Annotated in this window: 55 protein-coding genes and 1 tRNA gene (1 of these 56 running past the window's edge); 18 read left to right on the top strand and 38 right to left on the bottom strand. The window is 30.2% G+C overall.

Annotation, left to right across the window (positions count from 1 at the left end):
- The 13 genes from GQS58_RS14525 to GQS58_RS14460 form a co-directional block, all read right to left on the bottom strand.
- Positions 1-1236, bottom strand: partial view of a restriction endonuclease subunit S gene (locus GQS58_RS14525; RefSeq protein WP_166387170.1) — the 5' portion only. It extends 18 nt beyond the left edge of the window; the window shows 1236 of its 1254 coding nt (coding positions 1-1236); its start codon is at positions 1234-1236; its stop codon lies beyond the left edge, outside the window.
- Positions 1236-2810, bottom strand: a complete 1575-nt coding sequence (locus tag GQS58_RS14520; RefSeq protein ID WP_166387168.1) for a type I restriction-modification system subunit M — start codon at positions 2808-2810, stop codon at positions 1236-1238. Before GQS58_RS14520 ends, GQS58_RS14525 begins: the two co-directional genes overlap by 1 nt.
- 330 nt (positions 2811-3140) lie before the next feature.
- Positions 3141-3440, bottom strand: coding sequence for a type II toxin-antitoxin system RelE/ParE family toxin (locus tag GQS58_RS14515; RefSeq protein ID WP_166387166.1), 300 nt, complete (start codon positions 3438-3440; stop codon positions 3141-3143).
- Positions 3427-3684, bottom strand: a complete 258-nt coding sequence (locus GQS58_RS14510) for a type II toxin-antitoxin system ParD family antitoxin (protein WP_166387164.1) — start codon at positions 3682-3684, stop codon at positions 3427-3429. The genes GQS58_RS14515 and GQS58_RS14510 overlap by 14 nt, the downstream gene beginning before the upstream one ends.
- 272 nt (positions 3685-3956) lie before the next feature.
- Complete coding sequence (locus tag GQS58_RS14505; protein ID WP_240914631.1) at positions 3957-4157, bottom strand: DEAD/DEAH box helicase family protein; 201 nt, start codon at positions 4155-4157, stop codon at positions 3957-3959.
- Between the two features lie 147 nt (positions 4158-4304).
- Positions 4305-5216 carry a bifunctional metallophosphatase/5'-nucleotidase gene (locus GQS58_RS14500; RefSeq protein ID WP_166387162.1) on the bottom strand — a complete coding sequence of 304 codons (912 nt, stop codon included), beginning with the start codon at positions 5214-5216 and terminating at the stop codon, positions 4305-4307.
- A gap of 1 nt (position 5217) precedes the next feature.
- Positions 5218-5964 carry a 5'-nucleotidase C-terminal domain-containing protein gene (locus GQS58_RS14495; RefSeq protein WP_166387160.1) on the bottom strand — a complete coding sequence of 249 codons (747 nt, stop codon included), beginning with the start codon at positions 5962-5964 and terminating at the stop codon, positions 5218-5220.
- A gap of 225 nt (positions 5965-6189) precedes the next feature.
- Positions 6190-6366: a hypothetical protein gene (locus tag GQS58_RS14485; RefSeq protein WP_166387158.1), complete on the bottom strand. Its 177-nt coding sequence runs from the start codon at positions 6364-6366 to the stop codon at positions 6190-6192.
- Between the two features lie 53 nt (positions 6367-6419).
- Positions 6420-7619: a GTP-binding protein gene (locus tag GQS58_RS14480; protein WP_166387156.1), complete on the bottom strand. Its 1200-nt coding sequence runs from the start codon at positions 7617-7619 to the stop codon at positions 6420-6422.
- A gap of 24 nt (positions 7620-7643) precedes the next feature.
- On the bottom strand, positions 7644-8540 hold the full coding sequence (locus GQS58_RS14475; protein WP_166387154.1) for a GTP-binding protein: 897 nt from the start codon (positions 8538-8540) through the stop codon (positions 7644-7646).
- A 38-nt stretch (positions 8541-8578) separates the two neighbouring features.
- The gene (locus GQS58_RS14470) at positions 8579-9988 is read right to left on the bottom strand and encodes an alkaline phosphatase (RefSeq protein ID WP_166387153.1); all 1410 of its coding nucleotides are present in this window, start codon (positions 9986-9988) and stop codon (positions 8579-8581) included.
- Positions 9989-10113: 125 nt separating this feature from the next.
- Positions 10114-10779 carry a GTP cyclohydrolase I FolE gene (gene folE, locus GQS58_RS14465; protein WP_166387151.1) on the bottom strand — a complete coding sequence of 222 codons (666 nt, stop codon included), beginning with the start codon at positions 10777-10779 and terminating at the stop codon, positions 10114-10116.
- Positions 10769-11173: a MerC domain-containing protein gene (locus GQS58_RS14460; RefSeq protein ID WP_166387149.1), complete on the bottom strand. Its 405-nt coding sequence runs from the start codon at positions 11171-11173 to the stop codon at positions 10769-10771. Before GQS58_RS14460 ends, folE begins: the two co-directional genes overlap by 11 nt.
- Positions 11174-11289: 116 nt before the next feature.
- On the opposite strand from GQS58_RS14460, the gene GQS58_RS14455 reads away from it, so the two are divergent.
- The gene (locus GQS58_RS14455; protein ID WP_166387147.1) at positions 11290-11673 is read left to right on the top strand and encodes a Fur family transcriptional regulator; all 384 of its coding nucleotides are present in this window, start codon (positions 11290-11292) and stop codon (positions 11671-11673) included.
- 215 nt (positions 11674-11888) lie between these two features.
- Here GQS58_RS14455 and GQS58_RS14450 read toward each other — a convergent pair whose 3' ends face one another.
- The 5 genes from GQS58_RS14450 to GQS58_RS14430 form a co-directional block, all read right to left on the bottom strand.
- Complete coding sequence (locus tag GQS58_RS14450) at positions 11889-13067, bottom strand: ThuA domain-containing protein (RefSeq protein WP_166387145.1); 1179 nt, start codon at positions 13065-13067, stop codon at positions 11889-11891.
- 425 nt (positions 13068-13492) lie between these two features.
- Positions 13493-13574: transfer RNA gene (locus tag GQS58_RS14445), tRNA-Tyr, on the bottom strand.
- Between the two features lie 243 nt (positions 13575-13817).
- The gene (locus GQS58_RS14440) at positions 13818-15200 is read right to left on the bottom strand and encodes a TPM domain-containing protein (protein ID WP_166387143.1); all 1383 of its coding nucleotides are present in this window, start codon (positions 15198-15200) and stop codon (positions 13818-13820) included.
- A 288-nt stretch (positions 15201-15488) separates the two neighbouring features.
- Complete coding sequence (locus GQS58_RS14435; protein ID WP_166387268.1) at positions 15489-17981, bottom strand: ABC transporter permease; 2493 nt, start codon at positions 17979-17981, stop codon at positions 15489-15491.
- 37 nt (positions 17982-18018) lie between these two features.
- The gene (locus GQS58_RS14430; protein WP_166387141.1) at positions 18019-18714 is read right to left on the bottom strand and encodes an ABC transporter ATP-binding protein; all 696 of its coding nucleotides are present in this window, start codon (positions 18712-18714) and stop codon (positions 18019-18021) included.
- Positions 18715-18747: 33 nt separating this feature from the next.
- On the opposite strand from GQS58_RS14430, the gene GQS58_RS14425 reads away from it, so the two are divergent.
- Genes GQS58_RS14425 through pepT form a run of 3 tightly spaced genes read left to right on the top strand, consistent with a single transcriptional unit; the run spans position 18748 to position 21316 of the window.
- Positions 18748-19485, top strand: coding sequence for an arylesterase (locus GQS58_RS14425; RefSeq protein ID WP_166387139.1), 738 nt, complete (start codon positions 18748-18750; stop codon positions 19483-19485).
- Positions 19486-19515: 30 nt separating this feature from the next.
- Complete coding sequence (locus tag GQS58_RS14420; protein ID WP_166387137.1) at positions 19516-20073, top strand: hypothetical protein; 558 nt, start codon at positions 19516-19518, stop codon at positions 20071-20073.
- A gap of 1 nt (position 20074) precedes the next feature.
- Positions 20075-21316, top strand: coding sequence for a peptidase T (gene pepT, locus GQS58_RS14415; protein WP_166387135.1), 1242 nt, complete (start codon positions 20075-20077; stop codon positions 21314-21316).
- 149 nt (positions 21317-21465) lie between these two features.
- Here pepT and GQS58_RS14410 read toward each other — a convergent pair whose 3' ends face one another.
- Together GQS58_RS14410 and GQS58_RS14405 are read right to left on the bottom strand one after the other, a co-directional pair.
- On the bottom strand, positions 21466-22005 hold the full coding sequence (locus GQS58_RS14410; protein ID WP_166387133.1) for a 1-acyl-sn-glycerol-3-phosphate acyltransferase: 540 nt from the start codon (positions 22003-22005) through the stop codon (positions 21466-21468).
- 32 nt (positions 22006-22037) lie between these two features.
- A complete protein-coding gene (locus GQS58_RS14405) occupies positions 22038-22781 on the bottom strand; it encodes a hypothetical protein (RefSeq protein WP_166387131.1) in 744 nt (247 codons plus the stop codon).
- Positions 22782-23243: 462 nt separating this feature from the next.
- On the opposite strand from GQS58_RS14405, the gene GQS58_RS14400 reads away from it, so the two are divergent.
- From GQS58_RS14400 to GQS58_RS14385, 4 genes are all read left to right on the top strand, one after another.
- A complete protein-coding gene (locus GQS58_RS14400) occupies positions 23244-24758 on the top strand; it encodes a reverse transcriptase domain-containing protein (protein ID WP_166387129.1) in 1515 nt (504 codons plus the stop codon).
- Positions 24759-24811: 53 nt separating this feature from the next.
- Positions 24812-26158, top strand: a complete 1347-nt coding sequence (gene rmuC, locus GQS58_RS14395) for a DNA recombination protein RmuC (RefSeq protein ID WP_166387127.1) — start codon at positions 24812-24814, stop codon at positions 26156-26158.
- 92 nt (positions 26159-26250) lie between these two features.
- Positions 26251-26457, top strand: coding sequence for a hypothetical protein (locus GQS58_RS14390; RefSeq protein WP_166387125.1), 207 nt, complete (start codon positions 26251-26253; stop codon positions 26455-26457).
- Positions 26458-26570: 113 nt separating this feature from the next.
- The gene (locus GQS58_RS14385; RefSeq protein WP_166387123.1) at positions 26571-26756 is read left to right on the top strand and encodes a CsbD family protein; all 186 of its coding nucleotides are present in this window, start codon (positions 26571-26573) and stop codon (positions 26754-26756) included.
- 108 nt (positions 26757-26864) lie between these two features.
- Here GQS58_RS14385 and glyA read toward each other — a convergent pair whose 3' ends face one another.
- Positions 26865-28139 (bottom strand): serine hydroxymethyltransferase, encoded by a 1275-nt coding sequence (gene glyA / locus GQS58_RS14380; protein WP_166387121.1) that lies wholly within the window; start codon positions 28137-28139, stop codon positions 26865-26867.
- A 196-nt stretch (positions 28140-28335) separates the two neighbouring features.
- Here glyA and fahA point away from each other — a divergent pair, with 196 nt between their 5' ends.
- Positions 28336-29613, top strand: a complete 1278-nt coding sequence (fahA, locus tag GQS58_RS14375; protein ID WP_166387119.1) for a fumarylacetoacetase — start codon at positions 28336-28338, stop codon at positions 29611-29613.
- Between the two features lie 57 nt (positions 29614-29670).
- Here fahA and GQS58_RS14370 read toward each other — a convergent pair whose 3' ends face one another.
- Genes GQS58_RS14370 through GQS58_RS14360 form a run of 3 tightly spaced genes read right to left on the bottom strand, consistent with a single transcriptional unit; the run spans position 29671 to position 32217 of the window.
- Positions 29671-30000, bottom strand: coding sequence for a hypothetical protein (locus GQS58_RS14370; protein WP_166387117.1), 330 nt, complete (start codon positions 29998-30000; stop codon positions 29671-29673).
- An 8-nt stretch (positions 30001-30008) separates the two neighbouring features.
- On the bottom strand, positions 30009-30860 hold the full coding sequence (locus GQS58_RS14365; RefSeq protein ID WP_166387115.1) for a sulfurtransferase: 852 nt from the start codon (positions 30858-30860) through the stop codon (positions 30009-30011).
- A 28-nt stretch (positions 30861-30888) separates the two neighbouring features.
- Positions 30889-32217 carry a dicarboxylate/amino acid:cation symporter gene (locus tag GQS58_RS14360; protein WP_166387113.1) on the bottom strand — a complete coding sequence of 443 codons (1329 nt, stop codon included), beginning with the start codon at positions 32215-32217 and terminating at the stop codon, positions 30889-30891.
- A 121-nt stretch (positions 32218-32338) separates the two neighbouring features.
- Here GQS58_RS14360 and GQS58_RS14355 point away from each other — a divergent pair, with 121 nt between their 5' ends.
- Entirely contained in the window at positions 32339-32977 is a 639-nt protein-coding gene (locus GQS58_RS14355) for a DUF937 domain-containing protein (RefSeq protein WP_166387111.1), read from the top strand.
- A gap of 58 nt (positions 32978-33035) precedes the next feature.
- Here the strand turns inward: GQS58_RS14355 and bshA are convergent, their stop codons facing one another.
- From bshA to dnaB, 6 genes are all read right to left on the bottom strand, one after another.
- Positions 33036-34172: an N-acetyl-alpha-D-glucosaminyl L-malate synthase BshA gene (gene bshA, locus GQS58_RS14350; RefSeq protein WP_166387109.1), complete on the bottom strand. Its 1137-nt coding sequence runs from the start codon at positions 34170-34172 to the stop codon at positions 33036-33038.
- Positions 34173-34349: 177 nt separating this feature from the next.
- Positions 34350-35195, bottom strand: coding sequence for a transketolase (locus tag GQS58_RS14345; RefSeq protein ID WP_166387107.1), 846 nt, complete (start codon positions 35193-35195; stop codon positions 34350-34352).
- Between the two features lie 127 nt (positions 35196-35322).
- A complete protein-coding gene (locus tag GQS58_RS14340; protein ID WP_166387266.1) occupies positions 35323-36507 on the bottom strand; it encodes an asparagine synthetase B in 1185 nt (394 codons plus the stop codon).
- Between the two features lie 80 nt (positions 36508-36587).
- Positions 36588-36896 carry a type II toxin-antitoxin system RelE/ParE family toxin gene (locus GQS58_RS14335; protein ID WP_166387105.1) on the bottom strand — a complete coding sequence of 103 codons (309 nt, stop codon included), beginning with the start codon at positions 36894-36896 and terminating at the stop codon, positions 36588-36590.
- A 1-nt stretch (position 36897) separates the two neighbouring features.
- Positions 36898-37125 (bottom strand): hypothetical protein, encoded by a 228-nt coding sequence (locus tag GQS58_RS14330; RefSeq protein WP_166387103.1) that lies wholly within the window; start codon positions 37123-37125, stop codon positions 36898-36900.
- Positions 37126-37529: 404 nt separating this feature from the next.
- Positions 37530-39050, bottom strand: coding sequence for a replicative DNA helicase (gene dnaB / locus GQS58_RS14325; RefSeq protein ID WP_166387101.1), 1521 nt, complete (start codon positions 39048-39050; stop codon positions 37530-37532).
- Between the two features lie 215 nt (positions 39051-39265).
- Here dnaB and GQS58_RS14320 point away from each other — a divergent pair, with 215 nt between their 5' ends.
- From GQS58_RS14320 to GQS58_RS14310, 3 genes are all read left to right on the top strand, one after another.
- Positions 39266-40342 carry a DUF3810 domain-containing protein gene (locus GQS58_RS14320; RefSeq protein WP_166387099.1) on the top strand — a complete coding sequence of 359 codons (1077 nt, stop codon included), beginning with the start codon at positions 39266-39268 and terminating at the stop codon, positions 40340-40342.
- Positions 40343-40438: 96 nt separating this feature from the next.
- Positions 40439-43390, top strand: a complete 2952-nt coding sequence (locus GQS58_RS14315) for an amidohydrolase family protein (RefSeq protein WP_205860444.1) — start codon at positions 40439-40441, stop codon at positions 43388-43390.
- A gap of 12 nt (positions 43391-43402) precedes the next feature.
- On the top strand, positions 43403-44698 hold the full coding sequence (locus GQS58_RS14310) for an amidohydrolase family protein (protein WP_166387097.1): 1296 nt from the start codon (positions 43403-43405) through the stop codon (positions 44696-44698).
- Between the two features lie 256 nt (positions 44699-44954).
- On the opposite strand, the gene GQS58_RS14305 is transcribed toward GQS58_RS14310, so the two are convergent.
- From GQS58_RS14305 to nfsB, 7 genes are all read right to left on the bottom strand, one after another.
- Positions 44955-45146 (bottom strand): cold-shock protein, encoded by a 192-nt coding sequence (locus GQS58_RS14305; protein ID WP_068448022.1) that lies wholly within the window; start codon positions 45144-45146, stop codon positions 44955-44957.
- 154 nt (positions 45147-45300) lie between these two features.
- Positions 45301-45567, bottom strand: coding sequence for a hypothetical protein (locus tag GQS58_RS14300; protein ID WP_166387095.1), 267 nt, complete (start codon positions 45565-45567; stop codon positions 45301-45303).
- Between the two features lie 187 nt (positions 45568-45754).
- Entirely contained in the window at positions 45755-47290 is a 1536-nt protein-coding gene (locus tag GQS58_RS14295) for an SDR family NAD(P)-dependent oxidoreductase (RefSeq protein ID WP_166387093.1), read from the bottom strand.
- Between the two features lie 4 nt (positions 47291-47294).
- Complete coding sequence (locus GQS58_RS14290) at positions 47295-48602, bottom strand: DEAD/DEAH box helicase (RefSeq protein WP_166387091.1); 1308 nt, start codon at positions 48600-48602, stop codon at positions 47295-47297.
- Between the two features lie 194 nt (positions 48603-48796).
- Complete coding sequence (locus GQS58_RS14285; protein ID WP_166387089.1) at positions 48797-50137, bottom strand: DEAD/DEAH box helicase; 1341 nt, start codon at positions 50135-50137, stop codon at positions 48797-48799.
- A 139-nt stretch (positions 50138-50276) separates the two neighbouring features.
- On the bottom strand, positions 50277-51164 hold the full coding sequence (locus tag GQS58_RS14280) for a nuclear transport factor 2 family protein (RefSeq protein WP_166387087.1): 888 nt from the start codon (positions 51162-51164) through the stop codon (positions 50277-50279).
- Positions 51165-51355: 191 nt separating this feature from the next.
- A complete protein-coding gene (gene nfsB, locus GQS58_RS14275; RefSeq protein ID WP_166387085.1) occupies positions 51356-52015 on the bottom strand; it encodes an oxygen-insensitive NAD(P)H nitroreductase in 660 nt (219 codons plus the stop codon).
- Positions 52016-52144: 129 nt separating this feature from the next.
- On the opposite strand from nfsB, the gene GQS58_RS14270 reads away from it, so the two are divergent.
- Positions 52145-52483 (top strand): winged helix-turn-helix transcriptional regulator, encoded by a 339-nt coding sequence (locus GQS58_RS14270; protein ID WP_166387083.1) that lies wholly within the window; start codon positions 52145-52147, stop codon positions 52481-52483.
- 232 nt (positions 52484-52715) lie between these two features.
- Here GQS58_RS14270 and GQS58_RS14265 read toward each other — a convergent pair whose 3' ends face one another.
- Positions 52716-53594, bottom strand: coding sequence for a helix-turn-helix domain-containing protein (locus tag GQS58_RS14265; RefSeq protein WP_166387081.1), 879 nt, complete (start codon positions 53592-53594; stop codon positions 52716-52718).
- 157 nt (positions 53595-53751) lie between these two features.
- On the opposite strand from GQS58_RS14265, the gene GQS58_RS14260 reads away from it, so the two are divergent.
- From GQS58_RS14260 to GQS58_RS14245, 4 genes are all read left to right on the top strand, one after another.
- On the top strand, positions 53752-54321 hold the full coding sequence (locus GQS58_RS14260; RefSeq protein ID WP_166387079.1) for a Crp/Fnr family transcriptional regulator: 570 nt from the start codon (positions 53752-53754) through the stop codon (positions 54319-54321).
- A 156-nt stretch (positions 54322-54477) separates the two neighbouring features.
- Positions 54478-55218: an acyl-CoA desaturase gene (locus GQS58_RS14255; protein ID WP_166387077.1), complete on the top strand. Its 741-nt coding sequence runs from the start codon at positions 54478-54480 to the stop codon at positions 55216-55218.
- A 283-nt stretch (positions 55219-55501) separates the two neighbouring features.
- Complete coding sequence (gene meaB / locus GQS58_RS14250; protein WP_166387075.1) at positions 55502-56515, top strand: methylmalonyl Co-A mutase-associated GTPase MeaB; 1014 nt, start codon at positions 55502-55504, stop codon at positions 56513-56515.
- Between the two features lie 29 nt (positions 56516-56544).
- Positions 56545-57297 carry an acyl-[acyl-carrier-protein] thioesterase gene (locus GQS58_RS14245; protein WP_166387073.1) on the top strand — a complete coding sequence of 251 codons (753 nt, stop codon included), beginning with the start codon at positions 56545-56547 and terminating at the stop codon, positions 57295-57297.
- Positions 57298-57671: the final 374 nt, after the last annotated feature.

Here is a 57671-nt window from a genome sequence, read left to right as displayed (position 1 = left end):
CAACAACCCTTTTTTAAAGGTTTGTGTTTTTGCTATTTGAGTTTGTACGTTTTCTATTTTTATATCAATAGCACTTAAATAGGTGGCTATTTTTTGTTGTTCTTTTAGGGATGGAATATTTAATTTTAATGATTTAAGTTGACCCCCAGTAATTAGTGGTTGTCCTGAACCAAATACTAATCGATTTAGATTATAAAAATCTAAATAAAAATATATAAACTTTATATCTATAGCATTGTTACAAACAACAACTAAAGTATTATCCGAAACACCAAATTTATCATTTACGACATTAATTGTACCTGAATTAGCTCCAACTCTTGCAATTAGTATGAAAAATCCATCGTGTGAAAAATCATCACATTTACCAATAATTCCTGTTGAACCATAAAGAGGAAAAACGCCTGTTTCATTTGATTTACTTTTTCCAGATTTAATACTATCACAAACCTCCCCCAACTTCTTCTCTTCCCAATTAGTAAAATCACTACCATCATCAGTTTTAAAACGCAATTGCTTACTAAAAACTTGTTGCATTACGCCTTTTTTGTACTGCTCTAAAAGGGTTTTCTTTTGGGTTAATTGTTCTATTTTATCATCTACCGATGTTAAAAATGTCGCTATTTTTTGTTGTTCTTGTATGTTTGGGATTGAAATTTTTATAAGTTTAATAATACCGCCACTTAAATTTTGTTGACCACCATCATTACTTAATTTTCTTATTTCATCATATCTCCCTGCCAAATTTTGATATAAATAATTTCCATCAATCTTTTTTGAAACTATAATTGCTGCACAAGCTTGGTTAGTAGTTGCTTCAATTCCTAATCTAGCTACTTTTCCTCTTGTTTTTCCTTGACCATACATAGCCATTAATATAGTGCCAATTGGAAATAATTTTGCAGATGAATTTATTAATGCTTCTTCTGTTATTTTCTCAACTGAATCTGAAATAATATTAAAATTTATTAAAGATGTAGTTATCCAAGGGATGTTTCCATTCCAAAATTTTATATTTATTCTGCTGGGTGTTCCTCCCGAACTTACTTTTGCAATATTTCCTAATCTCTTCTTTTCCCAATCACCATCAAACTCTTTAAAACGTAGTTTAGGTACACGCACGTCATTGCGAGGCTTTTTTGCCGTGGCAATCTCTTCCTGATGAGCAGATTGCTTCGTGCTTCGCAATGACGTTTCTTTAGTAATAGCAGTAGTATTTTTGTTTTCTGCTGCCATTAAAAAGGAGTTTCAATATTTAACTCTTTACAGAAATCTGCTATTGTTGCATCCGTTTTGGCAATGTCAGTTTCTAAACTTTTTAAGTATGTAGAAACACTTAAAAGGTCTATTGCTTCTTCTTCTTCAAATGTATCTACATAACGTGGTATGTTTAAATTATAGTCGTTTTCTTTAACTTCGTCTAAAGTAGCCACATAACTGTATTTCTCTTTGGTTTCTCTATTTCTGTAGGTATCTATTATTTCTTGTAAATGTGCATCAGTTAGTACATTTTGCGTTTTTACTTTATCAAAATGATTGCTGGCATCAATAAATAAGATATTTTGTTCGCTGAGCGGAGTCGAAGCGCGGTTCTTTTTTAATACTAAAATACACGTTGGAATACTTGTTCCAAAAAAGATGTTAGACGGCAAACCAATAACGGCATCTAATTGGTTTTTATCTTCAATTAAATATTTTCTAATATGTCCTTCTGCAGCACCTCTAAACAAAACACCATGTGGTAAAACGCACGCCATAGTTCCATTTTCATCTAATTGATGAATCATGTGTTGTACAAAGGCAAAATCTGCTTTACTTTTAGGTGCCATCTTTCCATAAGGAGAAAAACGGTCATCACTAATAATACTATCTGGATTCCAATTGGCAGAAAATGGTGGATTGGCTACAATGGCTTCAAAACGTTCGTCTATATGCTTAGGGCTTGGGTTTACGAGTGTATCTTCATTAAAAATATCAAACTTTTTATAATGTACATTGTGCATAATTAGGTTCATTCTGCACAAGTTGTACGTAGTTGGGTTGCTTTCTTGTCCGTAAAAACTACCCACTTCTTTTACTTCTTTGGCAACTCTTAATAATAAAGAACCAGAGCCACACGTTGGGTCGTACACAGATTTTAAACGCTCTTTATCTGTAGTAACAATTTTTGCTAATATTTTAGATACTTGTTGTGGTGTATAAAATTCTCCAGCTTTTTTTCCTGCTCCAGAGGCAAACTGACCAATTAAATATTCATAGGCATCGCCTAACAAATCGTTTTCATTGTTTTCTAAATCGAAATCAATTCCTTCTAAATGCGTTAATACTTTTACAATAAGTTCGTTTTTTGCTTCTTCGGTTTTACCTAATTTACTACTTGTTAAATCTAAATCTTCAAACAGATTGCCAAAATCGTCCTCAGATTCACTCCCCATAGTACTCTGTTCTATATTGGTAAGTACTTTTTGTAAATCTTCTAAAATAAATTTATGTACACCGCCCGAGTTTCCTCTTTTGGCTAATTCACTAAATAATTCAGTAGGTTTTAAATAATAACCTAAAGCATCTAAGGCATCTAATTTTATTTCTTGTAATAAGATTTCTTCTGCTTCGTGTCCTATAACTTCATGATATTCTAAACCGTCTGGTTTTAAAATAACATTGGCGTGTAAAGACATTTTTTTACTTAAATATTTATAAAAGATAAAGCCTAATATATAATCTCTAAAATCATCTGCATCCATATTACCTCTTAAATCGTTGGCAATATTCCATAATGTTTGATGTAATTGTACTTGGTTTTCTGACATTTATGTATGTAGTTTTTTATGAAATAATATTCATAAATAGGTGCAATTTTTTTTGTTTAAAATTAGCAAAATTAAAGGAACTAGCAAATGAATTTAAAAGAGATTTTGGGATGGAAAACAAAAGAGATGCGCTTCTTCAATTTTAATTAAAGTAAGGAATTGAATTTATGAATATTATAAATAAAATGGCATGCGTAAAGCAAAGTAACCCAGTAATAAAAAGACAGGACAGGCGACACGCAGAATAGTATGAAACATATTATTTCATAATATGACATGGCGCATGTACCGTTGAAGAACGGGGTAAAATAGCTATAAGTTATAACAATATTAATCTAAAGACAAATTAAACTCATAATCCATTCGCTGACTCAAAACACGGATTATTAAAATACCGTCTGTTGTGATTAGATAGAATATAGTATGTGATTTATACCTAAATCTTTTTAATTCTCTAATATATTCTGAGGCATCTCGACCCAAATCAATATTTTTAGAAAGGACTTTAAAAGTTTCGTGCATTGATAAGAAATAATTTTGAGCTTGTGAAAGGCCAAACTTTGATATGCCGAATTCATACATTACAGTCAAATCGAATTCCGCTTTGATAGAAAGTTTATAGTCTGCCATCTTGTTTCATTCTGGCTTCAACTTCTTTCATAATTTCAGGTAACGATTTAGAACTAACACCGCTATCTAAACCTTGTTGAAGTTTAATTTTTAATGAAATAAAATCACTGTTTTGAGCTTGATCTTGTCGCACTAAATTTCTTAAATACTCGCTGTCATTGGTGAATTCTCCAGCTTCAATTTGAGCTTTTATCCATTGGTCTTGTTGTTCTGTAAAAGTAACTGTCTTCCTAATTGTTGCCATAACCATAATATTAAATAATCATACTATTGGTGCAATATAGTGATTTGTACTTTATGATCTAAAATATCACAGAAGATTCTGAACATTCTATAAACATGAGTTTTATTATTCTACAACACGTATTTATTTAAATTCCGTAGAATCTCGTATTTGGTATTATGTAGGAATATTTTTTAAATACGCGATTCTCAGGAACCGTATTATTAGTCAGAAACCACATTGTTAGTTCGAGTGATCTAAATCTTTTCTGTCTACTACAAAAAGTACTTTGTCTACTTGGGCAAATCCATAATAATTTGACTTGCTTTAAAAGAGGTTAATGTTTTACCTGAACCCATTGTATGCCATATATAAGCGTTTTCTGTATTGTTTTGTACTTGTTTAACTAGTTTTTCTACTGCATAAAATGGGTAAGGTCTTAACACCATTAAAATTTTATGTGTTTGGTTTCTTACAATATACTTTGCAATCATTAACCCTAAATGCTTTGTATTAAAAAAAGCAGTTGTAAAATGGGTTAAATCTCTAATGTTCTTATTATTTACATCAGACCAGAAAAAGTTTGCTTTTTCTGGCTATTTATCAATGCATCAAATACGTAATAACAAACAAAACTAAAATTAAACTAAGATTGTAGTTCCTTTTGATGTTTTATTATTTTGTTCATCAAAATAAAAATCTATTCTTCCTAGATTAATACCATAAGCGCCAACTTGATTTACAAGTGTGTTTTTTCCATCAATATTTTTTACGATAGTTGGTTTTGGTAAAAATGTATGTGTATGACCTCCAATAATTAAGTCTATATTTTTAGTGATTTTTGCTAAACTTAAATCAGATATTTTATTTGGATCTCTTCTATAATTATACCCCAAATGCGATAAACAGATTACTAAATCGCATTTTTCTACGTTTTTTAATTGATTTGTAATGTCTTGAGTAATTTCAACAGGATTTAAGTAACCTGTTTCTTTGTACATTTTTTTACTAACCAAACCTTCTAACTCAATACCCAAGCCAAAAATGCCGATTTTAATTCCATCTTTAACTATAATTTTATAAGGTTTTACGTGCGTATCTAAAACCGTGTTTTTAAAATCGTAATTTGCGGAAACAAAATCGAACTTTGCATTTGGCAGTTGCTTATATAAACCTTCTATTGAGTTATCAAAATCATGATTTCCTATAGTAGCAACATCGTATTTTAGCATGCTCATCAACTTAAATTCAAGCTCGCCACCAAAATAATTAAAATAAGGAGTTCCTTGAAAAATATCACCAGCATCTAATAATAACGTATTATTATTTTCTCTTCGTATTTGCTCAATTAAAGTGGCTCTTCTTGCAATACCACCTTTATTTGCATTTCTGCTATGGTTTGGTTTAAAGGGTTCTATTTGACTGTGTGTATCATTTGTATGTAAAATTGTGATATGACGTTTTTGTTTTTCTGCAAAAGAAGCCAACGAAAAACCACCAACTACTAGTGCAGAGGCTCCACAAAATTGTTTTATAAAGTTTCTTCTTTTCATATTATTGAATTTTTATACGATTATCAATTCCTACTTTTAAAGTATCTGTTTTTTCAAAATAATCGATTACAGCATCTCTTACTTTATAATTAAGATTTGTTAATTTCTTTGGGTTTTTAAAGAAATCCATTCCATCTCCACCAGTTTGTAAATAATCGGATGTTAAAACGTTGTATGTTTTATTTTTATCGAACTTTTTACCATTTATTTTCAATTCAAAACCATCGTCTTTTATTAATAAATCTATATTTTTTGATAAAGGATGTGCACTCTTTTTTTGAATAAAATAATGGATTAATTCTTTCACTTTATCGCTTGTTAATTCTACTACAACAAGCTCATTATCGAAAGGCATTAATTTAAAAGCACTTTCTTTAGTTACATTTCCTGCACCAATTGATGTTCTTAAACCTCCATTATTAAACATCGAAAAATCTATAGAAGTGTTTGCTTTTTTTTGAAACATTGGGTTTGCAATATCTACACATAAATCTGCCATTAAATTACCTAAAGTACTTTGCATTTGAGCGCTTTGTTTGGTTAAATCTTTAGCAGTGTAGGTTAAAACTCTTTCCATCTCGTCTATTAATTTATTTTTATAAGGCATAATAACGTTATCAATTTCTGCTGATGCAACAATTGTACTATCAATAGTAATATTTTTAGCTGTTATTTTTGTGAGACTTCTTTCTGTATTTTTGCAAGAAGCAAATAAAAGAAACAGGCAAATAAAATGGATTGTTTTCATTAAGTTGATATTAGCTGGCAATTTATAATAATAATTTGATAAACTTTATTTATTTAATATTCCTTTGCAACTTGTAAGTATATAATTAAAATGTTCAACATTATTTTTGTTTCGTTTTAAGGTTCCTGTTATACTAACATCATTATCTGTTTTAAAGTTTTGTTTGTTAATAAATTCAAGTTCTATTGCTGTTTCCAGACCTCCTTGACCACAAAAATAAAAAGATCACATTGGCCCTTTAGATAGCATGTATATATTTTCTTTTGATACAACTTCTAAAAAATAACCTTTAATTGTTATTTGTTTCCCTTCTAAAGTTTTTACTGATGCTGAACATGTGGGATACATAAAATAAGTACCATATTCTGAAAAATAGGTATCTGTAAATTTTATTTTTGACAAGTCTTGCCAAGTAATATTTTGTTGACTAAAACTATAGAAACCACGCTCCTATTTTACACAGCTATTGGCCATTGATCTTTTTGTATGAATAATTCATTTTTCCACAACTTTAATTCTTCATCTGTAAGTAGACAGGTGTTTAATTGCCTAATCATTCCTTCTTTGTCTAAATGTTGACCTATGAAAACCAATTCTATTTTTCGATCACCAAAAACAAGATCCCAATCAGATTCAATTTGATCTTTATTTTCTGCAAATGAAGCCGCATTAATTCTTTCAGAAAAAGACATAGATGCCCACCATACACCTGCATTGTCTGCTTTACAAGATCCTCCGGCAGAACTCCATACTAAAGCTTGGTTAGATATTGAGGCTAACCAAAACAATCCTTTACTTCTAATAATATTTTGAGGAAAACGTTGATTTAGATAATTTAAAAAGCGGTCTGGATGAAATGGTTTTTTACTTCTATAAACAAAAGAACTTATTCCATACTCTTCAGTTTCTGGCACATGATCATTTTCTAATTCTTTTATCCATCCTGCAGAAGCTTCGGCTTTTTCATAATCAAATAAACGGGTATTTAAAACACTTTCTAAGACAACCTTAGATTTTTCTGTTATAATAATACTCGCTTCTGGGTTTAGTTTATGAATAATTGCTCGCAATTCTTCTAATTGATCTTCAGAAACCAAATCAATTTTATTTATAAGGATCACGTTTGCAAACTCAATTTGGTCAGTCAATAAATTCACAATAGTTCTATTATCGCCTTCTATATTGGTCAATTCTCTACTTGTTAGATAATCTGCACTCGAAAAATCTTTTAAGAAATTAAAAGCATCTACTACGGTTACCATAGTATCTATATAGCTAAAACGACTTAAATCTATTTTACCATCTTCACTTTCAAAAGTAAACGTTTGTGCTACAGGAATTGGCTCACTTATACCAGTACTTTCAATTAATAAATAATCGAATTTATTTTGAGCCGCTAACTTTTCTACCTCAATCATTAAATCTTCACGCAATGTGCAACAAATACAACCGTTAGACATTTCTACCAATTTTTCTTCGGTTCTAGAAAGCGTATTTTCATTTTCAATAAATTGAGCATCTATATTTACTTCACTCATATCATTTACAATTACGGCTACTTTTAAGCCTTCTTTATTGTGTAATATATGATTTAGTAAAGTTGTTTTTCCTGCTCCTAAAAAGCCACTTAATACTGTTACTGGTAATTTTTTCATGCTGATTTATAGTTGTTTTAAATATTAATTAAGAACACTATTAACAATTTTATGTAATAATTGGGGGTCACTTCCTGGACCTATTGTTAATAATTTAGAACCTGTTATAGGAATGCCTTTAAAAGGTCTAATAAAGGCTTCACCATCTGGAGTGCGTTCAAAATAAGTGTAGTTTTTTTCTGTACCAATTAGAGTACAACCTTTTACACGAAGAATACTTTTAGGTATTTTTCTGCAAATTTCTTTGATGGCATTATGGTTTGGTAAATTAGGTAATACAACAGAACATGAAGACCAATGTGTTTTTTGATGTTCTATTTTTTGAAGCTTGTTTTTAGTAGGTAAAAGTGCTGGTAGTAATGAAGCATCTAAATTATGAATGTTTATAATTTTTGCAAATGGGTTTATTTTTTTTAATGCTTCGATCACTTCATTTTCTCTAGTTTTTGATGTTTTATCTACATGTGTTAAAACAAATAAAGAAGAAACTAGAATTTGATTTAATTCTAATTCGTTATGTTCTCCCCTTTTTTGCCAGTTTTTAACATCGATAACAGATATTTGAATGGGCGGTAAAAAGCGTTCGTTAATACCAACGCCCAAAAATTCCATCAATGAACAAGCATCTGATGTTCCGTTTGCTTCTATTAAAGTAATGCCTTTATTTCTTTGCGGAATTCTATTTACAATATTTCTAAGTTCTACAATACCACTGCAACAAATACAGCTACCACTAAGTGCTTTTATACTTTTTAATTCAACTTGTTTTGTAAACTGTTGCGCATCCATATTTGCATTTTCATAATCATTCAGAATTAAAAATGGACTCCAACCTTTTTCTGTAAAACTATTGATTAACTGTTTTAATAACGTTGTTTTTCCTGCACCTAAAAAACCTACAATTGTAATAATAGCTTCCATATTCTAAATAATTTACACATTAAAAATAGGAATACAATTTAAAATTTATTTTCAACTTCTGCAGCTTCTAACATTAAATAATGAAGGTCTGTGTTTTTTATAAAAGGTTTTAAAAGCTGACTTCCTGGTCCATACATTGCCAATTCTACATAATCTGCAGAATGATGCATACTTATCCAACCTACAGAATTGTGTTTTTTTTGAATTTCTGCCAAAGCTTTAAAAGGAAGATGTTTAGGGTTGTAAAGACCTTTTTCTGTTTTTAGGTTAGAATAATACGTTAATAATAGTGTAGCCTCCTCATTTGTAAGGCTAAAATTATTAGCATAATCTACTCTTTCTTTTACTTGAGATATAGACGTTTCTTTTCCAAAACCTTTTAAAATCCACTCGTTACTATGTTTGTATTTTTGAATAGCATCAAAATTATCATTCGCCTTATCTCCATAAATTACTCCAGGATTAGAATTACCATGATCTGTTGTAATAATAACCAAAGTTTCTCCATCTTTTTCAGCAAAATCCATGGCTACTTGTATGGCTTCATCATGCGCCGCTTGGTCATATATAAGACCTGCAATATCATTACCATGTGCAGCCCAATCTACTCTTCCGGCTTCTACTTGTAAAACAAAACCTTTAGCATGATTTTCCATTGTATCAATGGCTTTTTTAGTCATGTCGGCAAGTGTTGGTATTTGCTGCGATAATTCTTTGTTATTTTGTTGATCTATAGAATATGGAAGTCCATTATCATCAAAAACACCTAAAATAGGCTTGTCAATAGCAGCAGAAAGCATTTCGTTTCTGTTTTTTACAACTTTATAACCTTTAGATTCAAAAGCTTTGTACATATCTTTTTTATCCTTTCTCTTTTCTGAAGAAAAATAAGCATCTCCTCCGCCCATCATTACATCAAACTTTTGCTCTAGATATATTTCTGCAATTTCTTCTTGAGCATTTCTAGATTTAGAATTTACACAAAAACCAGCAGGAGTTGCATGTGTTATAGGTACCGTGGTTACACAACCCGCTTTTTTACCTGCTTTTTTAAATTTTTGCCAAATAGGAAGGTGCGGTTCCCCATTTTTACTCACATTTAATCCACCATTATTAATTCTTACACCGCCACCCCAAGAAGAGCTTGCAGCAGCAGAATCTGTAACAATAGAATTAGCAGAAGCCATATCCATTAAAGCTCTATTTACTTTATTATCTTTATATAATTGTAACCAATTAGTACCAGTACCCATTTTTCTAGACAGATATAAATCTGTCATATTTAAAGTTCCAATACTCATTCCGTCACTAATAATAATGATAATATTCTTTGCTTTTTTATTTTTAATATCATCAATAATTGTATTTGCTATATTATTAAAAGGATGTAATAAAGCTGCACCAAGACTAATTAGCGATCCATTTTTAAAAAACTTTCTTCTGTTCATTTTTTCTATTGATTAAATATTTCTAATGCTAAAATTATTTGTTTGTGTACCACAAGTACTTAAAAATTGAGGTATAAAATCAGCTTCTCTTTTAAAGGATCTTCTATTATTGTTTAATTATCTTTTTACATTTTTTGATCTGATAATACCTTTAAGAATTCATTTCGAATAGCGGTTTTTGAAAAACAGCCACCGTATTCTAAAGTTGTCGTATAACTACTTTGGTCTTTTATCCCTCTTGAAGAAACACAAAGGTGTTTTGCTGTTACCGAAACAATAACATCTTTTGTATCTAAAACTTCTTGTAAATCATGAAGAATTTGAAGTACCAATCTTTCTTGAACCTGCGGACGACGTGCATAATAATCTACTAAACGATTAATTTTAGACAACCCAATTACTTTGTCTTTTGGTATGTACGCCACATTAGCATATCCTGTTATTGGTAGAAAATGATGTTCGCAAGCAGAATCTATGGTGATATTGTGTTCTATGAGCATTTTTTTATAACCGTACTTATTTTTAAATGTAGATAGTTTTGGTTTATTAGCAGGGTTTAAGCCATAAAACAACTCTTTTACATACATTTTTGCAACACGATAAGGAGTTCCAGATAAACTATCATCCGTTAAATCTAGTCCCATTTCTTGCATTATCATTTTAAAATGATGTTCTATATTTTTAATTTTTTCATCATCAGATTTATCAAAAGCATCAGCACGTAACGGTGTTTTAATACTTGTTGAAAAATGATTGTCTCCTATTATTTGAATCTGTTCTTTATTCTTCATGAGTGCAGCATTTATTTGTATTGCATTGGCAATATTTTTTATTGTATAGATGTAATAGTATCAATGTAATTGCCGGAAAATAAATAGCTTGCTCACTTAAAGCAAACCATGCTATTTTTTCGTTCATTATTATTAGAAACAATGCACACCAACTGAACCATAATAAAGGTTTTATCCAATAATTAGCAGTTGTCTGGGTTGAACGATATACAGCCAAAAAAGAAATTACTAAAAAGAAATAGTCTATAGAACCCCACCAACTAGGTATTTTATCGAAACAAAATACCGCGCAACTTTGAGCTATAAAAATAAAAGGTGTAGCAATACAATGTATAAGACACAATGTACTTGCTATGGCACCTATACTGTCTGGTTTTTGTTTTATCAATATCATAATTTACTTTAATACAACTGAGTTGCAAATATAATATTATTAATAACTACTGCAACATAGTTGCGTTAAATATGGTTTTATTTTTTTCTACACTTTAGTTACGCTATATTTGTGTAATGGGAATTTTAAGGAAAACAAAATCAGTTAAAATACTGCTTGATGAATTTGAGAAACAAGCAACAGCTATTTCTGTAATTACATTAATAGAGCGTCTTCATTTAAATATGAATAAAACAACCATATATCGTATTTTAGACAAGCTAGAAGATGATGGTTTCCTTCATTCTTTTTTAGGTAAAAACGGACATAAATGGTATGCAAAATGCAATGGTTGCTCTAGTACCGAACATCATGATGTGCATGCCCATTTTCAATGTTTAAATTGTGGAAAAGTAGATTGTTTATCGACAGATATTTTTATACCTAATATTCCTAACCGTAAAGTTGATGTGTCTCAAATATTGCTTCAAGGAAAGTGTGAAGAGTGTTTAATTGAATAAAAGTAAAAAATAGTTCACTTTTTTATAAATGACAGATAGAATGATGCTAAAATTTTAGACCTAAAACAGAAAAGGTTTATAAAACCTAATATATTAAAAGTGATATCCGTTTTTCTTTAATTAGAAGAACTCAATATTAAAACAAGTAAGAAATTAACAAAAAAAAACTCAGAGTAATTAAACTCTGAGTTTTTTTTATTATTTAAAAAAGTATGCTATTTTCTTATAACTTCTATGCTACGTCTAAAATCAAATTCTCCATCTGTAATTGAAGCCTCAAAACGATACATTCCTTTTTCAGGTAATTCAATTGTTGGCGTTAATGTATTTGGATTATTGTTTTCAAAAATAACATCAGAAGGTCCTTTTACTTGCTTCCAACTAATTTCAGCATCAATTCCATCAGCATCATTATCTGTAATTACAGTTACAATACTTAATGATTTTCCATCTTTAGATAATTTTTGAGAAATTTCTATAGTGGGAGGCGTATTTATTTCTTTTGAATTTTTTGAAGTTTGAACAGGAATACGTTTTGAATCTGTAATTCCGGCAGCAAACAACATTAATCTTTGTGTAAATTCTCTGTTATCGGAATGACTTAATCTAGTACCTGCTCCTGCATTCCAAAATAAATTACGATCAAATAAACCAATAACTCTTCCCTCACCTATTGTAGAAATAGCTAAAGAAGCATCTGTTTTAGGATTAAAGACACCATCATTATCATTTACTATTAGTTTTCCTCCTAAACCACCCTCTTGTGCATTCGCTAACATTTTAGCAGGTTTAGAGATTCTAATAAAACTAACTCCTTCACCTCTAAAACGAATTCCACCATTTTTATTAAAATTGTTTAAAAAATGATCTTCAGTATAATTCTGTACCAAGTAATTTCCAGCACCATTATCCGTTAAAAAATGCATTCCAAATTGTTCCGTTACACTATTATCAGAAATTCTACCCGTTGGGTTATCAACTCCAACAAGTTTATATTCTCCACCAAAACCACTGTCTGACCAAACAACTAAACCACCACCTTTTTTAACCCAAACACTTACCGCTTCTGCCTCTTCTTTAGAAAACACACGTTGGTTAGACGCTAAAATTAAAACATCAACTGTTTTTAACGTTTTTGAATTCAAGATTAACTCCTGATCATAAGCTTCCTTTACATCTAGACCAACTTCTTCTAATGCTTCTAAAAATTGACTCATACCCAAAATACCAGTATCATTCAATCTCATTTGATGAAAAGGTTCTTGTTCTCCAGAAGGAATTTTTCCATCTGCAGAAACGTCTCCATAAACATACAATACAGACTGGGCATTTAAACAAAATGGTAAACAAACGATAATTAATAAATAATTAATTTTTTTATAAAACTGACTCATTTTTAAGAATTTTAATCAAATTTACTAAAAAAAAATAAAGGAAGTTTCTTTTAATGCTTCAATAATATTAAAAGTTACTAGACATATTTTATATAGTATCACTAAGTACTTGAAATAGATACTGATTTTATACAGTTATACTAAATCAATTTTGGCTTTTACGAGAGTACATAACGAAACATTCTCTCTCATAATTGCTTCTACTTTATTCATTATTTATGGAATAATTTTAGTGTTAAAAACACTTTGTAATCTACATTTAATGAAATTAACTTTTACTAGAATAAAATAAGCTATTGAAATTCTAATATAAATAAGATAGTAGTTTTTATGGTAATAACTAAAATAAGAGTATCTGTGTTTCTATTTTATGCAATGAATTATGAAGAAATTTAATTCATTTTAGAGTTGAAAAGGATAAATTGTGGGGAGAGCAGGATTCGAACCTGCGAAGACGTAGTCAACGGAGTTACAGTCCGTCCTCGTTGGCCGCTTGAGTATCTCCCCTTTAATTTATTATTTCAATGAACCTACTATTACCTCTGTAATGTATTGCTTTTTTAAAACTCTATAAAGAGACTAAAAACGACAACTTGCTGATTACAAATCAGCTACTTTACATTAGCTTTAGTTTAGAAAAAAACCTTATTTTTCTAAAGGTCTGCGAATATACAAAGTTTTTGTAAATCTCCTATAAATAATCTGTTTTTTTTGAATTTTTATGTTTCGATCGAATATAGATGCAAAGGATTACCAACTAACACCTGCTCCACCACCTCCAGAACTACCACCTCCAAAACTAGATGATGAGCCTGAAGAAGAACTAAAGGAAGAGGAAGACGAACTAGCTCTTACTTTTTTCGAAAGAACGATCTTCTTTTCATCTTGATAATTACAATTACGACATTCGTAAAAATCAATTCTTTCTCCTTGAGACGCGTAAGTTGCAGCTTTTAGTAGTTTAGAAGATTTTTTTCCATAGGTTTTATAACTACATTTTACACAATCACTATATTTTCTACTATTAGCTCCCTCATATTCTAAAATTAAAATATCACTATGGTCTGCCGTTACCCAAACATCATAACGAATTGATTTTAGATTTTCTTCTAAAATTTGAGCAGCTTCTAAAAATTCATTTTCAGTCCATTCATTTTTAAGATGTAATAATTGACCATTTACTTTGCTATATCGCGGAGCAGTACGATACTCTTGCATGCGTTTTTTTAATAATTTTGATATAAAAAATAATGGGAACGGAAATAAAACAATGAGACATCCTAATTTTAATTCGGCCACTCGATTATACTTGTCGTAAAAATCTTCTTTAGAGATTTTCGTTTGAAATAATACACCATAATACCAAAGCACCATCAACATACAAATAATGGCGTAACCAAATAATAAATAGTGATACCATTGATAACTATTGTCTTTTGGATATACAATACTTGTACCATAGACTTCCTGAATAACCGCCGGATTATCTAAAAAGTCACGGATTCTAACCACCGAATTTATCAATCCTTCGCCATAATTTCCATTCTTAAAATTAGGGATAATTTCATTTACACCAATTCGGTAGCAAACAGCATCCGTTAAAACGGGTTCTAAACCATAACCAACCTCAAACTCTGTTCTACGTTGGTCCATTACCGTTAATATTAGCAATCCGTTGTCTGTATCTGCTTTACCAATTCCCCATAATTCGAAAAGATCTACAGCAAATTGTTTAGGTATTTCTTCACCAATGCTCGTAACTACAACTACTGCAACTTCTACAGAAGATTTTTGTTCTAACTCATATAATAAGCGATTAATACGATTTTCTGAAGATGCATCTATATAATCATTTGGGTCTGATACATACCCCATAATTCCGCTGCCTCTAGGACTCGGAACCTCTTTAATTGAATAACTTTCTTTATCTTCATTGTAAATGGGAGCTTTAAAATTGGGATACGTAATTGCTGGTTGCTCAATAGTGTTTTCAAGTAAAATACCTCCTTCTGAAACATCTGATATATCTTGACTAAACCCTGTTATTGATATACATAAAAACCAAAACAGTACACTCGTTAACAGTCTTTTCTTATTGATTTTAATAAGATATTGAAAAGTAAACAGATTCATGTTTTTATTAATTATAACGTATTGATTTTAAAAGCACTTTTTGTACTTATCATTGTTTGTTCGAGCGCAGTAGAGAACTATTAAATAACTAAATAGGTTTCGATTGCGCAAAACTTAACATATCACTTATTGATCGAAAAAAAGAATTTAAAACTCATTATAAAATGTCAGTTCGAGTGATTTTTCTTTTTTTAAAAATTGTATCGAGAACTCGTGTAGAATCTAAAATTGAAATTTTCTATTCAATTTTCATTTAATTAAATAGACACAACTTCATCATAAGAAATACTACACCTCTTTTCTCAGCACCTCCAATGGAGGACTTTTTAAAACCGATTTTAAATTACTCAAACCAATCAATACCACTAAAAGTGTAATTCCTGGTAGAAAAACTAAAAACGGAATAGCAGACGGAATAAAAGGTTCTTTAAATATAAAAGTAGCCAATAATTGACTTCCTATTAAAGACAATAAAATACCCGTTAAACTACCCAAAACACCTAAATAGACATATTCTAAAGCGGTTATTTGTAAAATTTGTTTGCTTTTTGCTCCTAAAGTTCTTAGCAATACACTTTCTTTAATTCGTTGGTATTTGCTATTTCTAACAGAACCGATCAACACAATAAAACCTGTTAAAATGCTAAAAAATGCCATAAAATTAATAATCCACGAGATTTTATCTAAAATTTCTTCTACAAGACTAAAAACCTGACGTAAATCTAAAATAGTAACATTCGGAAATTCTTTCACTAAAGTTCTTTGTAACTCTGCAGAACCTTCTTTATTAGGCACGTGTGTAGTCATTACGTTAAATTGAGGTGCATTTTCTAGAACTCCCGTTGGAAACAAAATCATAAAATTAACTTTCATGCTGGTCCAATCTACTTTTCTAATACTCCCTACAATTGTTTCCATTAACACCCCTTGAATGTTAAAAACAATTGGATCTCCTACTTTTAAATGACCATCTTCAGCTAAATTATCTGAAATGGAAATTTCTACAGGTACTCCTTTCATCCTTTTTCCTATCCACTCCCCTTCTATAATCTCTTCTGTTTCCGCAAGTTCTTCTCTATAAGTAACTCTAAATTCTCTGTTTAAAATCCTTTTTTGCATTTTAATAGTAGAATCTTTCCGAATCTCGTTTACGGTTTTTCCATGAATGCTTTGCATGCGCATGGTAATAATTGGTATGTTATTAATTACTTCTAATCCTTTACTAGAAAAGGTTTCTAAAATGGCAGTTTCCTGCTTTTTTTGTACATCTATTAAAATGATATTTGCATCATTCTTTTTATTTTCTATGGATGTTTTTGCTAGTAAAATATCTTTGGTAAAATAGAGTGTACTTATTAGAAATGTGCCCAAACCAATGGCTAAAACAAGTACCATGGTTTGGTTATTCGGTCTAAATAAATTCAATAAACTTTGACGCTTAGTATATCCCCAAGAACTTGGGAAGAATTTTTTAATCAACTTTATAAAAAGGTTGGCAACACCTGCCATAATTGCAAATGTGATAAAAATACCTACGGTAAAAATTAATCCGTTTACGGCATCTTTTAACATCCAAAAAGAAAACAAATAGATAAAAAGTAAAATTGCCAACACTACTGCAATTTGTGCTTTTTTAGGTTTTTGTAAATTATCTTCAGAACCTCTTAAAACCTCTAAAGGAGATACATACCAAGTGCCTAACAAGGGTAATAATGCAAATAAAACAGACATTAAAACCCCCAAAGTAACTCCCATTATTATTGGTTGAGCAGAAATTGAGATAGCTACATTAAAAGGTAAAAAATCTTGTAAAAGATACGGAAAAGCATATTGTAAACTAACCCCAATGGTAGCACCAATTAAACCACCAATTAAACCAATACCTATAATTTGTATCAAATAAATTAAAAAAGTTTGCTTTCTAGTAGCTCCTAAGCATTTTAAAATTGCTACATTTTTTAGTTTTTCTTTAATATAAATATGTACAGAACTTGCAATACCAATACAGCCTAATAAAAGAGCTATAAAAGCAACTAAATTTAAAAACCTACTCACATTATCATACCTTCTTCCCAAACGTTCACTAGTACTTGTATGTGTATCTAAATCTGCATTTTCTGTTTTAAGAATAGGATCTATATTTTTATCTAAAGCAACTAAATCTATTGCTGAATCTTTAAAAAAGTATTGATATTCTTTTCTACTTCCCAATTGTAATAAACCAGTTTCTTCTACAAACCGAAACGGAATTAAAACCGCTGGTGCCACAGAAGAGGAAATTGCTGTAGTACCCGGAATTGATTTTAAAGCACCAGTAATTACAAACGTAGTTTTACCTAATTTAATAGAATCTCCTGGGTTTAAATTGTATTGTAAAAGCAAGGTAGCATCTACCAAAGCGCCTCCTAATTCTTGATATTTTACACCAGCTTCTTCAGGTTCGGTTAATAAATCTCCGTAAAACGGAAAATTGCCTTCCATAGCCCTAACTTTCACTAATTTTGTCCCATTATTTTTAGGAAAAGCAGCCATAGAAACAAAGTTGACTTCAGAGGCATCTGCTCCTAAAGAATCTATAATAGCTAATACTTTTTCTGATGGAATTTGTTTGCTATCAATAATAAAATCGGCTCCCATTAAGGATTTCGATTGTAGCTTTATGTTTTGCTTTAAATTGTCACTAAACAACTGAATGGAAACCACGGCTGCAATACCTAAAATAATAGATGCCATAAAAAGCATTAACCTAGAAAGGCTTGCTTTTCCATCTCTCCAAGCCATTTTTAATAGCCACTTAAAATTTACTTTTGAAGTCATTTTACGCATTAATAGTGTTTGTTTTTTCGTTAGAAATAATCTTACCACCTTTTAATCGTAAAATTTGTTGCGTTCGGTTTGCCAAATCTAAATCGTGCGTAATAATAATTAAAGTCGTGCCCGCTTCTTTGTTCAATTCAAATAATAATTGAATGACCTTCTCGCCAGTTTCTTCATCTAAATTACCAGTTGGTTCATCTGCAAACAAAATAGAAGGTCTATTAGCAAAAGCTCTTGCCAACGCTACTCTTTGCTGCTCTCCACCAGATAATTGAGATGGATAATGGTGTAAACGATCTGCTAAACCTACTTTTTCTAACAATGCTATTCCAAATTTAGCTGCATTTTTTTCGCCTTGTAATTCCAAAGGAACAATCACGTTTTCTAAAGCCGTTAAGGTGGGCAATAATTGAAAATTTTGAAAAATAAACCCCACTTCTTTGTTACGTAATGCGGCGCGTTCATCTTCATTTAAGCCTTGTAAAGAGCTACCGCATAACTCAATAGTTCCAGCTGTTGGATAATCTAAACCTGCGCACAAACCTAATAACGTAGTTTTTCCACTTCCAGAAGGACCTACAATAGAGAAAATACTCCCTTTTTCTACTTCAAATGAGATATTGCTAATTACTGTTAATTTTTTAGAACCACTCGTATAAGTTTTCTCTAAATCATTAATCTTTAATATATTTGACATTACTTTTATTTAATTTTTTACTAAAATATTCCGATGTTGAAAAATAATCAATTGCTCATACATATCAACAATTTATCTCAAAAGGTTTTCTTAAAATTTTGTTGCATTTTTTTACTGATATTCATATTCTCTTGCAAACAAGATGCTTCTAAAAAAGCAACAAATGCAGAAACAACGACTGCTGATACTGAAATAAATCAGACTGAAAATAGTAGTGTAAAAACAATTGTATTTTTTGGTGATAGTTTAACTGCGGGCTATGGTTTAGAAGATGTAAATGATGCTTATCCTGGAATCATTCAGCAGAAAATAGATGCTTTACAGTTAAATTATAACATAGTAAATTCTGGTGTTAGTGGCGAAACAACATCTGGAGGAAAAAATAGAATTGATTGGGTATTAAATCAAAAACCTACTATTTTTATACTAGAATTAGGTGCAAATGATGGTTTACGAGGTGTGCCTTTAAAACAATCTAAACAGAATTTACAAGATATTATAGATGCTGTTAAAGAGAAATATCCAGATACAATAATTGTGTTAGCCGGCATGCAAATTCCACCAAATATGGGACAAGAATATGCGGCTGAATTTAAAAATATGTTTCCTGATTTAGCAACAGAAAACGATTTGTATTTAATTCCTTTTTTATTAGAGGATGTTGGTGGTATCTCAGATTTAAATCAAAAAGATGGCATTCATCCAACAAAAGAAGGACATCAAATATTGGCTAAAAATGTGTGGTCTGTTTTAAAACCAATTTTAAAATAAAGTGATCTTTAAAACCTCTAAATATTTTTCATGAAGAATATTCTTTTCATAATACTCGCTTCACTGGTCTTTTTTTCCTGTTCAGATCAAACAAAAATCAGTAAAGATTTTAATTGTAACCCCACTACTTTTAAGGACTTAGAAGAAGTAAAAGACGTTAAAAATTTGTTTTCTCTTGAGTTACCAAAATCATGGAAAACAAATTTGTATTATGACGATATACAATCTTCCATTTATACAGCAGATACTACCAAACAATTAACAGAATCTTTGCTTTTAGATGTTACATTTATCAATAAAAGTATTAATTTTGATACGTCTTTTAAACTGGAACGAGCGCAAGAAGATGTCTCAAAAAGTCTTATCAACATAAAATCTGAAGAGACTAATTTTTTAGAAAAACCTTCGTATTACACAGTTTCAAAAGGAAAAAAAGGAAAATTTGACTACCAAGTTTGCCATGTATTTATCAAAATAAACGATCAAAACTTTATACTTGCAAAGGCAGAAGTTTATGGAGATTCTTTAGTTAACAAAAGATTATGCAACGGACTTGCATTGATGGAAAAAATTAAAAACATTCAATAAAATGATTGAAAAACAACATATTACCGATAGATTTATAAAATACGTAACGATTGACACAGAGTCAGACCCTAACAATGCTGCTTTTCCGAGTACCGAAAAACAGTGGGATTTAGCCAATGTATTAGTTGAAGAGCTAAAACAAATTGGTATGAAAGAGGTAGATTTAGATGCCAATTGCTACATTATGGCAACTTTACCAAGTAATTTAGATTATGAAGTGCCAACCATTGGTTTTGTTGCGCATATAGATACAAGTCCAGATTTTTCAGGTAAAAATGTAAAACCTCAAATTGTAGAAAATTATCAAGGCAATAATATTATTTTAAATGTAGAGGAAAACATCGTTTTATCGCCAGATTATTTTGATGATTTATTGCAATATAAAGGTCAGACTTTAATTACAACGGATGGTACTACTCTTTTAGGTGCAGATGACAAAGCCGGAGTTACAGAAATTGTAACCGCTATGGAATACCTAATTCAGCATCCAGAAATTAAACACGGTAAAATTAGAATTTGCTTTACTCCAGATGAAGAAGTTGGTAAAGGAGCTCACATGTTTGATGTGGATAAATTTGGTGCAGAATGGGCATACACCATGGATGGAAGTCAGATTGGAGAATTAGAATATGAGAATTTTAATGCTGCCGGAGCAATCGTAACCATTACTGGTAAAATTGTACACCCAGGATATGCAAAAGGTAAAATGATCAATTCTATGCTCATTGCGAATGAATTTATTACAGCACTTCCAACAAACGAGATTCCACAAAGAACAGAAGGTTATGAAGGTTTTTTCCATTTACATGACATCAATGGAAATGTAGAAAAAACAGTTTTAGAATACATTGTAAGAGATCATGATTTAGATTTATTTGAAAAAAGAAAAAATTTAATACAAAAAATTGCGTTAGACTTTAATACAAAATACAATCAAGATTTAATTGAAGTTACTATTAAAGATCAGTACTTTAATATGAAAGAAAAAATTACTCCAGTTATGCATATTGTAGATATTGCAGAAGAAGTAATGACAGATTTAGGAATTACACCTTTAATTAAAGCAATTCGTGGTGGTACAGATGGTTCTCAATTATCTTTTAAAGGTTTGCCTTGTCCTAATATTTTTGCTGGTGGACATAATTTTCATGGTAGATATGAGTATGTACCTGTAGAGTCTATGGTAAAAGCAACAGAAGTGATTATAGGAATTGCAGAAAAAATTTCTGTGAAATTTGCATAAAAAAAAAGAGTCTTCAGTATCCTGAAGACTCAATATCATAGCATGATACTATTTGCGTAACATATTTCTTAAAAATAAAGCCCCTAATCTCTATCAATAATTATATGTAACGCACAAATATAAACTTTTTTATAAAACAAACCAAATAATTAAAATAATTCAGGGTTTTTCCCCTTTACGTCTTTAAAAAACGAGTGAAACACCTCAAAATCAGCATCTATACTTGCTGTTGTATAATAAGGATTAGATATTTTTATCTTCTTATTTTTAAAGTCTAAGGTTGCCATAACGATCGGAACATTTGCTCCTTTTGCAATATAGTAGAACCCTGTTTTCCATTTATCTACTTTTTTTCGGGTTCCTTCAGGCGAAATACCTAATCTAAATTCTTGCTTAGTATTAAACACATCAATAACGGCATCTACCATATTTGTGCTTTGAGTTCTATCTACAGGGGTACCACCTAGTGCTTTAAATAAAAAACCAAAAGGCCCTTTAAAAAGTGATGATTTACCAATAAAATGAACCATTGTTCCAGAAGACATTCTAGATAAAATTGCTATTGGAAAATCTAACCAACTAGTATGTGGTGCTGCGATTACAACATATTTTTTAGGCTCTTTAGGAAAATCGTTTTCTAGTTTCCATCCTAATATGGTAAATAATATAAATCTTGCAATTGTTTTCATTTCATTCTTTAATCAAAGAACAAAATTAAGCTTTATTTATCTTTAGTATCAGAATTATGTAGAACTTTTGTTTCATAGGGTTGAATATCTGTAAAACATTTTGCTGGTAAATAAATTTCGCTAAACTTCATTTGGTTAGAATTAAACCATTTTACTTTGTATAAAACTTCTGATACTACTTTTTTTACATCACCATTAGGATAAAATAAATTATCATGATTTTCTTTTTTTATACCACATAAAATAAATTCTGGTGTTGAATAATTAACAACATATTGTATGGTTTCTTTTCTTTGAAAACCATTATTTTTCTTTTCAGATATAATATCTCTGGTTGATTTTATAGAACTTCTTTTTTTAAAAATTTCAAACTTCTTAGTTTTGAAATAAATAATATTACCATAATTATATTTGGGAACTTTATATTCTGAAGCTTCTTTAATTAGAGATTTATAATCTGATTCTTTAGATTTTGTTTCACCATCCATTTTTGCTATAAAAATCTCTTTATAACTAGTTATCATTGATTCATAAAGAATAACTTCTTTAAACTCCGTCTTATTATCATCAAAAAAAACACATGTATATTTTACTCTTTCTGCAATTTGTTCTCCTGTAACATCATCTGCTACTTTCCTTTTTTCATCTTCAATAAAAACCTCTTTTACAACCATAAAAGGAGGAACTAATTTTCCATCACCTTTAATCATAAAATCATATAATAAAGGATGAGATTTAAAGGTAACAATACAACCTATAGGATATTTATTTTTCATAGTTCTTTTTTCTTTAAAGATAGCTAAAAATCTTATATTTACTTCTAAGTAAGGAAGTTCTTTAGTTATTTTTAATAAACATTTATTGAGCCATTGTAAATTTTTAATTTCAATTAATTCAGACCTTTTTTAAAGGGATTAATAAATACGTGAATTAGTTTGTATGTATAATTCTACACCTAACAAACAATATGTCGACATATTATTTGTTAGCTGTAGAAGCTTAGTTATTACTCCTAAGCAATCTATAAATAACTGGAATAACCCTAAGGGGTTAGGTCTATTTATTATCATATAGTAAATAAGGTTTAGATTAATAATTAGCTGCATTGATGTCTCTATAGGCAAAGATAAGTTCAATTGCATCGGGAATCGTGAACACGGTTAATAGCTCAGTCATTTAATGATGTTACGTTTATTAAATTAAATACCGAGCGAGAACTTCTCTTACTTTTATTAGCTATGATAAATAAAAAAGAAAAAGATTGGTTTAAAGATAGAGGCTATCCTCATTTTTCTAATAAGACGCCTGTATCTGTTAGAGATAAAGTTGAACACTATGTTTCTAATCCCAAAAAAGTTGCTAAACATTCCTTTTTACCTTTAATTTTTAAAGAAATAAAGCAACGTAGGTATAAAGAGTCTGAATTTGGAGGTGAATTAAAGCGCTCTCATAAAAAAACAAAAGAAGGAGTAATAATTTCTAATACTAAAATTAGGGAAATCTTATATGCAACTCATATAGACGCACATGTGTATTCTTATTATACTCAAAAAATTATAACTCCAAAATATGAGTCCTATTTAAATAAAAACAAATTACTTTCAGATGCTATAACAGCTTACAGAAGAATTGAAACTGAAGATAAAGTAAAGTTTAAAAATAATGTTCATTTTGCTAAAGATGTATTTGATGAGATTAAAAAAAGACAAAATTGTGTTGCACTCGTTTTAGATATTGAGAACTTCTTCCCTACTCTTAATCATAAAAAACTGAAATTAGCTTGGGCAAAAATATTAGGAAATAAAACATTACCTAAAGATCATTATAATATTTTTAAAGCCGCTACAAGGTTTTCCTATGTTAAACTAGACGATTTAAAAACGAAGAATAACCATTTTGATGAAAAGCAATTAGCAATAAATAAGAAAAATGGAAAACATACTTTTTTTGATAATATTAAAGAACTTATAGATTCAGATATTATCATTCATAAAAATCAAAAAAAGAATTCAGATAAAAAACTAATTGGAATTCCTCAGGGCTTACCTATTAGTGCATTGTTAGCGAATATGTATATGTTAGCTTTTGATGAAATTGTAATTAATGAATTATCAGTTAAACATGATGTTTATTATAGAAGATATTCTGATGACATTGTTGTTCTTTGTAAGGAAAATCAAATAGACTTTGTTGAAAAATTCATTATAGATGAAGTTGCAAAAATTGATTTAATAATTTCAGAAGAAAAAACTGAAATGACATTATTTAAAACTCAGAATAATAGACTTCAATCTTTTAAAATAAGAAAAGACAAAAGTATTCAAGAAAATGTTCCTTTAAATTACTTAGGGTTTGAGTTTTATGGTCATCAAACTTTAATAAAATCAAAAAACCTTGCACAGTTTTACAGAGAAATGAAACAAACTGTAAAGAGAAAACATAAACGCGTAGAACATATTAAAGAAGAAAAACTTTTAGATGAAGCTCCACTTTTTAAGAGGAAACTCTATAGATTATATAGTTTTAAGGGAGTAAAATCAAGAGACCTTCCTGCAAAAAGAACTTATTTTGTTAATGGAATAGCAAAAACTAAATATTTTGATAGAAAATTTAGAGGTAATTATTTAAGATATGCCTATAGAGCTTCAGATGATTTAAATGCTCCAGAAATAAAAAGACAATTAAGAAATCATTGGAAAATATTACAAAAAACAATCAAAAAATATGAGTTTTCAAATGTTGATAAAACTTAATCAACTAAAAAACTGAATTATTTTTTACTTTTACAATACTATAATTTGATATGATGAACGAAATGATAATTTACTTCTTAATTGCACTGATATTTAGCCTTGTAGGATTATTAATTGGCAAGCTATTAACCAAATTAAAATTTGAAAAAGCAAAAGGAGATTCTGAAAAGGAAAAATCTGTATTAGAATTTGAAGTTTCTAAACTAAATGAAACACTTAAAAATACAGAAATTACAATTGATGATTTACAAGGGGAACTAAGACACATTCAAAAAGAAAAAGAAACTTTAATTTCTGATAAAACACGTTTAGAAACAGAATTTAAAAATGTACAAGAAAAGTTAGTGCATAATAAAAATGAAGTAGAAAAATTACAAGAAAAATTTACCAATAATTTTGAAGTATTAGCCAATAAAATTTTAGAAGAAAAATCATCAAAATTTACACAACAGAATCAAGAAAACTTAAAAATCATCTTAAATCCACTACAAGAAAAAATTAAAGTTTTTGAAGATAAAGTAGACAAAACTCACAAAGAAAGTATCGATTATCATGCTGCTTTACGTCAGCAAATTTTAGGTTTAAAAGAGCTAAACCAACAGATGAGTAAAGAAACCTTAAACCTAACAAAAGCCTTAAAAGGCGATAATAAAACACAAGGGAATTGGGGCGAATTAGTATTAGAAAGAGTTTTAGAAAAATCTGGTTTAGAGAAAGATAGAGAGTATTATGTGCAGCAAAGCTTTACCAATGAAGATGGTAAGAGAATTCTACCGGATGTGGTTATTCATTTGCCAGATAATAAAAAAATGATTGTAGACTCTAAGGTTTCTTTAACGGCTTATGAGCAATTTATAAATGAAGAAGATGAAACTTTAAAAGCACAGTTTTTAAAAGAACATGTGGCATCACTTCAAAGACATGTACATCAATTATCAGAAAAAAAATATGAGGATATTTATAAAATTGAATCTCCAGATTTTGTCTTACTTTTTATTCCTATAGAGCCTGCTTTTGCTGTTGCCATAAATTATGATAATCATTTATACAATAAAGCATTCGAAAAAAATATTGTTATTGTAACTCCTACTACTCTTTTGGCCACTTTAAGAACCATAGATTCTATGTGGAATAATGAGAAGCAACAAAGAAATGCTTTAGAAATTGCAAGACAAGCCGGTGCTTTATACGATAAGTTCAATGGTTTATTAGGTGATTTAGTAGGTATTGGTAAACGAATTGACGACAGTAAAAACGAATACTCCAATGCAATGAACAAGCTTTTTGAAGGAAGAGGAAACTTAATTACTTCTGTAGAAAAGTTAAAGAAAATGGGGGCAAAAGCTAAAAAAGCTATCCCAGAAAACATTATTAAGCGTGCTAATGAAGTTGATGAATAGCTAATGCGTTATTATTTAACTGAATGTAGTTAAGCTAAAACTAGCTTATTTTTTAAATTTGATTTAATTATTAATCATAAAAACTAAAAAATATGTCAGTTATAAAACACGAAAGAGGTTTACATCCCTTAAAAGGAACGGTAAAAACGAATGAAAAAGATTCAGATAACAAGAAAGAAAGTATCGTAGCAGAAATTGATAAGAAAAAAGAGAAAGGTGAACTAAAAAATCAAATTCAAAGTGCTACTGATGATGCAGATGAAATTGCTGAAAAAATTAAAAGTTCAGAAAAAGAATAACTTTTATCTAATGAGTCAAAATTTTAATAGATAGCATTCATAAGCAATTATAAATCTTTCTAAATTTACACTATTATTAACCAGTACTATTGTAGTACATAAATGAAATGAATATGAACTCAGATACAGCAAAAGGAAATTGGAAACAAATAAAAGGAGAATTTAAAGAAAAATTTGGTCGTATTACCAATGATGAGAGTACGGAAGCAGAAGGATCTTTTGATAAACTAGTTGGAGAAATCCAAGAAAAATATGGCGAAACTCGTGAAGCCATCGAAAAAGAAGTAAAAAGTTGGTAAACAACTTTCGTTATATATTTAAAACTAAAAAAGCATCAAGAATTAACTTGATGCTTTTTTAGTCTCATATTTATTCACAAGAGTGAATACTTAAAACCACTACGTGGTCTACATTACAAATAATCTTCTTGCACTCATCATGTGCGCAACACGTTCACCAATTTTATGTAAAGCATCTTCATTTGCAGCATTTATAATAGCTTCATCAATAAAGTTAACAACAGCTTTCATATCATCTTCTTCTAAACCACGCGTAGTAATTGCAGCAGTTCCAATACGGATTCCTGAAGTTATAAACGGGCTTTTATCATCAAAAGGAACCATGTTTTTGTTTACTGTAATATCTGCTTTTCCTAATGCAATTTCTGCATCTTTACCAGAAATATTTTTATTACGTAAATCTATTAGCATACAGTGGTTGTCTGTTCCGCCAGAGATAATATCATATCCTCTTGCAACAAATTCTTTTGCCATTTCTGCAGCATTTGCTTTTACTTGTAATTGATATTCTAAAAACTCATCTGTTAAAGCCTCTCCAAAAGCAACCGCTTTAGCAGCAATAACGTGCTCTAAAGGTCCACCTTGGTTTCCAGGAAAAACAGAAGAATTAATTAAAGTAGACATCTTTTTAGGATTTCCATTTTTTAAAGTCTCTCCAAAAGGATTGTCAAAATCTTTACCAATCATAATCATACCACCTCTTGGTCCACGTAAAGTTTTGTGGGTAGTTGTAGTAACAATATGACAATGAGGAATTGGATCATTTAAAATTCCTTTAGCAATTAAACCAGCAGGATGAGAAATATCTGCCATTAAAATAGCACCAACACTATCTGCAACTTCTCTAAATTTTTCAAAATCGATATCTCTAGAATATGCAGAAGCACCAGCAATAATTAGTTTAGGCTTGTGCTCTTTAGCTTGTGCAGCTAAATGATCGTAATCTATAATTCCTGTTTCTTTAACAACTCCATAAAAAACAGGATTGTATAATTTACCAGAAAAGTTTACTGGAGAACCATGTGTTAAATGGCCACCATGAGATAAATCAAACCCTAAAACAGTATCACCAGGCTTCAAACAAGCAGCATAAACAGCTGTATTTGCCTGAGAACCAGAATGCGGCTGTACGTTTACATATTCTGCACCAAATAATTCTTTAGCTCTGTCTATAGCAATTTGCTCAATAACATCAACTATTTCACAACCTCCATAATATCTTTTACCAGGATATCCTTCAGCGTATTTATTGGTTAAAATAGAACCTTGGGCTCTCATAACATCATCACTTACAAAGTTTTCTGAAGCGATTAATTCTAATCCATTTAACTGTCTTTCTTTTTCTTCCTGAATAAGGTCAAAAATTTGGTTGTCTAATTGCATTGTTGTTGTTTTTATAGTAGCATCAAAAATAATAAAATCATATTTGTAAAAATCATGTTTTAACTATATTTTATCATTTTTTATTATATTTATATTTTTATTAAAAAAGTACTGTTAAAAATGCGTTTTTAATTGTTTTTTTATTTTAAAATGAAAAAAAATTATGTAGGTTTGATGAAAAATAAAATTCATTATAATGATCATAACAGCAAATAATCCGAATAGAAAATCTTGGTTAAAAGTAGATAAAGATTCAGACTTCCCCATTCAAAACTTACCTTTTGGTGTTTTTATCACAAGAGATGATATCATTACTATAGGTAGTAGAATTGGAAATTTTGCAATAGATTTAGGAGCTTTTCATCAATTAGGTTATTTTGAAGGGATACCATTAACGGATGATATTTTTCTACAAGATAATTTAAATGATTTTATTGCGGATGGTCGTAAAACTTGGCGTTTGGTTAGAAACAGAATTGCTGAAGTTTTTGATGTTACCAATGGATCTTTAAGAGATAATGCCAATCATAAAGATAAAATTATCTTTAGAATGGACGAAGTAGAAATGTTAATACCTGTTGCTGTAGGTGATTATACCGATTTTTATGCGAGTAAAGAACACGCTACCAATGTAGGTTCTTTATTTAGAGATCCAGAAAATGCATTGCTACCAAATTGGTTGCACATACCTATTGGTTATCACGGTAGAAGTTCTTCTATAGTGCCATCTGGAACAAAAATTAGAAGACCTTACGGACAAACAAAACCTGAAGAAGGAAGTAATACTCCTGGTTTTGGACCTTCTCAATTATTAGATTTTGAACTAGAAATGGCATTTATAACCACAGATGCAAATGTTTTAGGTGATAGAATTCCGATTGAAGAAACGGAAGAATATATATTTGGATTGGTGCAATTTAACGATTGGTCTGCAAGAGATATTCAAGCTTGGGAATATGTACCATTAGGCCCATTTTTAGGAAAAAGTTTTGCATCTACCATATCTCCTTGGATTGTAACTTTAGATGCTTTAGAGCCTTTTAGAGTAGAAAGCCCTAAACAGGTTTATGAACCTTTACCTTATTTAAAACAAAAAGGAAAAGGAAGTTACGATATTCATTTACAAGTTGGTATACAGCCAGAAAATGGAAAAGAAACCATCGTTTCTAATTCTAATTTTAAATATATGTATTGGACAATGTCACAGCAATTAGCACATCATACTGTGAATGGTTGTCCTGTAGAAGCTGGAGATTTAATGGGATCTGGTACTATTTCTGGCCCAACAAAAGATAGCTACGGTTCTATGTTAGAGTTAACTTGGAGAGGACAAAACCCAATTAAATTAAGCGACGGTACAGAACGTAAATTTATAAATGATAACGATACTGTAATTATGCGTGCACATTGTAAAAATGATAAAGTACGTATTGGTTTTGGAGAATGTGTAGGTAAAATTCTACCTGCTAAATAGATTCTAAGTCTTTATATAAACTAAAAAAGCTTCACAATTTGTGAAGCTTTTTTAGTTTTACGCTATAATTTTTTTCAATAAGAGAAATACATTTCGTTCTAAAACATCTACGGAACCATCGGCAAAAAAGACATTTTTTATATCTTTTAAAAGATTTTCTTTTTCAATATCTGTGTATTCATTTTCAGCTAAATACATTTTAATTTTTTCCATAGATTGATAGTCATTATCATGTACAATCTCTGTATGAATACTATTAAATAAAGCCTCATTTACTTTCGATAAAATATACTCACTTTCAGATTCAGTTTCTATATAATTACTTTGTGCTGCGTACAACAATACGTAAGTTTGAAATTCTTCTTTTGTCCAATTGATGTTCATCATATTTTATTTTAAATTTCTATTGGTAAATTCTCTGTACTTCCCCACTCCGTCCAAGAACCGTCATAAACAGCATAGTTTTTAGACCCTGAAATTTCTGCCCCTAAAGCTAATACAGATGCAGTGATTCCTGTTCCACAAGAAAAAATAAAAGGTTTCTTTTCTGGGTTTATCTTTTTGAAGATATCTTTTAACGCTGCTTCAGATTTGAATGTTCCATTTTCTATAATTTCACTAAAAGGCAAACTTACAGAATTAGGTATATGACCTCCTTTTACATCATTTCTAGGTTCTGGTTCGGTGCTATTAAAACGACCTTTAGAGCGTGCATCTGCAATTAAAATAGTTTCATTATGAATTGCATTAAGAACGTCTTCTGTAAATTTTATTTTTTCTGGTTGATAATTCACTTTAAAATCACCTTTTGAAGGTAAATTATTTTGCTGATTTTCAACAGTGTATTTATGCTCTTTCCATTTAGGAAAACCGCCATTTAAAACAGCTACATTTACAAAGCCCATTAATTGAAACATCCACCAAACTCTTGGTGAAGAATAAATCCCTAAATCGTCATAACAAACAATAATACTGTCATTATTTACACCTAATTCTTTTGCTTTATATTCAAATTCTTTCGGTGATAAAATGGTATTCGGAAATTTTCCGTTTACATCAGAAAAAGTGTTTTTAATATCAAAAAAAATAGCACCTTTAATCTGTATTTTTTCATCAGATTTAACGGCATTTGACTTTTCAGTAACTTTTGGTATCGTACAATCTAAAATAATTAGATTTTTATGATCTAAATTATCTTGTAACCAAGCTACAGAAACTATCGGTTTTGTTATTTTTAAGGACATCATATTAAAGAGTTAGAAAAGTTATAGAAAACTACTTTACATCATCATAATTATCATCCCAATCTTTTGGTTTAGGATCATCATGTAATTTATCTAACGACTTAGCAATTATCATAGCTACAGTAGCATCTCCTGTTACGTTAACAGTAGTTCTCATCATATCTAAAGGTCTGTCTACAGCAAAAATAAGCGCCAATCCAATTGGTAGCAATTCCGCAGGAAAACCTATAGATTCTAAAACAATAACCAACATAACCATACCTGCACTAGGTACAGCTGCAGAACCAATGGAAGCTAATAAAGCAGTGGCTACAATAACAAGCTGATTAGAAAATGTAAGTCCTTCTGGCCATATTACTTGCATAATAAAAACGGCTGCAATGGCTTGATATAAACTTGTACCATCCATATTAATGGTGGCTCCTACTGGTAAAACAAAACCAGCGACTTCTGGATCTACACCTAAATGTTCTTCTACCCTTTCCATAGTTACCGGTAAGGTTGCAGCGCTAGAACTTGTTGAAAATGCTAATAATTGCGCCGGACTTATTTGTTTTAAAAACCAAAGAGGGGATTTTTTTGTGTAAACACTCACTAAAATTAGATAGAATCCTATCATTAATAATAAACCTCCAACTACACAAAGTGCATAAACTAAAAGTTTTAAAAGGATTTCTGTATCATCAAAAGCAATAATAACATTTGCTAATAACGCAAATACTGCATACGGAGCAAAAAGCATAATTAAGTCTACCATTTTCATGACAACTTCATTTAAGGAATCAAAGAAATTCATTAATGGTTTTGCTTTTTTCTCTGGAATTAGTAATAGAGAAACTCCTACAAATAGTGCAAAAAAGATAATTTGAAGCATACTTGCATCACTTAATGATGTAAAAATATTACTCGGAAAGATATCTACTAAAGACTGTAATGGCCCTGTATTACTTTGTGCGCTTGCTTTTGTTAATTTGTCTACAACATCAGAAGATGTTTCATATTTGGCCTTTATCTTCTCTATTGTATCCGCAGACATACCTACTCCTGGTTTTACCACATTTACAATACCTAAGCCAATTATAATTGCAACCAAAGTAGTTAACATGTAGATAATCATAGTTCTAATTCCCATTTTTTTAATTTTAGAAATATCTTTTAAATCAGAAATTCCTTTAATTAAAGAGGCCAAAATAAGGGGTACGGCAATTAGTTTTAATAAGTTTATAAAAATGGTACCAAATGGTTTTACCCAATCTATAACAAAACCTTTACCTCCATCAATAGTATTCATGATGAAACCAAAAAGAATTCCAAGAACCATACCAATTAAAATTTTCCAGTGTAATGCTAGTTTTTTCATTAAATAGTTTAAAAATTAAGATTCTGAAAGGTAAAAAAAATAATAAAACATATGTGACTTTATTCGTATATTGTGTCATAATTTTTAGAAAACATACATATTAATTATTAAAAACATAAAAATGGCAGGTATATTAGACTTATTAAGTAGTGATTTAGGAAAACAAATAATTTCAGGAGTTTCTGGATCTACAGGAAATGACACCAGTAAAACAAGTAGTGTTTTAACAATGGCTTTACCTGTTTTAATGAAAGCTATGGAAAGAAATGCGGCTACGCCAGAAGGTGCTGCAGGAATAATGGGTGCTTTATCTGGTAAACATGATGGTAGTATTTTAGATAATCTTGGAGGCTTATTTAACGGAGGTGTAGATGAAAGCGTTAAACAAGATGGAGCAGGAATTCTTGGTCATATTTTAGGAAACAAACAACAAGGTGTTGAGCAGGTTATTGGTCAGAAATCTGGTTTAGACGCTGGTTCTGTAGCTAATATTTTAAAAGTAGCGGCACCTATATTAATGGGCGTTTTAGCAAAACAATCTAAAGAAAACAACGTGACAGACTCTTCTGGATTAGGTAGTTTATTAGGCGGAATGTTAGGAGGAAATGATACTGCAAATGAACAAAGTTTCTTAGAAAAAATACTAGATGCAGATGGTGATGGTAGTATTATTGATGATGTTGCAGGAATGGTTTTAGGAGGTGATAAAAAAAGTTCTGGTGGAATTGGTAGTTTATTAGGTGGTCTTTTTGGAAAATAAGATTTCTTAATAATAGGTATAAAAAAAGCTCAAACAATTGTTTGAGCTTTTTTTATATTTAAATAATTTTACAATTATAACAAGATTTATAAATTTCTTCATAAACTGGTAATATATTTTCTAATGAAAATTGCTTGGTATGTTTTTTAGCATTTTCTTTAAACCTTTGTAAAGTAGCATCATCTTTTACAATTGATATTGCATTTTTTGCCATATCTGCTATATCTCCCAAATTGCTTAAATAACCTGTTTCTCCTTGAATATTTACTTCTGGTAAACCACCTGTATTAGTAGATATTACAGCAGTACCTGCAGCCATTGCTTCTAAAGCTGCTAAACCAAAACTTTCTGTTTGCGATGGCAATAGAAAAACATCTGTGTAACATAATATTTTAGCTACTTCTGTACTATTTCCTAAAAAGAAAACATCTTCCGTTAGTTTTAATTCTTTTACTAATTTCTCTGCTTTTGCTCTTTCTGGTCCTTCACCAATCATTAAAAGTTTAGACGGAATTTCTTTTCTTACTTCACTAAAAATTTTAACGACGTCTTCTACTCTCTTTACCGGTCTAAAATTACTTACGTGTGTAAAAATTCTTTCATTAGGTTTTGCTAATGCTATTCTTTTACACTCTTCTTTATTTGCATCATTATATTTCTCAACATCAATAAAATTATAAATTACCTTAATGTCTTTTGTAATATTGAACAACTTATTGGTTGTTTCTTTTAAATTATTAGAAACTGCAGTAACAACATCAGAATTATTGATGCTAAATTCTACTGCTGTTTTATAGGTAGGATGGCTCCCTACCAAAGTTATATCTGTTCCGTGTAAAGTAGTAACAACTCTAACATCTAACCCTTTTTCTTTTAACATTTGTTTTGCCATATAGGCTGCATACGCATGCGGTATCGCATAATGTACATGTAAAACTTCTAAATCATGCTTTTTAACTACTTCTACCATTTTACTAGACAGTGCTAACTCATATGGTTGGTATTCAAAAAGAGGATATTCTTCTATTACAACTTGATGAAAATGTAAATTATGAGATAAAAAATCTAACCGAACAGGTTGATTATAGGTAATAAAATGTACTTCATGACCTTTGTTTGCCAAAGCCATTCCTAATTCTGTAGCTACTACTCCACTTCCCCCAAATGTTGGGTAACAAACAATTCCTATTTTCATATAATTTTTTGAAATATTAGATGCCTTATATTTAAAGATTCATAAATATGATTCTTTAGTTGTAAATATACTTCTATTCTTACAGTTGAAATCTAAATAAAAACATAAAAAAAGCTTTTCAATTAGATCGAAAAGCCTTTTTAATATATTAATTTTAGAATCTAAAGACGCTATTTTTTAGTAATCTCCTAAAGTTGCTGGGTTTTGAGCCAATGCATTTTCTAACTGCTCATCACTTGGTGCTTTACCATGCCAAGCATGTGTGTGCATCATAAAATCTACACCATTACCCATTTCTGTATGTAATAAAATACAAACTGGTTTTCCTTTTCCTGTTAATGCTTTTGCTGCTGCTAAACCTGCTAATATTGCATCAATATCATTTCCTTTTTCTACATCTAAAACATCCCAACCAAAAGCTTCAAATTTAGCTCTGATGCTTCCCATAGGTAAAACTTCGTCTGTAGAACCATCAATTTGTTTACCGTTTAAATCGATTGTTGCAATGATGTTATCTACTTTTTTTGCTGATGCATACATAATTGCTTCCCAGTTCTGACCTTCTTGCAATTCACCATCACCATGTAATGTATAAACAATTTTATCGTCTCCGTTTAATTTTTTAGCTTGCGCAGCTCCTAAACCATTAGACATTCCTTGCCCTAAAGAACCAGATGCTATTCTAATACCCGGTAAGCCCTCATGTGTAGTTGGGTGTCCTTGTAAACGAGAGTTTAACAATCTAAAAGTTGATAATTCTTCTACAGGAAAAAAACCACTGTGCGCCAAAACACTATAAAAAACTGGAGAAATATGTCCGTTAGAAAGGAAGAATAAATCTTCATTCTTTCCGTCCATTGTAAAATCTGTAGAATAGTCCATTACTTCTTGATATAAGCATGTAATAAATTCTGCACATCCTAAAGATCCTCCTGGGTGACCAGAATTTACTTTATGAACCATACGTAATATATCTCTACGAACTTGTTGCGTAAAATCTTGTAATTGTTGTGTTGTTGGCATTTTGTTGTTTTAATTTGTACAAAAGTAATTTTTTTAACAGCAACTAACAAGATTAATTGTAAGCAAAATAGCTTTATCAATAATTAAAATGATATTTCTAAAAAAAGTGAATTCTAAAAGTCAAAAGCTAGGTTTTTTGTTTCTTTTTCTTTGCTGCAGGAAACAATACATTATTTAAAATTAAACGATAACCAGGTGATGTTGGATGTAAATCTAATGCTGTTTTTGGATCGTTAATTCTATGCGAATAATCTTCGGGGTCATGTCCTCCATAAAAAGTAAACATTCCTTTTCCTTTTGTTCCATGAATATAACGTGCTTCTCCATTGGTTTTATTTTCACCCAAAACCAATACATTTGTTTTAATTGTATTTCTATTAAAAGAAGTAGTTTGCCCCATAAATCCTTTTACTAAAACAGTATGATTTTGTGTTAACATAGTTGGCACTGGATCCCACTTTGCAGAAAATTCACCTAAAGAAAAATAGTCTGATGTTTTTGGTATTTTGCGCTTACTGGTCATATCTATGGTAGAAAACTCATAGGTTGTAGGATTTTTAATCAATTGAAAGTCCTTAAAAGCAAAGGTTTTATTATAATTTATTTTAGATTGATAATTTAATTCAGATGCATCACCATCAAACATTGCCTCAACAATATCTACACCTTCGGCAGATAAAGCAATATCAAAACTATCGGCTGCAGAACACATAGCAAACATAAAGCCTCCCCCAATTACGTAATCTCTTATTTTTTTGGCAACGGCTAGTTTTTCTTCAGAAACCTTAGAAAAACCTAATTCAGATGCTTGTTTTTCTGCTCTTAATTTTTCTTCTACATACCAAGGTGCCGTTTTAAAAGATCCGTAAAACTTACCATATTGTCCGGTAAAATCTTCATGGTGTAAATGCAACCATTCATATAATAGTAGTTTGTCTTCTAAAACTTCTTGGTCGTAAATAACATCAAACGGAATCTCAGCATAAGTCAAAACCAAGGTTACAGCATCATCCCAAGGCATTTTATCTTTTGGCGAATACACCGCTATTTTTGGTGCTTTTTCTAAAGTTACTGCATCCTGATTAGAAGATGGTGATGAAATTTCTTGTAAAATTAATTGCGCTTTTGCATCAGAAATTATTTGGTAAGAAACACCACGTATTTTACATTCATTTTCTGCTATTTTATTGTTTTCTATTAAAAAAGCACCTCCATCATAATTTAATAACCATTTCGATTTTAAGCCTGCTTCTAATGAGAAATAGACTATTCCGTAGGCTTTTAAATGGTTTCCTTGGTTATCATAACTCATAGGAACATAAATAAATGATGCCCAAATTGAGTTTGAGAGTAAGAGAAATGTTAAGATTGTGAGGAGTTTTTTCAAAAAAACTATCTATTTGGATTATTTATTTTTTTTGGGTTTTGCCTTGTATCAAAAACATCAGTAATTAACATGCCTTCTTTTATAGGTCTGTAAATAATTTTATAATTCCCACTAATGAGATATTTATGGTTTTGATTTAAAATTTTTAAGGCATTTTCTTCGGTTCCAGAATTCGGAAAATTATCTAACTGTTTTGTTGTAGAAAAAATATCTTTTTTTATATTATCAGCAATTATTTTATTCGCTTTCTTTTTGTGATAATAATGAATTTCTTTCAACATCTTTTTAGCAAAATCAGACCAAATTATTTCCATTCTACCAATTCTTACTTTCCTTTTCTAAGTCTTCTTGAGTAGAATAGTTTCCTTTATTATAATCTAAATTAGCTTCCTTTGCTCTCAAAATTAGTTCTTCCTCAGTAAATACTGATAATTTAGAACCTTTCAATTCTAAAACAGATTCTTCTATTTTCTCAAACAGATTATCATCCTTTAGAGAAACTAAATATTCTATTAAACTTAATTTTCTTGCCTGAATATTCATAAATAATTATTTACTTTTCAAAGTTACGAAAATATAAAGTGAATTTAATTCTAAAAAAGAACATATATCATAGATACCTAAATTGAGTTTAATACCAATTTAACTATTTAAAGTCGTTTAAAATACTTTTTTAGTTTTTGACTATTATAATTATAAAAACAACATATTTGTCTGAGTAATTAAACTTTACTCAGCACTAGCTTTATCGAAGACTTTATCTTAATTACTTAATGTCCTTCGACAGGCTCTGAAAGACATTTAGATTTTCAATTATTTTAAGGACTTAATAAAGTTAAATTGATATAAAAGTAAGTATTGCTAGGTGTACTTCTTTCTAAAAACTAAAATACACAATTACTTTAAAGCAATTGTGTATTTCTATAATTTAATAAAATCTTTATGTTTTAAAACGGCATATCATCATCATCACTTCCAAAAGCATCTTTCGGATCCACTCCTCCTTGTCCTGCAAAAGGATCTTCTGGGAAATCTGCATTCATAGATGATTGAAATTCAGAGCTAAATCCTTCTTCTAAATCAGAGAATTTTGCTAAGTGACCGGTAAATTTCAAACGAATATTTTCTAAACCACCATTTCTGTGTTTTGCAACAATAAATTCTCCTTGTCCCTCACATGGTGAATGATCATCATCATCCCATTCTGTCATTCCGTAATATTCTGGACGGAAAATAAACGATACAATATCGGCATCTTGCTCAATTGCTCCAGATTCACGTAAATCAGACAATAAAGGTCTTTTAGATCCTCCACGCGTTTCTACCGCACGAGATAACTGAGAAAGTGCAATTACTGGCACTTCTAATTCTTTTGCTAAAGCTTTTAAGTTTCTAGAAATCATCGAGATTTCTTGTTCACGATTTCCGTTAGATTTTCCACCAGCAGTCATTAATTGTAAATAATCAATTACAATAATTTTAACACCGTGTTGCGACACCAATCTTCGTGCTTTTGCACGTAAATCAAATACCGAAAGAGAGGGTGTATCATCTATAAAAATAGGTGCATCAGACAAACGTTTTACTTTTACGTTTAACTGTTCCCATTCGTGTGGTTCTAAGTTTCCTTTTCTTAATTTTTCTGATGTTAAGCCTGTTTCAGAAGAAATCATACGCGTAATTAACTGTACAGAAGACATCTCTAATGAGAACACGGCAACACCATGACCAAAATCAATCGCCATATTTTTTGCCATAGAAATTACAAATGCCGTTTTCCCCATACCAGGACGTGCAGCTATAATCACTAAATCGGATGGTTGCCAACCAGAAGTTAACGCATCTAATTTGGTAAAACCTGTTGCCAAACCAGACATTCCTTCTTGGTTACCAATTTCTTGAATCTTAGCCAAGGCTTGTTTTACTAAAGATCCTGCATCTTCAGAACTCTTTTTTAAGTTTCCTTGGGTAACTTCAAAAAGTTTTGCCTCTGCATCGTCTAATAAATCAAAGACATCGGTACTTTCATCATACGCATTTTCTATAATTTCACTAGAAATTGAAATTAATCTACGTTGAATAAATTTTTGAAGAATAATTCTTGCATGGAACTCAATGTGTGCTGATGATGCTACTTTTTGAGTTAAACGAATTAAAAAGAAATCTCCACCAACAAATTCTAGTTTACCATTCTTTTTTAACAAGTTAGATACTGTTAAAAGGTCAATTGGTTCAGAATTTTGAAATAACTCATAAATAGCCGCATACACTTCTTGATGTTTTTGATCATAAAAAGCATCTGAACTTAAGACGTCTATAACGTCATCAATTCCTTTTTTATCAATCATCATTGCACCCAACACAGCTTCCTCTAACTCCAACGCCTGTGGAGGAATCTTGCCTTTTTCAAGACTAATTAATCTTGATTTATCTATCTTTTTTCCCGTAACAGGAGTCGTTTTTTCCATTACTACAAAGGTACTTTTTTAGGTTGAAATTAATTTCTAAAAGTTCATTTTAATTTGTAAACATTTATTGTAAACAAAAATGTTATTATCTTGTTAATAACCAGCCAACTTCTAAAATGAAATGTTATTTTTACAAACAAAGTTGGATATTTAAAAACTGTTATATCCTCTTTTGTGAATATACATAAACGCTTATTTATATAAAAATAGTATCCTTGAAGATCAATAAAAAACATGTATTACTAACATTTTTACTTCCTGTACAAATAGTATTAATTCAATTGGCTGCAGAAAACCCTGCGTTTATAGAAAAATATTATTCAAATGGAATCTATCCTCCTATTGCATCCTTTTTTAGAATTATTTTTGGTTGGATTCCTTTTTCTGTCGGTGATGTATTATTGGCGTTCGGGCTCTTTATTTTTATTCGTTTTATATGTAGGTTGATAAAAAATAGATTCAGAGATTTTATTCCTAAAATTATTCATTTTACTGCCATTATATCAGTTATTTATTTTTGTTTTTATCTCTTTTGGGGCTTAAATTATTACAGAGAACCTTTGGCTAAAAACTTACAGTATCAACAAAAAAAATACACTACAGAGCAACTTCAAAAAGTAACAGCACATGTAATTGAAAAGCTAAATGAATATCAATTTAAAATTACAAAAAGCGATACTTTAAAGGTAGAAAATCCGTATTCCCAAAAAGAAATGTACACAATGGCTATTTCTGGTTATGAAAATTTATCTGAAGACTTTCCGCAGTTAAAATATCAACATAAATCTGTAAAAAGTTCTTTAATGAGTTTGTTACAATCTTACAACGGAACCGCAGGATACTTAAATCCTTTAACAGGAGAAGCTCAGGTAAACAACAAACTTCCTAAAACAAGTTACCCAACTACTACGTGTCATGAAATGGCACATCAAATTGGTTTTGCTGCAGAAAATGAAGCTAATTTTGTTGGTTTTTTGGCGGCTAATTATAATGACGATCTTTATTTTAAATACGCCAGTTATAGAATGGCTTTTGGCTATTGTATTTCTGAACTGAGAAAACGCGACCAAAATTTATCCAAAGTACTTTGGAAAACTGTCAACAAAGGAATTATTAAAGATTTTAATGCCAGTTATACCTTTTGGCAGCAATATAAAAATCCCTTTGAACCGCTTGTTAAAAAAGGATACAATGCTTATTTAAAAGCCAACAAACAAGATAAAGGTGTACAATCTTACAATTATGTGGTAGATTTATTTATTTCTTATTTTGACAAAGTAAACCCTGCTTAATTTTCTTAAAATTATGTTAAAATAACTGCTTTTAACATTTTCTAAAATGCTTCTAATTATTTTAGAAACTTAATTCATTTACAAAACCAAACCTATATGAGAAAAGTACTCTTATTTTTCTCCTTATTTGTGGCTTTTTCTATGCACTCGCAAGAATATTTCCCTACAGATAGCGGAGTAAAAACTACTGAAAACACCACTTTTGCATTTACAAATGCAACTATTTATGTAACGCATAATAAGATTGTAAAAAAAGGAACTTTACTAATTAAAGATGGTAAAGTTGTTAGCATTGGTAAATCTATTAAAATTCCGAATGGAACAAAAACCATCGATTTAGAAGGTAAAACGATGTATCCTTCATTTATTGATATTTATTCAGATTTTGGAATCGCGAAACCAAAAAGTCAACCCAGGTCTAGAACAACACAATACGAGCCAACAAGAGAAGGTTATTATTGGAATGATCATATTAGACCAGAAACAAACCCAATCAATAATTTTAAATTTGATGACAAAAAAGCGAAAAGTTTAATTGATGCCGGTTTTGGAATTGTAAACACCCATTCTAATGACGGAATTGTACAAGGAAATGGTTTATTAATTGCTCTAAACACAAATACTTCTGATGCTTACCGAATTTTAAATACAAAATCTGCACAGTATTTATCTTTTCATAAAAGTGCAAAATCTACGCAAGCATATCCTAGTTCTAGAATGGGTGCAATGGCATTAATTCGTCAGGTTTTTAATGATGCCGATTGGTATGCAAAAGGCAATATGAAAAATAAAGATTTGTCTTTAGAAGCTTTTAACAACAATAAAAATTTACTTCAAATATTTGAAACTTCAACTGTTTTAGATGCCTTAAGAGCAGATAAAGTGGGAGACGAATTTGGTGTGCAATATACAATTGTTGGTAGTGGAGAAGAATTTGAAAGAATTAATGATGTAAAAGCAACAAATGCAAACTTTATAATTCCTATTAATTTTAGTGATGCTTATGATGTTTCAGATCCTTTATTGGCACAACATATTTCTTTAAGAGACATGCGTAAATGGAATCAAGCTCCTTCTAATTTAAGTGTACTTTCTAAAAATGGAATTAACTTTGCATTGACAACCCACACTTTAAAATCTGTAAATTCATTTCATAAAAACTTACAGAAAGCAATAAAATATGGCTTTGATAAAGAAAAAGCTTTAGCTGCACTAACTACAATTCCTGCAACTATTATTGGAAACACCACAATAGGAAACTTAAATATAGGAAGCTACGCAAACTTTATTATTACATCTGGCGATATTTTTGATGCTAAAACTACCATTTATGAAAACTGGGTTCAGGGAGCTAAAAATGTAGTTCATAACATGGATATTAAAGATATTACAGGAGATTATATGTTGTCTGTAAATAACAAAAACTATAATTTATCAATTACAGGTAAAGGCGCTAAACAAACAGGAACGATTAAGGTTGGTGATAAAAAAATAAAGTCTAAATTTTCTTATACTGATGATTGGATTTCTATCACCTTAAACGAAGACAATCATTTTACTAGAATGCTAGGTAAAATTGTAAATGCTTCTAACGTTATGCAAGGTGATGCTTTTGATACCGAAGGAAATAAAACTTATTGGTCTGCTAGTAAAAAAGTTCAAAAAAGTGAAGTATCAAAAAAAGAAATCAAAAAAGAAGATAACACAATTACAGTAGTTCCTGTAAGTTATCCAAATATTGGTTTTGGAAATTATGTTCAGCCTAAAACAGAAACAATTCTAGTTAAAAATGTGACTGTTTGGACCAGTGAAAAAGAAGGAATTTTAGAAAATACAGATGTACTTTTAAAAGATGGTAAAATCGAAAAAATTGGTTCTAATTTAAGTGCAAGAGGCGCAACAGAAATTGATGGAACAGGCAAGCATTTAACTGCTGGTATTGTAGATGAACATTCTCATATTGCTGCTTCTGCTGTAAATGAAGGTGCTCAAAATTCTTCTGCAGAAGTTACTATGGAAGATGTAATTGATCCTAACGACATTAATATTTATAGAAATATTTCTGGGGGAACCACAACTTCTCAAATTCTACACGGTTCTGCCAATCCTATTGGTGGTCGTTCTGCAATCATCAAACTAAAATGGGGAGAAAATGCAAATGAGATGATTTATAAAAACTCTCCTAAATTTATAAAGTTTGCTTTAGGTGAAAATGTAAAACAATCTCGTTATACAAACGGAACACGTTTTCCGCAAACAAGAATGGGTGTAGAACAAGTTTTTACAGATTATTTTACAAGAGCTCATGAATATGACGCTATAAAGAAAAGTGGAAAACCATATAGAATAGATGCAGAAATGGAAACTTTGGTTGAAATTTTACACGGAGAACGTCATATTTCTTGTCACTCTTATGTACAATCTGAAATCAATATGTTAATGAATGTTGCCGATAAAATGGGCTTCAAAATAAATACATTTACACATATTTTAGAAGGTTATAAAGTTGCTGATAAAATGAAAGATCGCAATATTGGTGCTTCTACATTTTCAGATTGGTGGGCATATAAATACGAAGTAAACGACGCGATACCTTACAATGCCGCAATTATGCATGATGCAGGTCTTACGGTTGCTATAAATTCAGACGACAGAGAAATGTCTCGAAGACTAAATCAAGAAGCTGCTAAAACAGTAAAATATGGCGGAATGACAGAATTAGAAGCTTGGAATATGGTTACTATTAACCCGGCAAAATTACTACATATAGATGAACGTGTTGGTAGTATTAAAGTAGGTAAAGATGCCGATGTTGTTTTATGGAGCCATCACCCAATGTCTATTTATGCTAAAGTTGAAAAAACTATTATAGAAGGAAAAGTGTTTTTTGATAGAACTGAAGACATCAAAAAACGTACAGCTATAAAGCAAGAAAAAAGCAAATTAATTAATATGATGTTGCAGGAAAAAATGGGAGGAGCAAAAACTCAAATTCCAACAAAAAGAAAAGATAGAAATTTTCACTGTGATACATTAGAAGAAATATAAAACTAAATAATAATGAAAAAAATAATATATAGTTTGCTATTTTTCTTCTTAGTAGGAAATAGCATCGCACAACAAACGCCCGCAGACAAACAAACTACAGATTATTCTATAGAAGGTGCTACAGCGCATTTAGGAAATGGAGAAATTATAGAAAATGCTTTAGTAATGTTTAGCAATGGAAAAATTGTATTTGTTGGAAATGCAAATGCAAAAATTGCTCGAAGAGGAAACATCATTAATGCCAAAGGGAAACATGTATATCCTGGCTTTATTGCTACAAATGCCTCTATAGGTTTGGTAGAAATAGATGCTGTAAAAGCAAGTGATGATGAAGATGAGATTGGAGCGAATAACCCACATATTAGAAGTTTGGTTGCTTATAATGCAGAAAGTAAAGTGGTAGAATCTATGCGGCCTAATGGTGTTTTAATGGCACAAATTACACCTAGAGGTGGTATCATTTCGGGTACTTCATCTGTGGTACAATTAGATGCTTGGAACTGGGAAGATGCAAGTATAAAAACAGATGATGCAATTCACATTAATTGGCCAAGTAGTTTTACAAGCGGTAGATGGTGGTTAGGAGAAGATCCTGCTTTAAAGCCAGATAAAGAGTATGTTAAAAAGATAAACGACATTCAATCTTATTTTAAAAATGCTAAATCTTATTTAGCTAGTAATAACGATAAAACACATTTACCTTATGAAGCTACTAAAGGTTTATTTAATGGAAACCAAAAATTGTTTATTCATGTAAACGGACAAAAAGAAATTACAGATGCAATTACAATTATTAAAGAATTAGGTGTAGAAAACATTGTAATTGTACATGGAGATGAAGCTGATAAAGTAGCTGATTTATTAGTTAAAAATGATGTTGCAGTTGTTTTAGAAAGACCACACAGAAACTCAGATAATGAAGACGATGCTTATGATTCTACATATTCTATTGCAAAAACATTAACAGACAAAGGCATTGTTGTGGCTATAGGTATGGAAGGACAAATGGAGAGAATGAATACTAGAAACCTTCCGTTTTATGCGGGTACATTTGCTGCATTCGGGTTAGACAAAGAAGTAGCCTTGCAATTATTAACTTCTAATTCTGCTAAAATTTTAGGAATAGATGATATGGTTGGAACCATAGAAGTTGGTAAAGATGCTACCTTGTTTGTCTCTGAAGGTGATGCTTTAGATATGAGAACTAATATTTTAACAGATGCGTTTATACAAGGTAGAAAAATTAGCCTAGAAACACATCAAACAAAACTTTGGAAACGCTATTCTAATAAATACAAAACTAAATAAACTATAAAAAAGGTTGTCTAAAAAAGAAGGCTTTTGTCAATCTGAATTTATTTCAGATTCTTATAAAGATTAAATTGCAGTAATTTGAAATACTGAAACAAGTTCAATATGACAAGATTTAACTCTTTATAGACAACCTTCTTTTAATTCTTTTTACAAACTTGGCACATTTAAGTCTAGACAACTACAAAAAATTGTAACATAAAAAAGCCCATCAATTAATTGATGGGCTTTTATAAAACTTTAAGTATATTTCTTAGATAACTTTTACGTTAACCGCGTTTAAACCTTTGTTTCCTTCTTGTAAATCGAATTCAACTTCGTCACCTTCTCTAATTTCATCAATTAAACCAGAAACGTGTACAAAATGATCTTTGCTTACTCCTTCTTCAGTAATAAAACCAAATCCTTTTGTGTCGTTGAAAAACTTTACTGTACCTTTACTCATAATAATGTTGTTAAATTTATAATACTAATTATATTGCAAAGATGGTTCCATTTTTCTAATATACAAGCATTTAATTGTTTTCTTTTCTGTTTTTTATTAGATTTTTTATTCTTTAGAATAAAAAACGACTTATAGGCGGTTTAAAAAACCAATTTCACCTACTTACTTCTTCAAAATAAATTTCTAAAAAAGCATCTATTCTCTCCTTTAATGTATTGATAGACAAGTCTTCATTTTTAAATACAGTTACATTTTCTTCAACTCTATTTCTACTTATACTTTCTTGTACTTCTACAACACGAACACCATTAATGTTTTCTAACAAATTTTTTAATGCAATATCTAATGTGGTATCGCTTAAATATATTTTTAAGGTTTGTTCTTTGGGTGAGTTTCTAATTTCGGTTCTAAATGCCAACATAATTGTATAAATTTAAAAGGTTCATAAATAATGTTACATTAAAGTAACTCTTCTAAGTTACTGATTTTGGTGCATACTTCCAAAAAAACATCTATAATCAATAATAAAAAAAAGGAATACTTATGATTTGAAACCATCAGCATTCCTTTTTTAATTTTATTCTACTTGTTACTTTATACTATAAATGCTACCAATCAATCGGAAAATAATCTTTTAAAAATTTACCAGACCAATGTTTTCCGGTATTAATTCCGTCAATTAACGGATCCATCACTCTTGCAGCTCCGTCTACAATATCTAACGGTGGCTGGAAATCGTGTGTTTCTACTTTGTGCTTAGATAATTCTGCAGGATCTTCATCTGTAACCCAACCCGTATCAACCGCATTCATATAAATACCAGATTTTGCAAATGTGGAAGCAGAAGTATGCGTTAACATATTTAAGGCAGCTTTTGCCATATTTGTATGTGGATGTCTGTCTACCTTTTTAAATCGGTGGAACTTCCCTTCCATCGCTGTAACGTTGATAATATGCTTTTTACCCGTATTTTCTTTCATCATTAAATTAGACAAACGATTACACAACACAAACGGAGCAACAGCATTTACTAACTGTACTTCTACCATTTCTGTAGTTTCAATTTCGCCTAATTTTAAACGCCAGCTATTTGTTTTTCTTAAATCTACTTGTTGTAAATCTGCGTCTAATTCGCCTTCAGGAAAAACTTCTGCTGTTTGTAATGAATTGTCAAAACTATACGGAATTTGAGATAATTCTGCCGAATTACGCAATCCAATTCCTGGTTCTGGTCCGTGCCAAGTAACTGGCAACACGTTATTTTTATCGGTTTTAGCAGTAGAGACACTTAAATCTGCCAATTCTTCTAAACAACTTTCATGATCTTGTAATAAAGTCTGTGCCAATTTTGGTAATTGATCTATCGGTTTCTTTTCATTTTCCATTAAGTGGAAATAAAAACCAGAAGGTCTCCTTACAGTTTGCGCTGCATTATTGATTAAAATATCTAATCGATCGTATTTTTGTTCTATATAATTACAGAAAATTTCTACACTTGGTATGTGCCTTAAATCTAAACCATGAATGTGTAAACGATGGCTCCAATCTTTATAATCTTCTTCTTTTGCAAAACGAATGGCAGAATCTGCAGGAAAACGAGTAGTTGCCACTACAGTTGCTCCAGAACGTAATAACATTAAGGTAATATGATATCCGATTTTTAATCGAGATCCCGTAATTACAGCCACTTGATCTTTTAAATCGGTTATTTGAAAACGTTTTGCGTAATTTAAATCACCACATTCTTTACACATGGTATCATAAAAATGATGCAATTTGGTAAATACCGTTTTACACACATAACAATTTCTTGGTGATTCTAATTCTGGCGTATCTTCATTTATTGCAGCTGCTCCTAATAATTTTGGAGCTACAAACAACGAAGCTTCTCTTGCAGAACGAATTCCGGTAGATTTTCTGGCGTGTTTATCGCCTTCAATCATTTTACGTTTTGCTGCTTTTTTAGCGTCTTTACGTCTGCGTTGAAATTCATCACGATTTGGACGAGACAATTCGCCAGCAACTTTAAAAAGTGCGACTCTTTGTTCTTCTGGCAATTCAAAAAGCTGATTCGTGTCCTCCAATAATTTTTGAAGGGTATTGATACACGAATTTACTTCTGATTTTAATTCTTTATTACTCATACTCTTACACTTCGTAAATTCTAACTTTTTTCTTTTTTAAACGAGAATTGTTTAATTTCTCAATTAATTCGGCTGTTAATGTTGATGGTACTGCTACAAAAGCACAATCTTGTTTCAACTCTATGTCACCTAGTTGATCTTTACTTAATTTTCCTTGTTTTATAAACAAACCAGCAATATCTCCTTTAGATATCTTGTCTTTTCTACCTCCAGAAATAAATAAAGTTTCCCAAAAAACAGGGCTTCTTTCTGCTTGTTTAGAAATGTCTTGTAAATCTGCATGTTTAATAAAATCTGGTAAACGTTCCTCTTTCCATTTTAAAACAAAGGCTGTTCCTTCTGCAGAAACTCTTGCTGTTCGTCCGTTTCTATGCGTAAATTCTTCAATTGCTTGTGGTAATTCATAATGAATGATGAAACTCATTTCTGGCACATCAATACCTCTTGCCGCTAAATCTGTAGCTATTAATAATTGATTGGTTCCGTTTCTAAATTTAATTAAAGAACGTTCTCTATCTTTTTGCTCCATTCCTCCACTAAAGCAACCATGTTTTATATTCTTGCTCTCTAAAAATGTACTTACATTATTTATAGAATCTTTTAAATTACAAAAAACAATTCCTTGTTTATTTCCTAAATGATTTAGTAAATGTAATAAGGTATTTAGTTTATTTTTAGCTGGAGAAAGTACTGTTCTTATTTGTAATTTTGATGTTACCGCTTTTAAATAATTAACGGTGTTTGGTTTACTTAAACCTACAAAATCAGGAATTTCAACTCCTTGTGTTGCAGAAGTTAATATGCGTTTATTTAAAGATAATTGATTGATGATATTACGCATTTCATATTCAAAACCAACCTCTAAAGACTTGTCAAATTCATCTAAAATTAAGGTTTTAATATGCTCTTTAGAAAAACGATCGTTTGCAAAATGATCAGAAATTCTACCTGGTGTTCCTATTAAAATTGCAGGAATATGTTTTAATTCTATCTTATCTTTAGACATCGGTCTACCTCCGTAAACTGCATTTACTTTAAAACCAGAGCCCATAGAACGAATTACTTGTTCTATTTGAATTGCCAATTCTCTAGAAGGTACTAAAATTAACGCTTGTACTTCTTCTAAATTTGGATCTAAAAGTTCTAATAAAGGCAAAGAAAAAGCCAATGTTTTACCTGTTCCTGTTGGCGAAAGTAAGATTACATTGTCGTTTTTATTAATGGTAGCAATCGCTTCTTTTTGCATTTGATTTAACTCTTCAATCTGCAATTTTGATAATATATCTTGTTGACTTTTAATGTTATTTGCCATACTTATTTCTTTTTTTAGTAAATGGTATCATTTACTTTTTTAATGATGTCTGGTTGAATAAAATTAAGACGAACTTAAATATTTATATCTACCATTGACAGTTTATATAACTTACTATTTACAAAAATCACCACATAGATACATAGCTCATATAGTCTATGTTTTCTATGTTCCTCTGTGGTAAATAATATTGTTTATTTCTTTTTCTTCTTTTTAATTATCGCTGGTTTTGTCTTTGCACTAGCTGTTTGTGCTAAATAATTAGACAAAACTTTATCTACCAATTCTTCTTTGGTTAAATGATGAAATATCGTTTTAATCTCTGCTTTTAAATCTTCTGAAATAGCACGATTTGGTTTTGCTTTAAACACTTTTTTAGCCCAAAGAATGGTATTATTATCTTCAATACTTTGTGCATCTGCTTTTTTATATTCTTTAAAAACCAACCCTAAATCTTCTTCAAATTCAGGAATTTCTTCTAATTCTTCTGGTTGTATCACACTTAAAGAAAGTCCGGTTGCACCTGCCCTAGCCGTTCTACCGCTTCTATGTACATACGTTTCATATTTGTCTGGTAAATGGTAATTTACTACGTAAGATATTTCTTTAACATCAATACCACGAGCAGCTAAATCTGTAGCCACCAAAATATCGATATTTCCTTCTCTAAATTGTCCCATTACACGATCACGAATCCCTTGAGTTAAACTACCGTGTAAAGCACCTGATGAAAATTTATTAATCGCTAAATTTTTAGCTAATTTATTAACGGCTGCTTTGGTTTTACAGAAAATAATTCCGCGTTCTCCTTCTTTAGTCGATAAAAAATGCATTAAAACATTCAATTTTTCTATCGGTTCTACCACCACATATTGATGATCGATGCCTTGATGCCCAACAGAATCCATATCCGTTTCTATATGTTCTACGTGTTTAGACATATAGTTTTGTATCAATTGCTTGATGGTTCCTGGCATTGTTGCTGTAAACAACAACGTTCTTCTAACATTCGGAATTTCTTTTATAATAGCATCTACTTCTTCCTTTAAAGCGCTTACCATTTCATCTGCTTCATCTAAAACAAAATAGTTGATTTTTGTAATATCAATCGCTTCACGTTTCATTAAATCTACCAAACGACCTGGAGTTGCAATTACAATACTAGGTTGCTGTTTAATCGCTTCAATCTGTGGTTTTATTGGGATTCCTCCACAAATAGAAACAATTTTCTCCTTTTGTTCATCCGAAGAAAAAGAAAGTAAATTGTCATAAATTTGATGTCCTAATTCTCTTGTTGGCGCTAAAATTAAAACTTGAATATGTGTTTCATCTGCTTTAATTTTTTGCAATAAAGGCAAACCAAAAGCAGCTGTTTTTCCGGTTCCTGTTTTTGCTAAAACCACCATATCTTTCTTTTTATGTAAGATAAAAGGAATGGTTTTTTCTTGAACCGCAGTAGGAACTGTAATTTCTAATTTTGCTAAACGTGCTTCTAATTCTTTATGAATTCCTAAAGATGAAAAAGTTTTTGACATTAAATATATTTTTTGCAAAGATAAGTCTACTTTTATAAGAACAAACAAACTCGCTATATATTATAAAAATAAAAAAATCCACCTAAAAAGGTGGATTTAAACGTGAAATATAATGACACTTTAATCCTAGAGTTGAAAATTAATTAGGAAAATTAAACTTCCCATTGGTGTTTTTTCTGTCAGACTCTTTTAAAATGGTTTCCATAACATCCCAATGTTCTGCTATTTTATTGTTTTCGACTCTAAACAAATCGTAATAAGAGGTTGCTTTTCCAGCAAAAGTTCCTTCACTAATGGCTAATACAAAATTCCCTTGTCCTAACACTTTGTGCGTTTTTGTAACAACCATAGCAATTCCTTGTTTTGCCATTCCTTCTAAAGCCGCGCCTAAACCAGATAAACCATCTGCAATTTGTGAATTGTGTTGAATGTAGTTATCTCCATCAAAATAATTAGATAGTTTTTCCATTTTACCATCAATTAAAATATCTTTTACAAAATTATGTACCAATGTTTTATTAGCAGTCGTTTTATCTAAATCTGTAATTGCTGTTGTTCCGTCTATTTGTGAATGTCCGCTAGCATTTTTAGGTAAAACTGCTGTTAAATTGTCCCAATGTTCTACAATTTGTCCGTTTTCGAAACGAAAAATATCAAATCCTATTTTTGGACCAAAAAAATCATAAGCTGTCTGTGTAAAAACATAATCTTCATCCTCAAAAGCTCTTACTGTATTTACTTTAAAGCCACCTTCTGGAGCATGACTTAATAAAGCGCCAAAACCTGCTAAACCATCTGCAACCGCAAGGTTATGTTGTGTATAATTAGTCGGATTAATAAATGCTACTGCGTTTTTATCTCCAGTTTCTATACTCTTTAATACGGCTAATGTTTTTTGTTTATTCGATAATTTACTGATTGTTTCCATCTTTATACCTTCTTTTAAATTTTGATTATTATCTGTTTTTATAGTTTTACAAGATGTGAATGCAAATACTACTGTTATTGCTATAATTATTTGTTTCATAATTTTTAAAATTGTTATTATTTATGATGCAAAATTAGAATAGAATACCCGTTTCATTAAGAAAGATATCGGATTAAAAATGGTTAATATAGAACCTGTAAACAAAAAAAACTCCTTTTAAAAAGAAGTTTTATGGTTAATGCTATATTTCTAGATACCTAATTCTATAAATTTTAAAAATAGGTTTACGTTTATATTTCAGTAAATATTTCGCTTTCTGGTAATCTAGATTTTGGCGTTTTATCTGTAGCATTAAAATCAGTAGCTGTTCTGTAACCAATAGAAACAGCGGTAATTGCTGTAAATCCTTTTGCTCTTAAACCAAACTCCTCATCTAAAGCTTTCATATCTAAACCTTCCATTGGTGTAGCATCAATATTTAAACTTGCAACTCCTAATAAAAATTGACCAATGTTTAAATAGACTTGCTTTTCCATCCAATGTTGTACGTCTTTTAAATCGTATTTATGAATATCTGCAAAAGCATTCATTCCGCCATACATTCCTTTTTTAATGTCTTCATTTGGGAATCTTCCATCTTTATCCTGCACCTCTAAAAGATGTTTCATATAAACATCATCTGCACTTGTTCTAGAACAAAACAATACTACTGCAGATGCGTTAACAACTTTAGGTTTGTTAAAGTGATAAAACCCTTCCGTACCTTTTGCTATGCGTTCTTTTCCTGCTGCTGTTTCTGCAATAATAAAGTGCCAAGGTTGTAAGTTTACACTAGACGGACTCATCCTTAATAAATTTTTTACTTCTGCCATATCTGAAGCAGATATTTTTTTTGAGGTATCAAATTCTTTGGTAGTGTATCTCCAGTTTAATGTTTCTGTTAAATTCATTTTTTATATTATTTTATGATGGTTCTTTATTACTATAAATTTTATAGTTGCAAAAGTAAGTATAGTATTTTATCTTTGCAATAACGGTCGGAAAGTATAGTATCTATTTTTGAGTAAAAAATTAAAATTATGTATCAAGTAAACGGTAAAGAATATCCATGTTGTGCAAGTATTACTATGGGCCTAATTGGAGGAAAATGGAAAACGGTTATTTTATTTCATTTAATTGAAGGTAAATTACGCTACAACGAACTTAGAAAAATGATGCCAACGGTAACAGAACGTACATTAAGTTTGCAACTTAAAACGTTAGAAGAAGACGGCATTGTAGCTAGAAAGGTTTACACAACAAAACCACCTTTAAAAGTAGAATATTCTTTAACCGAATTTGGAAAAACATTAATTCCTTTACTAAAATCTATTGCTGAATGGGGACATGTGGCTATTGATAATTATCAGAAAAATTAAATTTATAACCCCTCTTTAGGCTAGGTTACAAAAGTCTTTCTTTTAATATTTATATTTTTTAAATGATTTTTTAAACATCATTATTGTTCTTCACTCTTTAACTCGTTCTAATCTGTTATAAACCTTGCTTTTCATTTTAATTGATTTTTAAATTGGATACAAAACTGCAATTATAGTCAGAATTTTAAAAGGTTAATATCTCTATAAAAATGGTAAATATCTAACCCAAAAACTAAATATATTCTTTTTTAAATTGATTTGGAGTAAAACCTGTATGCTTCTTAAAGTATTTTACAAAATTTGTAGGTTCTTCAAAACCTAACAAATAGGCTAATTCTGTACTTTTAATTTCAGAATTCATCAATAAACGTTTTGCTTCTAAAACTAAAAATGCATCAATAAACTGTTTAGCTGTTAATGAAATAATGTTTTTACTAATGGTATTTAAATGCTTGTAGGTAATGTTTAGTTTTTCTGCATAAAAATCAGCATTTCTACTTTGCTTATAATTAGTTTCTAACAAAGCTTTAAAATTTAAGAATGTATTTAATTTATCGGAATGTTTTAAATGAAAAGTTTGATATTGTTTTAAACGCTCTAGCTTAGAAAAAATGATAGAATACAACGCATTATAAGTACTTTCTTGGTTGTAATCTTCTTCTGTATCTCTATATTCTTCATAAAATAATTGAATATACTCTGCTACATTAGAAGTTCTTGGCACTTGCATAATTGGCGAAAATAATTGTGCATTAAACAATCTATCAATTTCATTTTTTGGCAAGGAGTTTAGCTGCTTTTTTAAATAATCTTCTGTAAATAAAACAATAAAACCTTTTAATTTATCATTAAACTGAAAAGCATTCACTTGACCTTTAGAAATATGAATAATGGTGTTTTTTTTAACAGGATGCCAAACAAAATCAACCAAATGTTTACTTATTCCTTCTGTGTAAAACACAATCATATTAAACGCAACTTGATGCGCTTTTTCCGGATTATGTTCTTGATCATCTTTACGCTCAAAAAGACTTTCTATTGTTAATATTTCAATACCTATATTATTTGGTTTTTGTGATTCGAATAGTAAATGAGGAAGATTTTTGGTCATAAATACAAATTTATAAGAAAATTAAATACAAACGATAATAATTACAGTTATCAACTTTTAAAATTGTACAAAAATTAACTCTTATCCATCTAAATAAGAGGTATTGTATTTTTTGAAATACGTATATTTGTGACTCTATTTTAGTCTAAAAATACATTTGGAACAGATAAAAGCATACTTGCAGCAAATAGCCAACATATCTCAAGAAGATTGGGTCTTTTTTACGTCTAAATTACAGCCTCGTATCATTAAAAAGAAAACTGTTTTCTTAAAATTAGACGAAATTGAAAATTATATTTCTTTTATAGAATCTGGCGTGGTGCGTTTGTATATCCCTAAAGAAAATCCTGAAAAAGAAATTACTTTTGGTTTTAGTTTTAAAGATCAATTTATTAGTGCGTACGATTCTTTTTTAACCAGAAAACCTTCTGCTTACGAATTGCAAGCACTTACAGAAACTACCATTTTAAGTATTTCTTATTCAGATTTACAAGAAATTTATAAAAAAACGCAAATTGGTAATCTAATTGGTCGGTTAACTGCAGAACGCTTGTTTCTAATAAAATCTAGTCGCGAACAGAATTTACTAAATCTTACGGCAGAAGAACGTTACCTTAAATTATTTAAGGAACGTCCAGAACTTTTAAAAGAAATTCCGTTAAAATATATTAGTTCTTATATTGGTATAACCGCACAAGCATTAAGCCGAATTAGAAAACGTATTTAATAATATCTATACATTTTATAACACTTTTAAGGTGTCCTTTTTATCATAAAAACGAGTCTTGGTTCTTGGTTATTAAAGCGCACTAGTCTTTTTTTATTGATTTAGGTTCATTGTTTCACCTAAAATAGCAGACTACCTTTGTCAAAAATTTTAAATATGGCAGTAGTTATTTTTATTATAGTGCTTTGGTATGGAGGATTGTTTTTTCAATCTTTCTTTTTACATCGTTATGCGGCACATCAAGTATTTACCATGTCTAAAACCATGGAAAAAATCACCTTTATTTTAACTTGGGTTTTTCAAGGATCTAGTTATTTAAGCGCTTACGGATACGGAATTATGCACAGAATGCACCATGCATATACAGACACAGAAAAAGACCCACACTCTCCTTCTTACGATGCAAATATGTTTGCAATGATGTGGAAAACGAAAACTATTTATCAAGATATAAACGAGCAACGTATTGCTATTGATGAACGTTTTACTAAAAATGTACCGCAATGGAAATCGTTTGATTCTTTTGCTGGTTCTCGTTTTTCTCGCTTACTTTGGATTACCTTTTACATTCTATTCTTTGTCTTTTTTGTAACCGCTTGGTGGCAATGGTTGTTATTGCCAATTGCTTTTTTAATGGCGCCAATTCACGGAGTAATCATCAACTGGTTTGGACATATTTATGGTTATGTAAACTTTAAAATGAAGAACACGAGTAAGAATCTTTTTCACTTCGATTTTTTAATGATGGGAGAAGGTTACCATAACAATCACCACAAACATGCTAGTAGCCCTAATTTTGGTGTAAAATGGCATGAAATAGACATGACGTATGTAATTATAAAAGTTTTAGATTTTTTAGGTCTTATTAAATTAAAAGCTATTAAGATTAAAAATTAATTGTTCTTAAAAAAAACTAAATGTCAGGTTGAGCGCAGTCGAAAACTATTTTTAAATAACAATATAGTTCTCGACTGCGCTCGAACAGACTACAGAAAATTTCTATTTTTTTTATCCGTGCATTTACTCAAGTAAACTACATTAAATAATTTGTGAATTCATGGCGAATTAAACAACATCATCATACTATAAAAACACCCTTTAATTAGTGGTGTTTTTTTCATTTTTAGTATCTTTGTTAGACACGGAATTCTAGCAATAAACCTACCTTTCTATCTCTAAAATGAAAAACTACAAACCTAAAAAAAGATTACCTGCACAAGCTTATATAGATGGTGTTTTAAAAGGTGATAGAGTAATTCTGTCTAGAGCAATTACTATTATTGAAAGTAATTTAGAAAGTGATAAAATAGTCGCTAAAGAGATTGTTCAAGAAATATTACCAAGTTCTGGGAAATCTATTCGTATTGGTATTACAGGAGTTCCTGGCGTTGGTAAAAGTACCTTTATAGAAGTCTTCGGCTTGCATTTGGTAAAATTAGGTCACAAAGTTGCCATATTATCTATAGACCCAAGTAGTCAGCGTTCTAGAGGAAGTATTTTAGGCGATAAAACAAGAATGGACGAATTGTCTGTTTTGCAAGAAGCCTATATTAGACCTTCCGCCTCTGGCGATACTTTAGGTGGTGTTTCTAATAAAACGGGGGAAACCATGTTGCTTTGTGAAGCCGCAGGTTACAATGTTATTTTAATTGAAACCGTTGGTGTTGGTCAGTCTGAAACTGCGGTTCACGGAATGACAGATTTCTTTTTACTTTTAATGCTTGCTGGTGCAGGAGATGAATTACAAGGAATTAAAAAAGGAATTATGGAAATGGCAGATATGATAGTCATTAACAAAGCAGATGGCGATAATATTACCATGAGTAAACTAGCTAAAAGGCAATACCAAAATGCACTACATATTTTTCCGGCTTCAGAGTCTGGTTGGACTCCAGTAGCAAGTACTGCTTCAGCCATAAAAAACATTGGAATTGATAACGTTTGGGATGAAATTTTAAAATTTAAAAAATTAGTTGACGATAATGGTTTTTTCTTAAAAAATAGAAACCATCAACAAATAAAATGGATGTATAATAATATTAATGAAGAATTAAAACATTTGTTTTATGGTTCAAATAATATTAAAAGAGAACTTTTAGAATTAGAAAAAGATATTGTTACTGCTAAAATTTCGCCTGTAAAAGCAGCACAACAAATTATTGATGAATTTAAAAATTCTTTTAAACTGAGTTAAAAATTCATGAATCTTAAAAATTGTATAAAATGATATTTCATAATTATTTTGATAAACAATTTGAATTAAGGTATTTTGAAGTGAATAAATTAGGGCTTGCAACACCTACTATAATGTTAGCCTTGTTAGAAGAAACGGCTGCAGATCATTCTCATTCCATAGGACATAGTTTATTTGATCTCTTAGAAAAAAATGCAGGTTGGGTGTTAGTTTCTGGTGTTTTACAAATGATCCGTTATCCTAACTATAAAGAAAAAATTACCATAAGAACTTGGCTCTCCCACTACTCTTTTATCAAAGGATATAGAGAAAATATTATTTACGATGAAAAAAATAATATTATAGGCAGCGCAAAAGGTTTATGGGTTTTCTTTGACATTGATAAAAGAAAACCAATCCCTATTTTTAATGAAATTAAAGAAAAATGGTCTTGTCTTAATGAAGACTCTATTCATCGTGATATTAAGAAAAAAATAATTGCTGTAGACTCACCTCATCATACAAAACAATTTAGAGTCAATCGCTATGACACAGACGCTAATAAACACGTAAATAATATTAGATATTTACAATGGGTTATTGAATCGATTCCGGAAGAGATTACAGATAATTTCTTTTTACATGAAATTGATGGTCGTTTTATTGCTGAAGCTCAATATGGTGATACCGTTCTGTCTTTAACGCAAGAACTTGAAGAAAACAATTCTTTTGCACATACTATAAAAATTAAAGGAAGCGATACCATTTGTGCTACTGCCAAAACTATTTGGAAGCCGTATTAATAATTTTATTTTCCCTTAATATTTTAATATAAAATAGAACCATAACTAAGGCTATGATTAGATTTTCTATTGCATATTAAGAAAAAATAATTCAAATTTATTATCAATCATTTTAAAATTTATTTGTGTAAAATTTTGGCTAAAGCCATTATTTTCTCAAAACTTTAAGAACCTGTGGATAAATCCACAGGCTATTAAAAAAACAATGCTATTTAATTTATTATCCTTATGAATTGACACAGGCCTCAGCCTATGTTTATTATGGAGTTATAATATTGGCTTTAGCCGAAGATGTTACCTATAATACCAAATAAACATCAAAATGACTGATTAAATTCATTTCTTTTTCCTTACTAATTCAATATAAAATAGAA

The sequence above is a fragment of the Polaribacter sp. 11A2H genome (assembly GCF_011379025.1).
Lineage (GTDB): Bacteria > Bacteroidota > Bacteroidia > Flavobacteriales > Flavobacteriaceae > Polaribacter.
The sequence above is the reverse complement of the archived record's forward strand: the minus strand, read 5'-3'. Positions and strand labels throughout refer to the sequence as shown.

What these genes read in the sequence shown, in the direction of transcription:
- GQS58_RS14520 (WP_166387168.1), bottom strand. Translation starts at nt 2,810, where the DNA reads ATGTCAGAAAACCAAGTACAATTACATCAAACATTATGGAATATTGCC.
- GQS58_RS14515 (WP_166387166.1), bottom strand. Translation starts at nt 3,440, where the DNA reads ATGGCAGACTATAAACTTTCTATCAAAGCGGAATTCGATTTGACTGTA.
- GQS58_RS14510 (WP_166387164.1), bottom strand. Translation starts at nt 3,684, where the DNA reads ATGGCAACAATTAGGAAGACAGTTACTTTTACAGAACAACAAGACCAA.
- GQS58_RS14505 (WP_240914631.1), bottom strand. Translation starts at nt 4,157, where the DNA reads ATGATTGCAAAGTATATTGTAAGAAACCAAACACATAAAATTTTAATG.
- GQS58_RS14500 (WP_166387162.1), bottom strand. Translation starts at nt 5,216, where the DNA reads ATGAAAAGAAGAAACTTTATAAAACAATTTTGTGGAGCCTCTGCACTA.
- GQS58_RS14495 (WP_166387160.1), bottom strand. Translation starts at nt 5,964, where the DNA reads ATGAAAACAATCCATTTTATTTGCCTGTTTCTTTTATTTGCTTCTTGC.
- GQS58_RS14480 (WP_166387156.1), bottom strand. Translation starts at nt 7,619, where the DNA reads ATGAAAAAATTACCAGTAACAGTATTAAGTGGCTTTTTAGGAGCAGGA.
- GQS58_RS14475 (WP_166387154.1), bottom strand. Translation starts at nt 8,540, where the DNA reads ATGGAAGCTATTATTACAATTGTAGGTTTTTTAGGTGCAGGAAAAACA.
- GQS58_RS14470 (WP_166387153.1), bottom strand. Translation starts at nt 9,988, where the DNA reads ATGAACAGAAGAAAGTTTTTTAAAAATGGATCGCTAATTAGTCTTGGT.
- folE (WP_166387151.1), bottom strand. Translation starts at nt 10,779, where the DNA reads ATGAAGAATAAAGAACAGATTCAAATAATAGGAGACAATCATTTTTCA.
- GQS58_RS14460 (WP_166387149.1), bottom strand. Translation starts at nt 11,173, where the DNA reads ATGATATTGATAAAACAAAAACCAGACAGTATAGGTGCCATAGCAAGT.
- GQS58_RS14455 (WP_166387147.1), top strand. Translation starts at nt 11,290, where the DNA reads ATGGGAATTTTAAGGAAAACAAAATCAGTTAAAATACTGCTTGATGAA.
- GQS58_RS14450 (WP_166387145.1), bottom strand. Translation starts at nt 13,067, where the DNA reads ATGAGTCAGTTTTATAAAAAAATTAATTATTTATTAATTATCGTTTGT.
- GQS58_RS14440 (WP_166387143.1), bottom strand. Translation starts at nt 15,200, where the DNA reads ATGAATCTGTTTACTTTTCAATATCTTATTAAAATCAATAAGAAAAGA.
- GQS58_RS14435 (WP_166387268.1), bottom strand. Translation starts at nt 17,981, where the DNA reads ATGGCTTGGAGAGATGGAAAAGCAAGCCTTTCTAGGTTAATGCTTTTT.
- GQS58_RS14430 (WP_166387141.1), bottom strand. Translation starts at nt 18,714, where the DNA reads ATGTCAAATATATTAAAGATTAATGATTTAGAGAAAACTTATACGAGT.
- GQS58_RS14425 (WP_166387139.1), top strand. Translation starts at nt 18,748, where the DNA reads ATGTTGAAAAATAATCAATTGCTCATACATATCAACAATTTATCTCAA.
- GQS58_RS14420 (WP_166387137.1), top strand. Translation starts at nt 19,516, where the DNA reads ATGAAGAATATTCTTTTCATAATACTCGCTTCACTGGTCTTTTTTTCC.
- pepT (WP_166387135.1), top strand. Translation starts at nt 20,075, where the DNA reads ATGATTGAAAAACAACATATTACCGATAGATTTATAAAATACGTAACG.
- GQS58_RS14410 (WP_166387133.1), bottom strand. Translation starts at nt 22,005, where the DNA reads ATGAAAACAATTGCAAGATTTATATTATTTACCATATTAGGATGGAAA.
- GQS58_RS14405 (WP_166387131.1), bottom strand. Translation starts at nt 22,781, where the DNA reads ATGAAAAATAAATATCCTATAGGTTGTATTGTTACCTTTAAATCTCAT.
- GQS58_RS14400 (WP_166387129.1), top strand. Translation starts at nt 23,244, where the DNA reads ATGATAAATAAAAAAGAAAAAGATTGGTTTAAAGATAGAGGCTATCCT.
- rmuC (WP_166387127.1), top strand. Translation starts at nt 24,812, where the DNA reads ATGAACGAAATGATAATTTACTTCTTAATTGCACTGATATTTAGCCTT.
- GQS58_RS14390 (WP_166387125.1), top strand. Translation starts at nt 26,251, where the DNA reads ATGTCAGTTATAAAACACGAAAGAGGTTTACATCCCTTAAAAGGAACG.
- GQS58_RS14385 (WP_166387123.1), top strand. Translation starts at nt 26,571, where the DNA reads ATGAACTCAGATACAGCAAAAGGAAATTGGAAACAAATAAAAGGAGAA.
- glyA (WP_166387121.1), bottom strand. Translation starts at nt 28,139, where the DNA reads ATGCAATTAGACAACCAAATTTTTGACCTTATTCAGGAAGAAAAAGAA.
- fahA (WP_166387119.1), top strand. Translation starts at nt 28,336, where the DNA reads ATGATCATAACAGCAAATAATCCGAATAGAAAATCTTGGTTAAAAGTA.
- GQS58_RS14370 (WP_166387117.1), bottom strand. Translation starts at nt 30,000, where the DNA reads ATGATGAACATCAATTGGACAAAAGAAGAATTTCAAACTTACGTATTG.
- GQS58_RS14365 (WP_166387115.1), bottom strand. Translation starts at nt 30,860, where the DNA reads ATGATGTCCTTAAAAATAACAAAACCGATAGTTTCTGTAGCTTGGTTA.
- GQS58_RS14360 (WP_166387113.1), bottom strand. Translation starts at nt 32,217, where the DNA reads ATGAAAAAACTAGCATTACACTGGAAAATTTTAATTGGTATGGTTCTT.
- GQS58_RS14355 (WP_166387111.1), top strand. Translation starts at nt 32,339, where the DNA reads ATGGCAGGTATATTAGACTTATTAAGTAGTGATTTAGGAAAACAAATA.
- bshA (WP_166387109.1), bottom strand. Translation starts at nt 34,172, where the DNA reads ATGAAAATAGGAATTGTTTGTTACCCAACATTTGGGGGAAGTGGAGTA.
- GQS58_RS14345 (WP_166387107.1), bottom strand. Translation starts at nt 35,195, where the DNA reads ATGCCAACAACACAACAATTACAAGATTTTACGCAACAAGTTCGTAGA.
- GQS58_RS14340 (WP_166387266.1), bottom strand. Translation starts at nt 36,507, where the DNA reads ATGAGTTATGATAACCAAGGAAACCATTTAAAAGCCTACGGAATAGTC.
- GQS58_RS14335 (WP_166387105.1), bottom strand. Translation starts at nt 36,896, where the DNA reads ATGGAAATAATTTGGTCTGATTTTGCTAAAAAGATGTTGAAAGAAATT.
- GQS58_RS14330 (WP_166387103.1), bottom strand. Translation starts at nt 37,125, where the DNA reads ATGAATATTCAGGCAAGAAAATTAAGTTTAATAGAATATTTAGTTTCT.
- dnaB (WP_166387101.1), bottom strand. Translation starts at nt 39,050, where the DNA reads ATGGAAAAAACGACTCCTGTTACGGGAAAAAAGATAGATAAATCAAGA.
- GQS58_RS14315 (WP_205860444.1), top strand. Translation starts at nt 40,439, where the DNA reads ATGAGAAAAGTACTCTTATTTTTCTCCTTATTTGTGGCTTTTTCTATG.
- GQS58_RS14310 (WP_166387097.1), top strand. Translation starts at nt 43,403, where the DNA reads ATGAAAAAAATAATATATAGTTTGCTATTTTTCTTCTTAGTAGGAAAT.
- GQS58_RS14305 (WP_068448022.1), bottom strand. Translation starts at nt 45,146, where the DNA reads ATGAGTAAAGGTACAGTAAAGTTTTTCAACGACACAAAAGGATTTGGT.
- GQS58_RS14300 (WP_166387095.1), bottom strand. Translation starts at nt 45,567, where the DNA reads ATGTTGGCATTTAGAACCGAAATTAGAAACTCACCCAAAGAACAAACC.
- GQS58_RS14295 (WP_166387093.1), bottom strand. Translation starts at nt 47,290, where the DNA reads ATGAGTAATAAAGAATTAAAATCAGAAGTAAATTCGTGTATCAATACC.
- GQS58_RS14290 (WP_166387091.1), bottom strand. Translation starts at nt 48,602, where the DNA reads ATGGCAAATAACATTAAAAGTCAACAAGATATATTATCAAAATTGCAG.
- GQS58_RS14285 (WP_166387089.1), bottom strand. Translation starts at nt 50,137, where the DNA reads ATGTCAAAAACTTTTTCATCTTTAGGAATTCATAAAGAATTAGAAGCA.
- GQS58_RS14280 (WP_166387087.1), bottom strand. Translation starts at nt 51,164, where the DNA reads ATGAAACAAATAATTATAGCAATAACAGTAGTATTTGCATTCACATCT.
- nfsB (WP_166387085.1), bottom strand. Translation starts at nt 52,015, where the DNA reads ATGAATTTAACAGAAACATTAAACTGGAGATACACTACCAAAGAATTT.
- GQS58_RS14270 (WP_166387083.1), top strand. Translation starts at nt 52,145, where the DNA reads ATGTATCAAGTAAACGGTAAAGAATATCCATGTTGTGCAAGTATTACT.
- GQS58_RS14265 (WP_166387081.1), bottom strand. Translation starts at nt 53,594, where the DNA reads ATGACCAAAAATCTTCCTCATTTACTATTCGAATCACAAAAACCAAAT.
- GQS58_RS14255 (WP_166387077.1), top strand. Translation starts at nt 54,478, where the DNA reads ATGGCAGTAGTTATTTTTATTATAGTGCTTTGGTATGGAGGATTGTTT.
- meaB (WP_166387075.1), top strand. Translation starts at nt 55,502, where the DNA reads ATGAAAAACTACAAACCTAAAAAAAGATTACCTGCACAAGCTTATATA.
- GQS58_RS14245 (WP_166387073.1), top strand. Translation starts at nt 56,545, where the DNA reads ATGATATTTCATAATTATTTTGATAAACAATTTGAATTAAGGTATTTT.